The 55,574-nt window shown below is 62.3% G+C and carries 55 protein-coding genes and 1 pseudogene (2 of these 56 only partly in view); 29 read left to right on the top strand and 27 right to left on the bottom strand.

Annotation, left to right across the window (positions count from 1 at the left end):
• Together LB515_RS16745 and LB515_RS16750 are read right to left on the bottom strand one after the other, a co-directional pair.
• Window positions 1-507, bottom strand: partial view of an exonuclease SbcCD subunit D gene (locus tag LB515_RS16745; RefSeq protein ID WP_224708379.1) — the beginning only. It extends 621 nt beyond the left edge of the window; only the first 507 of its 1,128 coding nucleotides appear in the window; the start codon lies at window positions 505-507; its stop codon lies beyond the left edge, outside the window.
• A gap of 148 nt (window positions 508-655) precedes the next feature.
• On the bottom strand, window positions 656-1,633 hold the full coding sequence (locus LB515_RS16750; protein WP_224708380.1) for a helix-turn-helix transcriptional regulator: 978 nt from the start codon (window positions 1,631-1,633) through the stop codon (window positions 656-658).
• A gap of 524 nt (window positions 1,634-2,157) precedes the next feature.
• On the opposite strand from LB515_RS16750, the gene LB515_RS16755 reads away from it, so the two are divergent.
• The 9 genes from LB515_RS16755 to LB515_RS16795 all read left to right on the top strand — a co-directional run bounded on the left by LB515_RS16755 (window position 2,158) and on the right by LB515_RS16795 (window position 15,689).
• Complete coding sequence (locus LB515_RS16755) at window positions 2,158-6,867, top strand: DUF3320 domain-containing protein (RefSeq protein ID WP_224708381.1); 4,710 nt, start codon at window positions 2,158-2,160, stop codon at window positions 6,865-6,867.
• A 216-nt stretch (window positions 6,868-7,083) separates the two neighbouring features.
• Entirely contained in the window at window positions 7,084-7,386 is a 303-nt protein-coding gene (locus tag LB515_RS16760) for a helix-turn-helix domain-containing protein (protein ID WP_224708421.1), read from the top strand.
• The gene (locus LB515_RS16765) at window positions 7,269-8,381 is read left to right on the top strand and encodes a tyrosine-type recombinase/integrase (RefSeq protein ID WP_224708382.1); all 1,113 of its coding nucleotides are present in this window, start codon (window positions 7,269-7,271) and stop codon (window positions 8,379-8,381) included. The genes LB515_RS16760 and LB515_RS16765 overlap by 118 nt, the downstream gene beginning before the upstream one ends.
• Before the next feature lie 191 nt (window positions 8,382-8,572).
• On the top strand, window positions 8,573-9,781 hold the full coding sequence (locus tag LB515_RS16770) for a YcaO-like family protein (protein ID WP_224708383.1): 1,209 nt from the start codon (window positions 8,573-8,575) through the stop codon (window positions 9,779-9,781).
• Entirely contained in the window at window positions 9,778-11,106 is a 1,329-nt protein-coding gene (locus LB515_RS16775; RefSeq protein WP_224708384.1) for a TfuA-like protein, read from the top strand. Before LB515_RS16770 ends, LB515_RS16775 begins: the two co-directional genes overlap by 4 nt.
• 221 nt (window positions 11,107-11,327) lie before the next feature.
• Complete coding sequence (locus LB515_RS16780; protein WP_224708385.1) at window positions 11,328-12,563, top strand: hypothetical protein; 1,236 nt, start codon at window positions 11,328-11,330, stop codon at window positions 12,561-12,563.
• Window positions 12,564-12,585: 22 nt separating this feature from the next.
• The gene (locus LB515_RS16785) at window positions 12,586-12,780 is read left to right on the top strand and encodes a hypothetical protein (RefSeq protein ID WP_095767650.1); all 195 of its coding nucleotides are present in this window, start codon (window positions 12,586-12,588) and stop codon (window positions 12,778-12,780) included.
• Between the two features lie 48 nt (window positions 12,781-12,828).
• The gene (locus tag LB515_RS16790) at window positions 12,829-13,674 is read left to right on the top strand and encodes a hypothetical protein (protein ID WP_095767649.1); all 846 of its coding nucleotides are present in this window, start codon (window positions 12,829-12,831) and stop codon (window positions 13,672-13,674) included.
• 248 nt (window positions 13,675-13,922) lie between these two features.
• Window positions 13,923-15,689 carry a tetratricopeptide repeat protein gene (locus tag LB515_RS16795; protein ID WP_224708386.1) on the top strand — a complete coding sequence of 589 codons (1,767 nt, stop codon included), beginning with the start codon at window positions 13,923-13,925 and terminating at the stop codon, window positions 15,687-15,689.
• Here LB515_RS16795 and LB515_RS16800 read toward each other — a convergent pair.
• The 4 genes from LB515_RS16800 to LB515_RS16815 all read right to left on the bottom strand — a co-directional run bounded on the left by LB515_RS16800 (window position 15,681) and on the right by LB515_RS16815 (window position 20,359).
• On the bottom strand, window positions 15,681-17,018 hold the full coding sequence (locus tag LB515_RS16800; RefSeq protein WP_411969152.1) for an O-antigen ligase family protein: 1,338 nt from the start codon (window positions 17,016-17,018) through the stop codon (window positions 15,681-15,683). The genes LB515_RS16795 and LB515_RS16800 overlap by 9 nt on opposite strands.
• A 5-nt stretch (window positions 17,019-17,023) precedes the next feature.
• On the bottom strand, window positions 17,024-18,559 hold the full coding sequence (locus LB515_RS16805; RefSeq protein WP_224708387.1) for an undecaprenyl-phosphate glucose phosphotransferase: 1,536 nt from the start codon (window positions 18,557-18,559) through the stop codon (window positions 17,024-17,026).
• A 96-nt stretch (window positions 18,560-18,655) separates the two neighbouring features.
• A complete protein-coding gene (locus LB515_RS16810) occupies window positions 18,656-19,786 on the bottom strand; it encodes a glycosyltransferase family 4 protein (protein WP_224708388.1) in 1,131 nt (376 codons plus the stop codon).
• A 9-nt stretch (window positions 19,787-19,795) separates the two neighbouring features.
• Window positions 19,796-20,359: a polysaccharide biosynthesis/export family protein gene (locus tag LB515_RS16815; protein WP_095767646.1), complete on the bottom strand. Its 564-nt coding sequence runs from the start codon at window positions 20,357-20,359 to the stop codon at window positions 19,796-19,798.
• A gap of 263 nt (window positions 20,360-20,622) precedes the next feature.
• On the opposite strand from LB515_RS16815, the gene LB515_RS16820 reads away from it, so the two are divergent.
• On the top strand, window positions 20,623-22,857 hold the full coding sequence (locus LB515_RS16820; protein WP_224708389.1) for a GumC family protein: 2,235 nt from the start codon (window positions 20,623-20,625) through the stop codon (window positions 22,855-22,857).
• A gap of 55 nt (window positions 22,858-22,912) precedes the next feature.
• On the opposite strand, the gene LB515_RS16825 is transcribed toward LB515_RS16820, so the two are convergent.
• A complete protein-coding gene (locus LB515_RS16825; RefSeq protein WP_224708390.1) occupies window positions 22,913-24,142 on the bottom strand; it encodes a GNAT family N-acetyltransferase in 1,230 nt (409 codons plus the stop codon).
• Between the two features lie 90 nt (window positions 24,143-24,232).
• Between LB515_RS16825 and LB515_RS16830 the strand changes: the two genes are divergently transcribed.
• Window positions 24,233-25,291, top strand: a complete 1,059-nt coding sequence (locus LB515_RS16830; protein WP_224708391.1) for a polysaccharide deacetylase family protein — start codon at window positions 24,233-24,235, stop codon at window positions 25,289-25,291.
• A 33-nt stretch (window positions 25,292-25,324) separates the two neighbouring features.
• Here the strand turns inward: LB515_RS16830 and LB515_RS16835 are convergent, their stop codons facing one another.
• Window positions 25,325-25,540, bottom strand: coding sequence for a DUF2842 domain-containing protein (locus LB515_RS16835; RefSeq protein WP_040999884.1), 216 nt, complete (start codon window positions 25,538-25,540; stop codon window positions 25,325-25,327).
• A 151-nt stretch (window positions 25,541-25,691) separates the two neighbouring features.
• Here LB515_RS16835 and LB515_RS16840 point away from each other — a divergent pair, with 151 nt between their 5' ends.
• Window positions 25,692-26,783: a COX15/CtaA family protein gene (locus LB515_RS16840; protein WP_224708392.1), complete on the top strand. Its 1,092-nt coding sequence runs from the start codon at window positions 25,692-25,694 to the stop codon at window positions 26,781-26,783.
• A gap of 52 nt (window positions 26,784-26,835) precedes the next feature.
• On the opposite strand, the gene argC is transcribed toward LB515_RS16840, so the two are convergent.
• Both argC and speB read right to left on the bottom strand, forming a co-directional pair.
• Window positions 26,836-27,768, bottom strand: a complete 933-nt coding sequence (argC, locus tag LB515_RS16845; protein ID WP_224608357.1) for an N-acetyl-gamma-glutamyl-phosphate reductase — start codon at window positions 27,766-27,768, stop codon at window positions 26,836-26,838.
• Between the two features lie 29 nt (window positions 27,769-27,797).
• Window positions 27,798-28,799 (bottom strand): agmatinase, encoded by a 1,002-nt coding sequence (gene speB, locus LB515_RS16850; RefSeq protein ID WP_224548273.1) that lies wholly within the window; start codon window positions 28,797-28,799, stop codon window positions 27,798-27,800.
• A gap of 124 nt (window positions 28,800-28,923) precedes the next feature.
• Between speB and LB515_RS16855 the strand changes: the two genes are divergently transcribed.
• Window positions 28,924-30,138 carry an acyltransferase family protein gene (locus LB515_RS16855; protein ID WP_224639636.1) on the top strand — a complete coding sequence of 405 codons (1,215 nt, stop codon included), beginning with the start codon at window positions 28,924-28,926 and terminating at the stop codon, window positions 30,136-30,138.
• Window positions 30,139-30,221: 83 nt separating this feature from the next.
• Window positions 30,222-31,280 (top strand): glycerophosphodiester phosphodiesterase family protein, encoded by a 1,059-nt coding sequence (locus tag LB515_RS16860; RefSeq protein WP_224708393.1) that lies wholly within the window; start codon window positions 30,222-30,224, stop codon window positions 31,278-31,280.
• 313 nt (window positions 31,281-31,593) lie between these two features.
• On the opposite strand, the gene LB515_RS16865 is transcribed toward LB515_RS16860, so the two are convergent.
• Entirely contained in the window at window positions 31,594-32,466 is an 873-nt protein-coding gene (locus tag LB515_RS16865) for an aldo/keto reductase family oxidoreductase (RefSeq protein WP_224708394.1), read from the bottom strand.
• Between the two features lie 95 nt (window positions 32,467-32,561).
• Between LB515_RS16865 and LB515_RS16870 the strand changes: the two genes are divergently transcribed.
• Window positions 32,562-33,470, top strand: coding sequence for a LysR family transcriptional regulator (locus LB515_RS16870; RefSeq protein WP_224708395.1), 909 nt, complete (start codon window positions 32,562-32,564; stop codon window positions 33,468-33,470).
• 91 nt (window positions 33,471-33,561) lie between these two features.
• Here the strand turns inward: LB515_RS16870 and rpsI are convergent, their stop codons facing one another.
• The 4 genes from rpsI to LB515_RS16890 form a co-directional block, all read right to left on the bottom strand.
• The gene (gene rpsI / locus LB515_RS16875; protein ID WP_040983171.1) at window positions 33,562-34,032 is read right to left on the bottom strand and encodes a 30S ribosomal protein S9; all 471 of its coding nucleotides are present in this window, start codon (window positions 34,030-34,032) and stop codon (window positions 33,562-33,564) included.
• On the bottom strand, window positions 34,032-34,496 hold the full coding sequence (gene rplM / locus LB515_RS16880) for a 50S ribosomal protein L13 (protein ID WP_040983169.1): 465 nt from the start codon (window positions 34,494-34,496) through the stop codon (window positions 34,032-34,034). The genes rpsI and rplM overlap by 1 nt, the downstream gene beginning before the upstream one ends.
• A 270-nt stretch (window positions 34,497-34,766) precedes the next feature.
• Complete coding sequence (locus LB515_RS16885) at window positions 34,767-35,417, bottom strand: LysE family translocator (RefSeq protein WP_224708396.1); 651 nt, start codon at window positions 35,415-35,417, stop codon at window positions 34,767-34,769.
• Window positions 35,418-35,458: 41 nt separating this feature from the next.
• Entirely contained in the window at window positions 35,459-35,923 is a 465-nt protein-coding gene (locus LB515_RS16890) for a PaaI family thioesterase (RefSeq protein WP_095767634.1), read from the bottom strand.
• A gap of 150 nt (window positions 35,924-36,073) precedes the next feature.
• Here LB515_RS16890 and LB515_RS16895 point away from each other — a divergent pair, with 150 nt between their 5' ends.
• The 4 genes from LB515_RS16895 (at window position 36,074) to LB515_RS16910 (ending at window position 39,318) form a co-directional block, all read left to right on the top strand.
• A complete protein-coding gene (locus LB515_RS16895) occupies window positions 36,074-36,895 on the top strand; it encodes an enoyl-CoA hydratase (protein ID WP_224708397.1) in 822 nt (273 codons plus the stop codon).
• Between the two features lie 117 nt (window positions 36,896-37,012).
• Window positions 37,013-37,534, top strand: a complete 522-nt coding sequence (locus LB515_RS16900; protein ID WP_224639642.1) for a CoA-binding protein — start codon at window positions 37,013-37,015, stop codon at window positions 37,532-37,534.
• Window positions 37,535-37,691: 157 nt separating this feature from the next.
• Entirely contained in the window at window positions 37,692-38,972 is a 1,281-nt protein-coding gene (locus tag LB515_RS16905; protein ID WP_224530566.1) for an O-acetylhomoserine aminocarboxypropyltransferase, read from the top strand.
• Window position 38,973: 1 nt separating this feature from the next.
• The gene (locus LB515_RS16910) at window positions 38,974-39,318 is read left to right on the top strand and encodes a cupin domain-containing protein (protein ID WP_224708398.1); all 345 of its coding nucleotides are present in this window, start codon (window positions 38,974-38,976) and stop codon (window positions 39,316-39,318) included.
• Between the two features lie 13 nt (window positions 39,319-39,331).
• Here the strand turns inward: LB515_RS16910 and LB515_RS16915 are convergent, their stop codons facing one another.
• The 3 genes from LB515_RS16915 to LB515_RS16925 form a co-directional block, all read right to left on the bottom strand.
• Window positions 39,332-40,039 carry a transporter substrate-binding domain-containing protein gene (locus LB515_RS16915; RefSeq protein WP_224708399.1) on the bottom strand — a complete coding sequence of 236 codons (708 nt, stop codon included), beginning with the start codon at window positions 40,037-40,039 and terminating at the stop codon, window positions 39,332-39,334.
• Between the two features lie 51 nt (window positions 40,040-40,090).
• Complete coding sequence (locus tag LB515_RS16920; protein ID WP_224708400.1) at window positions 40,091-41,338, bottom strand: cytochrome P450; 1,248 nt, start codon at window positions 41,336-41,338, stop codon at window positions 40,091-40,093.
• A gap of 144 nt (window positions 41,339-41,482) precedes the next feature.
• Window positions 41,483-42,211, bottom strand: a complete 729-nt coding sequence (locus tag LB515_RS16925; RefSeq protein ID WP_224708401.1) for a hypothetical protein — start codon at window positions 42,209-42,211, stop codon at window positions 41,483-41,485.
• 110 nt (window positions 42,212-42,321) lie between these two features.
• On the opposite strand from LB515_RS16925, the gene LB515_RS16930 reads away from it, so the two are divergent.
• Both LB515_RS16930 and LB515_RS16935 read left to right on the top strand, forming a co-directional pair.
• Window positions 42,322-42,666, top strand: a complete 345-nt coding sequence (locus LB515_RS16930) for a DUF6949 family protein (protein ID WP_224548198.1) — start codon at window positions 42,322-42,324, stop codon at window positions 42,664-42,666.
• A gap of 19 nt (window positions 42,667-42,685) precedes the next feature.
• The gene (locus LB515_RS16935; RefSeq protein WP_224708402.1) at window positions 42,686-43,213 is read left to right on the top strand and encodes a gamma carbonic anhydrase family protein; all 528 of its coding nucleotides are present in this window, start codon (window positions 42,686-42,688) and stop codon (window positions 43,211-43,213) included.
• Window positions 43,214-43,241: 28 nt separating this feature from the next.
• On the opposite strand, the gene LB515_RS16940 is transcribed toward LB515_RS16935, so the two are convergent.
• From LB515_RS16940 to LB515_RS16955, 4 genes are all read right to left on the bottom strand, one after another.
• Window positions 43,242-43,862: an ankyrin repeat domain-containing protein gene (locus tag LB515_RS16940; RefSeq protein WP_411969149.1), complete on the bottom strand. Its 621-nt coding sequence runs from the start codon at window positions 43,860-43,862 to the stop codon at window positions 43,242-43,244.
• A 190-nt stretch (window positions 43,863-44,052) separates the two neighbouring features.
• On the bottom strand, window positions 44,053-44,658 hold the full coding sequence (locus tag LB515_RS16945; RefSeq protein ID WP_224708403.1) for a transglutaminase-like cysteine peptidase: 606 nt from the start codon (window positions 44,656-44,658) through the stop codon (window positions 44,053-44,055).
• A 257-nt stretch (window positions 44,659-44,915) separates the two neighbouring features.
• Window positions 44,916-45,533 carry a PilZ domain-containing protein gene (locus LB515_RS16950; protein ID WP_095767620.1) on the bottom strand — a complete coding sequence of 206 codons (618 nt, stop codon included), beginning with the start codon at window positions 45,531-45,533 and terminating at the stop codon, window positions 44,916-44,918.
• Window positions 45,534-45,705: 172 nt separating this feature from the next.
• Complete coding sequence (locus LB515_RS16955; protein WP_224532340.1) at window positions 45,706-46,344, bottom strand: PAS domain-containing protein; 639 nt, start codon at window positions 46,342-46,344, stop codon at window positions 45,706-45,708.
• Window positions 46,345-46,773: 429 nt separating this feature from the next.
• Between LB515_RS16955 and LB515_RS16960 the strand changes: the two genes are divergently transcribed.
• Together LB515_RS16960 and LB515_RS16965 are read left to right on the top strand one after the other, a co-directional pair.
• On the top strand, window positions 46,774-47,511 hold the full coding sequence (locus tag LB515_RS16960) for a rhomboid family intramembrane serine protease (RefSeq protein ID WP_224708404.1): 738 nt from the start codon (window positions 46,774-46,776) through the stop codon (window positions 47,509-47,511).
• Between the two features lie 204 nt (window positions 47,512-47,715).
• Complete coding sequence (locus LB515_RS16965; protein ID WP_095767888.1) at window positions 47,716-48,147, top strand: CBS domain-containing protein; 432 nt, start codon at window positions 47,716-47,718, stop codon at window positions 48,145-48,147.
• Between the two features lie 46 nt (window positions 48,148-48,193).
• Here LB515_RS16965 and LB515_RS16970 read toward each other — a convergent pair.
• Both LB515_RS16970 and LB515_RS28175 read right to left on the bottom strand, forming a co-directional pair.
• Window positions 48,194-48,382, bottom strand: a pseudogene (locus LB515_RS16970) (YjhX family toxin); the annotation flags it as partial.
• Between the two features lie 144 nt (window positions 48,383-48,526).
• Window positions 48,527-48,649 (bottom strand): hypothetical protein, encoded by a 123-nt coding sequence (locus LB515_RS28175; protein ID WP_263490311.1) that lies wholly within the window; start codon window positions 48,647-48,649, stop codon window positions 48,527-48,529.
• Between the two features lie 184 nt (window positions 48,650-48,833).
• On the opposite strand from LB515_RS28175, the gene gatB reads away from it, so the two are divergent.
• From gatB to LB515_RS16985, 3 genes are all read left to right on the top strand, one after another.
• Window positions 48,834-50,336 carry an Asp-tRNA(Asn)/Glu-tRNA(Gln) amidotransferase subunit GatB gene (gene gatB / locus LB515_RS16975; protein ID WP_224708405.1) on the top strand — a complete coding sequence of 501 codons (1,503 nt, stop codon included), beginning with the start codon at window positions 48,834-48,836 and terminating at the stop codon, window positions 50,334-50,336.
• Window positions 50,337-50,338: 2 nt separating this feature from the next.
• The gene (locus LB515_RS16980; RefSeq protein ID WP_224708406.1) at window positions 50,339-50,827 is read left to right on the top strand and encodes a GNAT family N-acetyltransferase; all 489 of its coding nucleotides are present in this window, start codon (window positions 50,339-50,341) and stop codon (window positions 50,825-50,827) included.
• A gap of 132 nt (window positions 50,828-50,959) precedes the next feature.
• Window positions 50,960-51,658: an AIM24 family protein gene (locus LB515_RS16985; RefSeq protein WP_140541352.1), complete on the top strand. Its 699-nt coding sequence runs from the start codon at window positions 50,960-50,962 to the stop codon at window positions 51,656-51,658.
• Between the two features lie 29 nt (window positions 51,659-51,687).
• Here the strand turns inward: LB515_RS16985 and panC are convergent, their stop codons facing one another.
• The gene (gene panC / locus LB515_RS16990) at window positions 51,688-52,539 is read right to left on the bottom strand and encodes a pantoate--beta-alanine ligase (RefSeq protein ID WP_224532344.1); all 852 of its coding nucleotides are present in this window, start codon (window positions 52,537-52,539) and stop codon (window positions 51,688-51,690) included.
• Window positions 52,536-53,375 carry a 3-methyl-2-oxobutanoate hydroxymethyltransferase gene (gene panB / locus LB515_RS16995; RefSeq protein ID WP_224708407.1) on the bottom strand — a complete coding sequence of 280 codons (840 nt, stop codon included), beginning with the start codon at window positions 53,373-53,375 and terminating at the stop codon, window positions 52,536-52,538. The genes panC and panB overlap by 4 nt, the downstream gene beginning before the upstream one ends.
• Before the next feature lie 272 nt (window positions 53,376-53,647).
• Here panB and LB515_RS17000 point away from each other — a divergent pair, with 272 nt between their 5' ends.
• The 3 genes from LB515_RS17000 to LB515_RS17010 all read left to right on the top strand — a co-directional run bounded on the left by LB515_RS17000 (window position 53,648) and on the right by LB515_RS17010 (window position 55,206).
• The gene (locus LB515_RS17000; protein WP_224708408.1) at window positions 53,648-54,046 is read left to right on the top strand and encodes an NADH:ubiquinone oxidoreductase subunit NDUFA12; all 399 of its coding nucleotides are present in this window, start codon (window positions 53,648-53,650) and stop codon (window positions 54,044-54,046) included.
• 136 nt (window positions 54,047-54,182) lie between these two features.
• Complete coding sequence (locus tag LB515_RS17005; RefSeq protein WP_224708409.1) at window positions 54,183-54,755, top strand: DUF2155 domain-containing protein; 573 nt, start codon at window positions 54,183-54,185, stop codon at window positions 54,753-54,755.
• A gap of 61 nt (window positions 54,756-54,816) precedes the next feature.
• Complete coding sequence (locus LB515_RS17010) at window positions 54,817-55,206, top strand: hypothetical protein (RefSeq protein ID WP_224708410.1); 390 nt, start codon at window positions 54,817-54,819, stop codon at window positions 55,204-55,206.
• Here LB515_RS17010 and aat read toward each other — a convergent pair.
• Window positions 55,197-55,574, bottom strand: the 3' portion of a protein-coding gene (gene aat / locus LB515_RS17015) for a leucyl/phenylalanyl-tRNA--protein transferase (protein WP_095767610.1). Its footprint extends 240 nt past the window's final position; 378 of the gene's 618 nt are visible here — the last part of the coding sequence; the start codon falls outside the window, past its right edge — the gene reads right to left on this strand; its stop codon occupies window positions 55,197-55,199. The genes LB515_RS17010 and aat overlap by 10 nt on opposite strands.

A 55,574-nucleotide genomic window follows, 5' to 3' on the forward strand; every position in this document is an offset into this window, starting at 1 on the left:
CTCGGATCCAAAACTAAGGACCCCGCCATGCGCCAGCCCAATCCGGACGTTGTCTTCAGGTGTAGCGCAAAGAGGCATCCACTCCGTCAGGTCGCGGCCGGGAAAGCGGCGAGGCACCGGAGCGGGCAAGAGAACCACGCGAGGCGCGATTTCGACGGGTTCCGAAGCGCCAAGAAGATGAACATTTTCTGGAGCGTGGGTGCGCACGCGACCCCAGAGTGCCTCAGCCGCTAGGCTGTCGTGATTTCCTGGAAGAATCCACCATTGAAGGCCTTCGGCGGAGTTCATTGCCGCCAAGGCTTGACGCCAAACGGAGTCGGAAGGCGTTTCCGTGTCAAAGAGGTCTCCAGCAAGCAGCACGTGGCTCGCGCCGTGATCTCGTGCGGAAGTCGCTATACGTCCGATCGCTGCGTGCCGAGCCTCTACCAGCCGACCTCGCACCTCTTCTGGAAGGTTGCCGAACCTGCGACCGAGGTGCAGATCGGACGAATGAATGAAACGAAACATGCGAACACCACCTGAGCGAGATTGGGCGAAACCGTAGAACGGGCCGAGTTCACACGAGCTAATCACGCGGGGGTGTCAGAAGCTGTCATAGAGGGAGGTGGTCACTAACACTTGGGTATTGAATTTTCGAACAAAATGAGAACACGCTTCAAGGAAGTGCGTTAAAGTCAGCCCTCTGGGCCGCATGAACGATGTCGGCGAGTTCTTTGGGTTTGATGACTTCGACGGTATCTCCCCACTGGTAAAGGTGCCATGCCATCTCGAGCCAACCAGAGGCCTCGAATTGCACCTCGAGTGCACCATCTTCAGTCAGGCGCACTCGCTGGTTGGGATGGAACCGCCATTCCCTAGCTCGATCGGCCGCCTCCGGAACGAAGCGCCATACGACTTCCCCGAACTGACTATCGTCTTGGAATGAGCCGAAAGCTCGCGCCGCGTGGGACGCAAGATCAAAATCGGGGTCTCGCGCGAACCATTCGTCCGTCACCTCGGGTGCCCTGATCCGGTCAAATCGGAAATGCCGAAGTTTCAGTCCCTTGTCGGGTTGCCTCCCGACGAGGTATCGTCGCGCACCGAGGAGAACTCCATAAGGTTCGACTACACGTTGGCTGCCACTGTAGCTGAAGCGCAGTCTATATGGTCCGCGAAGGGCTGCGGTAACTGCCTCGGTTACTTCTTGCGCCACGGCGACCACCGGACCCGGTCTTGCGGCAACGCCGTGAACTTCAAGCATCGCTTCTGCATCAGCTTCCGCCCGCCTCGCCTCTTTGGCCGGCAGGGCTGCCAGAAGGCGGTCGCGAAGGCTCGCTAAAGCGCCGGCCTGTCTTGAATCACCGCTTTCGCGAAGGCGGGAAATGGCGAATTCGAGCCCCTCGAGCTCCTCGTCCCCAGATAGCCGCAATCTAGCAAGTGGGACCTCGCGAACGATCCAGCGCCGTTCCCTATTTTCATCTTCGGCGATCTCCACAGCGTGCGGAAACGCCTCCAAGAGCGCTGAGGTCATGCGCTGTGCAGTTCGATGGCTTACTTCGAAATGCTCACAGATGTCCGTTAGCGTGACACCGCGGAACCTTGAGCAAGCGAAATCGGCCAGCCTGAGTAGTTCTTTTGCCTTGGAATAGGACATGGTATTTCCGATAACCGATCCAATGCTCGCATAGCCCGTCGGGAGACGGGACTAGAGGTCGCTCTACAATACACCGGTTGCTCGCTCCTCAAAGAGCAACGCGGCCCCCATTATTCCTGCTTAATAATCTCTTAACGGCACTTGCAATGGGATTAGCGGCTTTGAGGCTCTAACTTCACCGGGTTGCCCGCCTTGAGCGATTTTCCTCATGTTGCTCGGCGTCGTCTAGCCCGCATATGAACAGAAGGTGAGTGATCTACTTGGTCACCTAGTGGGGGCTCGGTTTGTCGCCAATTCAGAAGGATTTCCAGACTGCATCGATATTTGGACCCCATTCACCTGTGATCATTTCTACAAACTCTTGATTCCCACAGAGGGGACGACCTAGGTGGATGAGGCAAAAAGAAAAAGGGGGCTTGGGGTGGTTAACGCATCGATGATGTGCGCGAAGCGCGACGACAACTGTGCTTTCGTCGCAACCGGATTTGGTCCTGTCCGCAATCTTGAATTTCGCGATCAGACCGATGCTTGAGACCAACACAGCCAATACAAAGGTGATCTCGCGAGTCCTGGAAGCGGCCAGGCGCAAGCTCCTCGAAACCGGAACGCGAAACCGGCTGATCCACGTCAATCGGGCCAATCAGCGTGCGAGCTGCCTGAACGTGATCGACGAGCGCTCGGACGACATTTTCACGCTCCTGCGCGTTCAAAGTAAACGCATGCGCTTCAAGGCGATGGGTAAGGACAAGGCTGAGGACGGACAGTCAGGACTGCTCGCTTTGCCTGACGATGACCGCGAAGCTGGCTTCGAACGATATGGCGACAATTTCATCGAGACGCCCCTTGGCCCGGAAGCATTGGCGCGGCGCCTCTTGCGTTTGGCTCACGATGCAAAGACTGCGGAAGAGGAACAGGGTCTCAACATCCTCTATCTGGCAATGGGCTTTCTGCGTTGGCGCGAGAGTCCGAACTCGGAGATCCAGCGCGAGGGGCCGCTGGTCCTCATGCCGGTGCAACTGGTGAGGAACGAGCGCACCTCGACCTTCGATATCCTGACTCGCGACGACGACATCACCACGAACCTGCCTCTGCAAGAACGGTTGCGGCAGGATTTCGGGATCGTCCTGCCAGAAATTGAAGAGGCTGAAGGATGGAGCCCGTCGCAGTATTTCACGCTTGTGGCCGAGACAATTTCTGGGCAGTCAGGCTGGTCAATTGATGCCGACGGCATGCAGATAGGCTTCTTCTCCTTTGCCAAGCTTCTCATGCATCGCGATCTTGACAAGGCGAATTGGCCGGATGGCACGCTCGCCGACAACGATTTGCTTGCCGGGCTTCTGGCTGATGGGTTTGAGGCCGATACACCGCTCTTCGGACCCGAGGACAAGCTCGACGACCACCTCGACCCGGCGCAGATCATTCAGGTAATCGATGCCGATGCTTCGCAAACCAAGGTGATCGAAGAGGTGCGGAGAGGCGCGAGCTTGGTGGTGCAAGGACCGCCAGGAACCGGCAAGTCGCAGACAATCACCAACATCATCGCAGCGGCTGCTCATGACGGGAAGTCGGTGCTTTTCGTCGCCGAGAAAATGGCGGCGCTCTCGGTCGTGCACGACCGTCTTGTGAAGGCAGGACTACGCGACATCTGCCTGGAGCTGCATTCGCGCACAGCCAACAAGAAAGCGCTGGCGCAGGAACTCGGACGCACGCTCATGGCCAGTGCACGTGCTTTGCCGGGGGCTGCCGATCCCGCCCAACTTCGCCTCACCCGCGACGAACTGAACCGGATCACGGCGCTTTTGCACACACCTCTTCCGCCGAGCAACGAAAGCCCCTTCCGCGCAATCTCGGAAATCATTGGCTTTATAGGCCAGGGGGCAAAGGCACCCTCGATTTCCGAGGAAGGTCTGGGGGCGCTGACACAGGAGGCGCGCCAGCGGGCGCTGGCGGCGATAGCCGGTTTCGTCGCGGCGCTCGAAACGGCGGGGCCGCCTGAAGCGCATCCATTCCGCGGAACCATGGCCCTCGATCTGCAACCAACCGATTTGGTGCGCCTCGGGAACGAATTGGCGGCGGCGACGAACGCGATCTCGCACACATGCAGCGCGGCGGCGCACCTTGCGCAGATGCTCCACCAACCTGAGCCGCGCACCCTGGCCGAGATATCCTCGCTTCGCATAGGGCTAGAAGCACTTGGGTTGGCTCCCGCTGGGGCAGCGGCATCAGTGGCTGCACTGTTTCCGAATGCGGACCAGCCTCGGCAACGCGAGGCCCTGCAGGCTGGGGCGGACTGGGCGGCGGCTCAAATCGCCGCAACAGGAAAGTTTGTAACTCCGGCCTGGAACGCTAGTCTCGGCGCGATGCGGCAGGCAATCGTGCGCGGCCAGAGCTCCTTTTTTGCACGGCTGTTTGGCCCTTATCGCCGCTCTTCGGGCGAATTGGCGAGCCTTCTGTCAGGCCCGCTGCCCAAGGCGCCCGCAGAACGACTGGCGCTGCTGGACGAATTGGCGGAAGTCCAAAATCGGCGGAAACGCTTGGCCGAGGAAGAAGGCTGGCTGCAAACAATCCTTGGCGCCGAATGGCGAGGCGAGCGCACGCCTTTCTCGGCCCTGCTCGCGATCAGCGAGTGGTTAGAAGAGGTTAAACGCTCTGGGGGCTTTGCCGAGGCAGCCCACGTCACGGACGCGCTTGCCGCATTTCCGGATCCACGCAGCGTAGCTCGCGACCTCGAAGCTCGCATTCAGGCCTGCCGCACCGGGGCGGCGGCACCGATCACTCGGTTGCAGCTCGACCTGGCGCAGGCGGAAGTCGGCGATGCACTCGAGACGGCGCCGCTGTCCGAAGTCGCCGCCGCCTTCACGCAGATGGCAGCCGACACTGGCCGCTATAGCGATTGGGCCTCACTCGCACGTAGCATTGCTGCCGCGGTCCGCATTGGAGCCGGGGGCGTAATCGATGCAGTGGATGCGGGACACCTTGCTCCGAGTGAGGCCGAACGTGAATTTGTCTATGCTTGTGCCGAAGCGCGTTGGAACGCTGCGCGCGCCGCTCGACCGGAGTTGAACGCGCTTCCGCAGCTTGACCGGCATGACCTTGTGCATTTGTTCCGCAAATTGGAGAAGGACCGTATAGAAACGGCCAAGACGCTGATCCTGTCACGCCATTTCGAGCAGATGCCGCGCGGCACAATGGGTGAAATGGGGGTCATCCGCGGTGAGATCGGGCGCAAGCGCGGCCACAAGCCAATCCGATGGGTGATGAAGAATGCAGGCAGCATGGTGCAGCGCATAAAGCCCGTGATGCTGATGAGCCCGATTTCGGTGGCGCAGTTCCTACCACCAGGCAGCGTCGATTTCGATCTTCTGGTGATTGATGAGGCATCCCAGATCCGCCCCGAAGATGCCTTGGGCGTTGTCGCTCGTGCTCGCCAGATCGTCGTAGTGGGCGACCAGAAGCAGCTCCCCCCGACTTCGTTCTTTGACCGTTTGGTCGACGATGTTGAAGATATTGAAGACGAGGATGAGGATGCCCCGCTCGGCGCCACAGCAGCCGATATGGAAAGCATCTTGTCGCTGTGTGACGCACGCGGACTCCGATCGCGAATGTTGGAATGGCACTACCGGTCGCGCGATCCTTCGTTGATCCGGGTGTCGAATGCCGAATTCTACGGCGATAACCTTGTCCTGCCACCGTCACCCTTGCAACTCGATGAAGACTATGGGTTGAAGTTCCGACGCGTGCCAGGCGTATACGCACGCGGCGGCAGCGGATTGGGTCGCCAGGGAACCAACCGGATTGAGGCGCAGGCTGTAGTTCAGGGGATGGCGGATCACGCTCGATCATGGCCAGACCTGTCGCTCGGAGTCGTCGCCTTCTCAAAGGCACAAGCCGACATGCTGACCGAACTGCTCGAACTCGAACGCCGTCAAGATCCCGTGCTGGATGGCTTCCTGCGCGAGGGGCAGCATGAGGATGTGTTCGTGAAGAACATCGAGAACGTGCAGGGTGACGAGCGCGATGTGATTCTGATCTCAGTGGGATATGGACCGCAAGAGCCTAACGGGCAGCTCACTACGATGACTTTCGGACCGGTGAATGGCGAAGGTGGCGAACGCCGCTTAAATGTTCTGTTCTCACGTGCAAGAGTTCGCTGCGAGGTCTTCGCTTCATTCGAACCAGGCGACATCGATCCGTCGCGCACCAGGCGCGAAGGTCCTCGTGTTTTGAAGCGCTTCCTCGAGTTTGCCAAGACCGGGACCATGGAGGAGCGAGTGACCAACGGCCTCGACGCCGACAGTCCGTTCGAGGAAGACGTAGCCACTTCAATCCGCTCTCTCGGTTATCTGGCCGATCCACAGGTCGGGACCGCAGGGTTCCGGATCGATCTTGGGGTGCGCCATCCCGATCGTCCGGGGCAGTATCTGTTGGCGGTGGAATGCGATGGGGCCGCCTACCATGCAGCTCTCTGGGCGCGTGAGCGTGATCGTTTGCGACAGGATGTCCTCGAGAATCTTGGCTGGTGTTTTCATCGCATCTGGAGCACCGACTGGTTCCACCATCGTGCCAGCGAGGTTCAACGGCTCTCACGGGCACTAGATCTGGCGAGGCTGACGGTCGAGAACGGCATTCGCGTTCGTGGTGCAAATCAAGGGGGTTCTAGGCCAGCTCCGCCGCAACCGGACATTGCAGAGGAATTGGTCGAAATCGGCCGCATTAACTTGACGGCTCCGGGTTACGTCCGGGCAGTGCTTTCCGTGCGGTCCAACCTTGAGCCCCACGAGGCACCCATTGCCCAGCTCGCCGATCTCGTCGTGAAGATCGTGGGAATCGAAGGGCCAATCCACATCGACGAGGTGGCACGGCGCATAACATCGGCTTTCGGCAAGTCCCGGGCCGGCAATCGGATTGTCGAAGCAGCCGGGCGTGCCGCACGTCTTGCGACGCAGAGAGACCGCGCTCTGAGGTGGGTTGGATCGTTCCTTTTGACAGAAGAACAAGCCCAAAACCCGCCGATCCGGGACCGCACTGCCGAAACCGGCAGTCTGCTCAAGGCTGCCTATCTTCCTCCAACGGAAATAACCGCCGCAGCTCAGCACATTCGCTCAGAAAGCGGTGAGATGCCACCCGAGGACCTGGCTCGCGCCGTGGCACGGTTGTTGGGGTTTCAGCGGGTCGGAAGTGATTTGGCAGAAGTGATCAACGATGCTCTTATGGCTACTGATGCAGCGCCGTAACGTGAAGAGGCGATCATGTTCCCCTTAGCGCAGATCTCAAGCCATAACTGATTGATTTTATTTAAGTAAGTCAGAGTTCAATCCTCTCTTCCATCGCCTCTGGATCCTTAGCAAGAAGCGCTAAGACCTCGAGATGTCCAAGTCAGGCAACAGGTGCTTGAGCGGCTGTAACAATTCGTGAAATCAGCCGGCCGGCCGACCGCTATAACGTCGAAGATGTCGCGCCTGCTAACTCCCACCCAAGCTGCTGAACTCCTTGCCGTCACGCCCAAGCACCTGCTCGAGCTGACGAACGAGGGCGCTTTACGTTGGGTGAACATAGGTCTTGAGGGCAAGAGGCCTACCCGGCGCTACAAACAAGACGACCTGGCTGATTTCATTGAAAGACGGAGCCAAAAGGCATGCCGGTATATCGAAAGCACGGCAAACCAGAATACACCTTTGACTTCCAGCTTCGCGGTCGTCGATTTTTCGGCCCCACGGGCACGAGCAACAAGCGCCAGGCGGAGCGCATCCTAGAGCAGAAGCGGCAGGAAGCTCGTGCCCAGCTGAAAACGGCTGCAAGCTTCACCGCTGAAGGCCCTATGACACTCGAGATAGCTACTTCCCGCTACTGGCAGGAGGTGGGGCAGCATCTGGCGAACTCCGATAACTATTTTCGCTTCCTCGGTTGGCTCCTTGGCCACTTCGGTAAGCACGTAACGCTCGACCGCATTACGGATTCAAAGGTCGCGGCTATGGTGTCTAAGCGCCGGGCCGATGGTGTCAGCAACGCGACTGTCAATCGAACCGCGACTGTCCCGCTGCGCGGCATCATGACTCGGGCGAAGAAAACGTGGAAGGTCCCGGTCGCTGACATCGACTGGAGCCGCCATCTGCTAAAGGAGCCGAAGGAGCGTGTCCGCGAGGCCAGTGTGGAAGAGGAAAAGCGCCTAATAGCCGCCATGCGCGATGACTACGCACCCGCGGTCCGTTTCGCGATCCTTACCGGTTGCCGTCGGATGGAGATCGTGGATCTCACCTGGTCGCGAGTTGATTTCTTCGGCAAGACCATCACCATCGTAGGCAAGGGTGAGAAGACCCGGATCTTGCCAATGACGGACTCAGTCTACGATCTGCTCTGGCCTCTTCAGGGATACCATTCGACGGGCGTCTTCACCTATGCGGCGAAAAGGACGAACAAACAGCTTGGGCTTATTCGGGGCGAGCGCTACCCGATCACGATGGAGGGCTTCAAGACTGCCTGGCGACGTTACCGTGCCAAGTCCGGAGTTGAGAACTTCCGCTTCCATGACACGCGCCACACCGCTGCTACGCGCACTCTGCGCACCGGCAATATGAAGGTCGTCCAGAGGATGCTCGGCCATGAAGACATCGCTACCACGGCAAAATACGCGCATGCGATGATCGAAGACATGCGCCTCGCGATGGAGGCAGCAAATCACACCGGAAGTCACACCGGAAGAGGAAAGAAAGCCTCTAGTAGATTGAAAGATAGGAAGAAATCGGCCTGAGCAACCTTGACCCCCAGTCAAGTGCGCTACCGGGCTGCGCTACACTCCGGACCGGGTGGCGATGTATCGTGATAAGGCGGTGCGGGTCAACCGAATTCGAAGGCTGGCTGGTCAGTCAGGCCTGCTCTGTTGTGCACCGGTAGAAATCGGTAAGGTCTCGCGATCTACCCGGGGATCAGGAGATAGTGTCGTTGGCGAATGGCACGGTGCCAGGAACTCCTTATCACGCAGAGGGTGCCCGTAGCGCGATTGCTCGGATTCGCCCGCACTGGGCGCGGATGGGGATCACCAGGGTCGCCAATGTGACCGGGCTTGATCGCATAGGCATACCGGTGGTGATGGTATGTCGCCCCAATGCCCGATCGCTGGCTGTTTCACAGGGCAAGGGCATCGACCTGGAATCGGCCACGGCTTCGGGCCTCATGGAAGCGGCGGAGCTTTACCATGCAGAGCATATCGAGCGCGCGCTGAAGCTCGGCAGCATGGCTGAACTCTCGCAATCACATCGGTTCGCCGAGATTGGAAGGCTAGCTCGCATCACTCGCAAGGCCTTTACGAAGGACATTGTGACGCTATGGATTGAGGGCCGGGAGATGATCTCCGGTGGGATGCGCTGGCTACCTTATGAGTCGGTGCGGGCCAACTTCACAGTCCCGCCGCCTCCCGGAAGTGGCTTCTTTGACTGCAGCAGCAATGGGCTCGCCTCTGGAAATACAGCCGATGAAGCTATCCATCACGGGATTTGCGAGATCATCGAACGCGACGCGACTGCCCTGTGGAACCGGATGCCGTCTGCCAGCCGCCGGCGCACCGGCGTCGACCTCGGCAGCGCGCCGGACGGCCCGTGCTGCGACGTATTGAAGAAGCTGGAAGACGCGGACTTCGAGGTCGCGGCGTGGGAAACAACCTCTGATGTTGGCGTGCCGGCCTTTTTCTGTCTGATCGCGGATCGCCGGGACCAAAACAGCCATTACGGGATAGGCGCGGCAGCGCACCCGGTGCCGGAGACCGCCTTCTTGAAGGCGCTCATCGAGGCGGCTCAGGTGCGAACGACCTACGTATCTGCGGCCCGAGACGATCTGACCGCCGAGGAATACGGCGAAGACTATCGGGACAAACGTCGCCGGCAGGCAGAGAGATTGCTGGCCGAACGTTCCGGCACGAGGCGACTTGGCCCTGCCGAAGGAAGGGCCGCACACGGGATTGCACGCAATGTAGCCTGGCTGGTCGAAAGGTTGCAGGCGGCAGGCGTAAGCGAGATCATCACCGTCGATCTGTCCAAGGAGGATATCGGCCTTCCCGTGGTTCGTGTCGTGATACCTGGCCTCGAAGGCCCTGACGATCACGACGCCTACATGCCGGGCGAGCGAGCCCGCCGAACGTTGGATGATAGACGGTGAATCCGATCGTCTTTTGCGGCCCAAGCCTGCGGGTGCAGGACATCGCATCCCACGACGGATTCGAATTTCGCCCACCCGTGCGCCAGGGCGACCTTTATGCCGCCACGCGCGACGGCCCCAGGGCGATCGGCGTCATCGACGGCTATTTCGATGGTCAGCCGGCGGTCTTGCACAAGGAAATACTCTGGGCCCTGACGCGCGGGATCGCGGTATTCGGCGCGTCCAGCATGGGTGCGCTCCGCGCCGCGGAATTGCACTCGTTCGGCATGCGCGGCGTCGGGCGTATTTTCGAAGCCTATCGCGACGGCGAGGTCACCGACGACGACGAGGTCGCGCTTATCCATGGCCCGCCGGAGACCGGCTACATGCATCTGAGCGAACCGATGGTCAATATCCGCGCGACGCTCGAGCGGGCGGTAGCAGAAGGGATCATCGACAGACCGACAGGGGCGCGTCTTGCAGCCTCGTCAAAGGCGCGCTTCTACCGGGAAAGAACCTGGCCCGACGTGCTGGCCGACGTCGGCGATTCGCGCACGGAGCAGAAGCTGGCGGCCTGGCTGCGAACGGGCAAGGTCGACAGGAAGCGCCAAGACGGGCTGGCGCTGCTGAAGGAGATGGACGCGTTTGTCCGCAGCGGCGCCGTGCAGGGGCCTCCCGATTTCCATTTCGAGTGGACGGAGAACTGGCACAATGCGTCCTGGCGAAACGCAACCGGCAAGTCAGGCGGCGAGGCCACGGCTGAACAGGATGCCGTTCTCGACGAGCTTCGGCTGCGCGGCGACTATGCGCAATTGCGCCGCGAGGCACTGCTTCGTCTGCTGGCCCGTGGCGAGCATGCAGCGCCGGATCGCCAGGCGGTCAAGCGTGCCATGGGCGATTTTCGCTCGCGACGCGGGCTTATGCGGCAGGCGGACGTCATCGGCTGGGCGCACGACAACGGAACGGATCTCGCTGGCCTTGATCGCATGATCGAGGATGATGCGGTTGTCGAGACGCTCGCGCGAGAGCGCGACGCGGAGTTGCGCCAAGGTATGCTTGACCGGCTGCGCGAACTCGACCTTTACCCTGGTTATCGAGACAGTGCGCTCGCCAGGGAGCGTCACCCGCCATCACTATCCGCGCCGATGCCGCGTGCCCTGCTTGCCGCATGGTTTTTTGCAACCCAACTCGGCCGCCCCGTTCCTCGCGACATTGCCGACTATGCCCTCTCCATCGGATTGCCCGGCGTCGACAGGTTCTATGACCTGCTGGCTCATGCATATGCTTTCATGGTCCGCCGCTCGCCCGTTGACTCTGGCCCGACTGACGAAAACGGGCTAACTTGAAACCGCATTCGCCGACGATATTGCAGCCTGTTTGACGTGCATGTCTTTGTCCATCCGAGGGGGCAAGCGTGACATCTGGAGGGGAAGGCTCTGCATTCAGGAATGGGACGCGCTTTCGGCTTTTCGCCCAAGCGCCGTTCCTCAAGGCTTTTCGTCGTCCTGAAATCGTGCTCGTGTCTTCGCCGGCGGGATCGGTCGGCCCTGGCCCGGGCGACGGGCGCATGTATGTTGTCGATCCCATTGGCAAGGCGTTTGCCTACGGTCTCGCGGAAAATGTCCGCGGCGACCCACTCTACTTGATGCCACCTTGGCGCGGCGGCGTCTTTCCCCCGGCGTTTCCTGATGTCGATGGGCATTTCGATCATATCGGTCTGGACGATCCAACATTCGAGGCTGCGCATCTGTTCGGTTCGGTGCGTTTCACGCTGGACGTGTGGGAGAAATATTTCGGCCATCCCATCGCCTGGCATTTCCAGCGCGACCTCGACCGCCTGGAACTGGTGATACAGCGCAATCTCCACGAAAACGCGTTCATGGGTTACGGCTTTCTAGAGGTTGGCATCCACGAGACGCCGGATGGCGAGATCGAGCCGTTCACCCTCAATTTCGATGTTGTCGCCCATGAGGTTGGCCACTGCGTCATCTATTCCACCATCGGCGTGCCTGACCCCGGAACGGCCAGCGCGGAATATTACGGCTTCCACGAATCCTCGGCCGACCTCGCCGCCCTTATCACCGGTCTGCATTTCGAGTCCGTCATAGATGAGCTGCTGGAAACCAGTCACGGCAATCTCTACACACACAATCTCGTCAACCGCATCGCCGAGCTATCCTCCAACAGCCAGATCAGGCTCGCGGCCAACCCGCTGTCAATGATGGATTTCGTCCAGGGCTGGAGCGACGAGCATGCGCTTGCCCAGCCGCTGACCGGCGCGATGTTCGACATCTTCGTCGACCTCTTCCATGAGGAGCTAGTGGCGCGCGGCCTGATCACCCAAAGCCAGGAAGACCTGTCCGACAGGCTGGAGGACAGCCTCGACTATTTCCGCGTCATCCAGCCAATGTTCGACGAAGCTTATGCCGCGTCGCCTTTGGCGTTTCGCGAAGCACTCGTCGCCTCGCGCGACGAACTCGGCATGCTTCTCGCCGAGACCTGGCGGCGGCTTTCGCCGGACGATCTCAGCTATGCCAAGGTGGGGAACACGTTGCGCGCCGTCGACAGGCTGATGACCGGCGGACGCTGGCGTACAATCATCGACGTCAACCTAAGCCGCCGCGCGATCGGTTTTGTGAGCGCCGGCCCCAAGATCAAGCCATTCGGGCCCAAAAGCCACTTCGGTTTGCCGAGGGTATTCGTGCCGGCACGTCATGGCGCTTGTTGTGCACGGCATCTGCGCGTTGCGAGACAGATGGGAACGCGAGACAGACTGGCCAGAAGCAGGGCCGGCGTTCTTTGAGTCAGATGAGGAGGAATGTCCAATGCCTTACGTCGTGACGGAAATCATGGACGACATTGAATTGTTGCAAGCCCATGTAGACAACATCTCCAAAAAGCCAGGTAAGGTTGTAAGCGTATTATGGCGTGAAAGTGATCGCGCTTATGTTGTGACGCATGAGGTGGAAGCGGCTGAGAATAAAACAGAAGCCAAAAGGCCGCGCGATGCCAAGAAATAATGCTGTTTGATGTTAGACATATGATCCAGGAACCGGAGGGTTGCGGCGATGGTAGAGAGCCTTCTTAGCGTGTCGGGTGTTAATCTATTCGGCCATTTTGTAATCGATCTGCAGGTGGTGAACCCACTTCTAAATCCTATCGTCGCGCAGGTCGCGACTGCCAAGAATATACCGGCATTGACTGGCAACAAGGTCGTGAATGGTGTGCGTCTGGCGGACAAGAGCAAGATTGTTGTTTGGAAACAAAAGGTTCGGGACCAGATTGGCGTGTACACGGTCGGCGGCGCGGACGGTCGGTGGACCAAGGATGACACGCCTCCCGGTGCAATAATCCAGGTGACCGGCGGAAATAGCTTCGTCGGCTATTTCATGAAGCTCGAGGGCGGATTCGAATTCATCGGGCGCCGTCCGGGCGCGGCAAACCGAAGCGGCAAGAACAGACTGCTTGAGGACCAACTGCAAAACGGCAGGTTTGCAAGGATATATGGCTTCAGTTTTGAGGGAAGCTACTACGACCTCCCAAGGCCCATAATATTCCTTGTGCACGGTGATGGGGAGCTTGTCGCGGAGGATCTAGGCACGTTCAGTCCCGCCCGTTCGCCCAGTCCGACCGGACTGACAGGCCTTGCGGCAGCCGACTTCGACTTTGCCGACGGCTTGCGCGTCTGGTCCTACGACAAAGCCGACTACACAGTTCGCATGGATGTCGAGACAGGCATGTTCGAGGATGTGCTGCTTGCAGCGATAATGGGCGGCGGCGGGCCGGGCGGCATGGACAGTGCCGGCATGAGCGCGCGCGGGATGAGTGCGAGGGGGATGAGCGCGCGTGGCATGAGCGCAAGGGGAATGAGCGCGCGCGGCATGAGCGCCCGCGGCGGCGGTAATAGCGATTGACCTGCATGCGACGCGCCCCCTAACGGGGCGCGTGCTTCACCGTGCCGAGGATTGGCCGCGGCTACCGATGGACCATGCGGAGCCTTGCCGCTCCCAGATCGCGCGGGCATTGCATTAGAAGAAGCTAATTCATTTAAGTCTCAGCAATATTCCTTTGATCACGTCTTTCTTTCCAGGATGCTGTTGGCGATTTCTGCGTGCTATGCTGCATTGCCCGGTGGTTATTGGGAACACCGGCGGGAAGAGCAATGGTCACCAGCCGCTACGAGATGCTTAATCGAAAGCTGTCCGCGATCGTCTACGCGGACGTGCACGGCTACAGCAGACTCATGGACCAGGATGAGGCAGGAATGGTTGTCCGCCTGACCCGATCGCTCAGCTTCATACGCGGCCTGGTCGCCGACTATGGCGGTTCAGTTGTCGACACCGCCGGCGACGGCCTGGTGGCGCTGTTCCCTGGTGCAGCTTTGGCTTTGCGATTCGCGATCGAGATGCAGCGGGAAATGTCCAACGAGGCGGTATGGTCGGGCGCCCAGGAGCCCGTCGCATATCGAATCGGCATCACCGTTGGAGACACGATCGCCAGCGACGGTGAGATCTATGGCCACGGCATCAATTTGGCTGCGCGGATACAATCGCTGGCGCCGCCGCGCGGCATCTGCATCGCTGAAGCCGTTCGCCAGATTGTTCGCAGTGATAGCGAGTGCTCGTTCCGCTCACTGGGCAAGCAAAAGCTGAAAAACATTGCTGACGAGGTAGAGGTCTTCGCAGTCGATTTCGAATTGTCGCATGCCGAGCCCAGCGTCTCGGCTCTGCCCTTCGCGCCTGCGCCCGAGCGTTTCGCTCCGGAGAGTTCGCTGGCAGTCCTGCCGCTCGAAAACGTTTCAGGCGATCCGGCGGACCTTCACTTGTGCCAAGGTGTCGTAGCCGACCTGATTTCCAATCTGTGCCGGTTCCGCAACCTCATGGTGATCGCGCGGCACTCGACACTGGCCGTTGCCGCGCGGACGCAGTCGCTGCGCGAGATCGCCAATCAGCTCGGCGTTCGCTATCTCCTGTCGGGAAGCTTGCGTCGTGCGGGCAACCGTCTTCGGATTGCCATGGACCTGATTGAGGCGCAGACCGAGAATACGATCTGGTCGGAACGCTACGACGGCGGCATCGAGGATATCTTTGCCTTCCAGGACGACGTGACTGCGACGACCGCGTCGCGGCTGGCCGTGCATATCGACATGGCCGAGAAGCGACGGTTGATATCGCAAAACCATCCCAATATTCATGCCTACGGCATGATCTTGCGCGGGCAGGATCTCAGCTTTCGCTTCCGTCCCGAGAGCAATTCACATGCCCGGCGGCTTTATGAGCAGGCACGCAATCTCGACCCTCGCTATGCCCGCAGCTATGCGGCCTTGTCGCGGACGTTCAACGTCGAATGGCGTTATGCCTGGACCAGCGATCCGGAAGGAGCGCTGAACGAGGCGTTGAACCTGGCAAATCTGGCCGTCCTGCACGACGATCTCGATGCACGCGGCTATTCAGAGATGGGTTTGGCCCATCTCTACAAAAAGGAACACGATCCGGCGATCGCCGCCTATGAACGCGCTTTGCAACTCAACCCCAACGACGCCGATCTGCTGGCCGAAATGGGCGACTGCCTTGTCTACGTTCGCCAGGCGGAGCGCTCCGTGCAGCTACTCGAGCGGGCGATGCGGCTGAACCCCTACTATCCCGATGCTTATCTTTGGTATCTGGGCGATGCCTATTTCCAACTGGGCGAATATGAAAAGACCATAGAGACGTTGCAAAAGATGCGGGACGGCTCCGAGGGTCATCGGCTTATGGCAGCGAGCCATGCCCATCTCGGCAATGTCCGGGAAGCGGAAAGACATGCTCATGCGTTGTTGCAGGTGCACCCGAATTTTACCACCGAGCAGTGGCGTAAAGTGCCCCCGCACAAATACCCAGAGGACACTGAGCTGCTTGTCGATGGCCTGCTAAAAGCCGGGTTAAGGTAACACGGCCGCACGGCTCTTGCCCGAGATAGGTGGCGCGGTCACTGCCGGAACCAGCGTTCGCGCCAGCCGCAATTCCCGCTGGTGCCGGTACTCCAGCGCGATCGCGCCCCAGACCAGGCCGAGCAGCAAATAGAGATGGCGCCAGTGGTCGATGTCGATGAAGGTGCCGAGGCCGATGTTGCCGAGATAGGCGACATAGGCGCAAAGCAGATAGGGCTGCCATGGCCGGTCGCGCAGAAGGATGCGGAAGCCGGCCCCGATCGTCCATAGCGTCAGCGTCAGGAACGAGACGAAGCCGAGCCAGCCATAATCCATCAGCGCCTTCAGCCAGATGTCGTGCGTGTCCTCGCCATAGATCGTCCCGAAGACCAGCGGGCCGATACCGAACGGGTGCTCCATCGCCAGTTGAAAGCCGATCGAATAGCGGGCGAAGCGGCCGAGCCGGGCCGAGTCGTAGCTCTGCTCGAGTTGCGCGCGCTGGGTGAACATGTCCGACACGCCGGGCAACTGCAGGATGACGATGAGGGCGATGACCAGCAGCGCCGCGGCCGCGATCGTCATTACCACCACGCGCAGCCGGAACTTGCCGCTGGCGCTCTGCAGGAACAGGCAGGCGGTAAGCAGCACCGCCGACACGGCGAACATGCCCCAGGCGCCGCGCGAGAAGGAGAAGAAGATGCCGGCGGTGATGATGAGCAGCGGCACCGCCAGAAGCGGCATCCGCGGCACCGGGCCGGTCAAGAGCAGATAGAGCAGGTAGGTGCCGGGCAGCACCAGGAACGGCCCGAACACGTTCGGATCCTGGAAGGCGCCGGCGGCGCGGTCGTATTTGGTGAACATTTCCGCGCCCGGAAAGGCATGGAAATAACCGGCGATGCCGAGCAGCGACGTCGCCACCGCCGACACCACATAGGCGATGAAGATCAGCCGGTAGAGGCTCGGCTGGACCGAGGTCACCGACGCGAAGAACACAGCGCTGAAGGCGAGAAACAGCGAGACCGCCAGGTAGAGCGGCGTATTGGCGAGGTCGGCCATCTGCGTCATGGCGATCATGCCGCCGATGTTCATCGCCACCAGAAGCACCAGCAAGGGCACGATCGCGCGCGAGATTCGAAGCCCGAACAACGCCCAGACCGCGATCAGCCCGGCCATGTAGATCTCGTAAGGCGCGGGCTCGCTGATGACGAAGCCGGAAAGCAGAATGCCGACGCCGATCGCCGCCGACGCGATCAGCGAGATCAGCTTGGCGTTGACCGCTGACGGCGGCAACTGGTTGACCGCCGAAGGCGGCAATTTGTTGACCGCCTGCGGCTGCAACTCATGGGCGATGGCGCTCAATAGGCGTTTTCCGTGTTGAGCAGGCGGATCGGCGTCAGGAACAGGATGCGCAGGTCGAACAGCATCGACCAGTTCTCGATGTAATAGAGGTCGTATTCGGTGCGCATGCGGATCTTTTCGTTGGTGTCCATCTCGCCGCGCCATCCGTTGATCTGCGCCCAGCCGGTGACGCCGGGCTTGACCTTGTGGCGGGCGAAGTAGCCGTCCACCACCTCGTTGTAGAGAAGGTTGTGCGACTGCGCGGCGATGGCATGCGGGCGCGGCCCGACCAGCGACAGCGAGCCGAACAGCGAGTTGAAGAACTGCGGCAGCTCGTCGATCGAGGTCTTGCGGATGAAGCGGCCGACGCGGGTGACGCGCGGATCGTTTTTGGTCACTGTCTGCTTGGCGGTCGGATCGGACCGGTCGGTGAACATCGAGCGGAACTTGTAGACTTCGATGATCTCGTTGTTGAAGCCGTGCCGTTTCTGCTTGAACAGCACCGGACCCTTGCTGTCGAGCTTGATCGCGATCGCGGTGACGAGCATCACCGGCGAGAAGACGATGATCCCGATGAGTGAAAAGACGATGTCGAAGGCGCGCTTGGCGACCGAGTCCCAGTCGTTGATCGGCTTGTCGAAGATGTCGAGCATCGGCACCGAGCCGATATAGGAATAGGCGCGCGGCCGGAACTGCAGCGCGTTGGAATGTGCCGAAAGCCGGATATCGACCGGCAGCACCCAGAGTTTCTTCAGAAGCTGCAGGACGCGCGATTCGGCGGTCAGTGGCAACGAGACGATCAGCATGTCGATGCGCGCGATGCGGGCGAATTCGATGAGCTCGGAGATGGTGCCGAGCTTCGGGTAGCCGGCGACGATCGGCGGCGAGCGCTTGTCGTTGCGGTCGTCGAAGATGCCGCAGATGCGGATGTCGTTGTAGGGCTGCTTCTCGACCGAGCGGATCAGTTGCTCGGCCGCCTTGCCGCCGCCGACGATGAGTGCGCGGCGCTCCATGCGGCCGTCGCGCGCCCAGCGCCGGATGAGGCTGGACATCACGAGTCTCAGGCCGAAGATCAGCACAAAGCCGGCCACGAACCAGGTGCCGAACAACAGGCGCGAATAGTCTTCCGACGCCTTGATGGCGAAGGCGGCGAGCGCCATCAGCGCGAAGCTGCCTGCCCAGACCAGCAGCACGCGGCCGAAATTCGCGAGGGGGCGCATCAGCGCCGCGATCTGGTAGCAATCGGTCACGTCGAGCAGCACCACGGCCAGGAACGACGTAGCCGCGATCGCCAACGGATACTGCCAGGCCAGATAGCTGAAGAAGCCGACATAGTAGAAATAGACGCCGAGCCCAGACAGGAACAGCATCGCGAACTCGACCATGCGCAGCACGCCGCTGACCATGATCGGCGACATGGTATCACGCCGGTATTGCGAAGCGACCTGGCGCGCCACATCGTTGATGCCGCCAGGCTTTTCGCCATCGGCGGGAGCATCGTAGTTGCGCACCGCATCCATGGAAAAGCGGTGCGCGGGGTCGATCTCATTCATGGGAACTGTCCGCGAGCTTCGCGCAACTGCATAGCAAAAGAGAGCTAAGAAAGCCTTGAAACAACCGGTGGTTTTGGAGTTGTTGCGGCCCGCGGCCTATTTGTTCAGTGCTGCGAAATAGGCCTTCTCGATGTCGGCGGCCATGACGTTCGCACCGAATCGGGCCTTCAGCTCATCGGCTTGCGGCATCAGTTTTCGATAGCCGTCAAAGTCGCTGAGCGCCGCTCCCATTTTGGCGGCGAGCTGGGATGCGTCGGGGCGGATCAGGGCAGGGGAGTCTTCGCCGAAAATTTCCGGAATGCCTCCGACAGCGGTCGCGATCATCGGCATGCCAGCGGCTAAGGCTTCGAGCACGATATAGGGCATCGCCTCCGCGCGGGATGGCACCACAATCAACTCGGCCAGAGCGAAAGCCTGTCTCGCCGGCATGGGCGGCCGGAATCGGACGTGGTTTTTCAGGCCGAGTCGCTCCACTTGCGCGTGGTAGCGCGGCAGGTCGTCGCCGTCGCCGACCATCACGGCGCTTACGGGGCGTCCGAGCTCGTCGCCGGCCATAGCCAGCGCATCGATGAAGATATCCGGGCCCTTCAGGTCACGCATCATGCCGATGTACAGGAAATCGGCGGCATTCGCTGCCGTCGTCACCGGTTCGAATTCGGCGGCGCGCAGGCCGTTATAGACAAGCGTGTTGGGTATGGGCGGCTCGCCGACCTTGCGGCGATAGGTGTTGCGCTCGTAGTCGGAAACGAACAGCAGGCAATCGGTGAAGCGCGCCATGAAACGCTCCAGGCCGAAGAACAGCTTTCCCATCGCCGTCGTTTCGTCATAGTGGAGGGAGCCGCCATGCGGCGAATAGAGGCGGGCAACGCGAAACCTTGATACCCGCAACAGTGAGCCGAACAGCCGGGCATAGGCGCCACCCTTGGCGCCGTGCCCGTGCAGCACGTCCGGCCGCAATTCCTGGATGATTCGATAGGTGCGCCAGGCCGAGGCGAGGTCGCCCGGCCCGACATGACGCTGCATCGGCGTGCGATGGATGCCGAGCGCGAGGCTGTCCTTCATCGCCTCGAACAAGCGCTCCTCATAGTCGCCGCCGGTGGTCGAGTCGCAGACGATTCCCACCGCATGGCCGGCGGCGACCTGCGCCTCGGTCAGGTCGCGCACGTGCCGGAAGATTCCTCCGACAGGTGAGCGAAAGCAGTGCACAATCCTGAGGTTCACCGCCACGACGGGTTTTCAGAACAGCCGTTCGCGGACGTAGACGGTGTCGCCGGGCAGGAGCGGATCGGATGTCAGCACCCGCCCGGTCATCACCTTGCCGTTGATATCGCGGGTGATGTCGACGCTCTCCTGATTGGCGCGCGGCGTGAAGCCGCCGGCAATGGCGACCGCCTTTTGCACGGTGAGTCCCGGCACGTAGGAATACTGCCCGGCAGCGCCCACTTCGCCCATGACGAAGATCGGCCGGTAGCGGTCGATTTCGACCGAAACGTCGGGATCGCGCAGATAGCCTTGGCGCAGCTTGTCGGCGATCGCCTTTTCCAACTGCTGCGCGGTGTGGCCGCGCGCCGGCACCGCGCCGACCAGCGGAAAGGACAGATAGCCGGACTGGTCGACGCTGTAGGTGTTGGTCAACCCGTCCTGCTCGAACACCGTGACACGGACGCGGTCGCCGGCGCCGAGTCGGTAGGGCTGATCGAGCACTTCATGAAAGGCGGCGGGTGTCGGGCGGTAGCTCGAGCAGCCGGTGAGCAGCGACAGGGCAAGCAAAGCGCGAAAGAGGGAAGCAGTGCTTTTCATGACCGGCCAGGAACCTTCATCGCTCTTGCCGCAAGCCGCGGCACAACCCCAGGAAAGTGCGACCGTTATCATCCTGTTAGGGTTAATGGGCGGTAAAGGAGCGCGGTCCGGGAGAGCGGAGATCGGTAAAAAGCCCAATTGTTCTATTGCTTTCGAGCAATCTTCTTTGAGTGCCCTCTAATAAGCATTCATTCTGATCTTAACGGGTGAGTTACCATAGTTCTTTACGGTCCAGCTTCGACTCAAAGCTCGGAGCAGGATGCATGTCCGTTCAGTCAGCGGCCGCAGACGTCGATGTCGATCTGAGACAGCTTTTCGCCAGCCTGGCGAGGAACTGGCTGCGCATTGTTTTTGTCACGCTTTTGGTCACCGGGCTGGCCTTCGCCTTCGCCTGGCTCGCGACGCCCTATTATAAAGCGACAGCCAAGCTGGAGATCGGCTCGCGCGAATCGGAATACACCCGGCCTCCGGGCACCAACGACGACGACAAGCCGATTCTCGACGAGCAGGGCGTGGCCACTCAGGTCCAGATCATTTCCTCGCCCGACATCCTCAAGCAGGTGGCGACCAAGCTCAACCTGGACAAGTTGCCGGAGTTCGACGAAACGCTGAAAATGTCGTCGCTCGGGCGCGTGCTTGTGCTCGTAGGCTTGAAAAGCGATCCCTTCGATATCCCGCCGGACGAGCGTGTGCTGAACGCCATGCACGACAAGCTCAATGTTTACGCCGTTGAAAAGACGCGCGCGATCGCGATCGAGTTCGCCTCGAAGGATCCCAAGCTTGCCGCAGCGGTCGCGAATGGCATTGCCGAGGCCTATATCGCCTCGAAGAGTGACGCCAAGCTCGAATCGAACGCCGCCGCGACCAACTTTCTGGCGCCGGAAATCGCCGACCTGCAGAATCGCGTGAGGGATGCCGAGGCCAAGGTCGCCGCGTTCCGCGCCCAGTCCGACCTGCTGATGGGCGGCAACAATTCGGTGCTTCCGACTCAGCAGCTCTCTGAGCTGTCGAGCGAATTGTCGCGTGTGCGCGCCAGCCGCGCCGCCGCCGAGGCGAGTGCCGAGAGCGTGCGCCGGGCGCTGCGGAATGGCGGTTCGCTGGACAGCGTGCCGGAGGTCCTGTCTTCCGAGTTGATCCAGCGCCTGCGCGAGCGCCAGGTGGAGCTGAGGGCCAATATCGCCGATCTTTCCACAACCCTGCTGGACAATCATCCGCGCATCCGGGCGCTGAAGTCGCAGCTTGCCGACCTCGACGGCCAGATTCGCAACGAGGCGCAAAAGATCATCCGGGGGTTGTCGGCTCAGGCTCAGACGGCGAAGGCCCGCGAGGATCAGCTGATCGCGGACGTCAACACCTTGAAGGCCGCGTCAGCGCGCGCCGGCGAGCAGCAGGTGCAGCTGGATGCCTTGCAGCGCGACGCGAACGTTCAGCGCCAACAACTTGAATCCTATATGGCAAGTTACAATGCGGTAGTCTCGCGCAAGGATCGCAGATACTCGCCTGTGGCGGCGAGCCTGATCGCGCAGGCCCAGGTGCCGTCGCAACCTTATTTTCCGAAGATCGGGCCGATCACCGGGGCCGCCGCCGCCGCTTCGCTGCTGCTGATGGCGATCGGCACGCTGCTTGGCGAGCTGTTCTCGGGCCGTGCCATGCGTCCGGCCGCCGGCGCCCGTTTCACCGATATCGAGCAGGTGGCGATGCCCGCTGCGCGCACCGAGCCGATTGTAGCCGAAATCGAGGACGACCACAGTCCTTTCGCGCCCTATGAGACGTCCATGGCCAGCGAGCGACGTCCGGAGAGACAGCCGCCGATCGCGCAGAATGAGACATTTGAAGCCGACACCGTTGCGGCAGAGCAACCAGTGCCCGAGCCGGAACCCAAGCCGGGTCCGTCCAGGCTCGGCGAGATAGATGTCGACAGGGCTGCCGAGAAGTTGATCGGTTCCGGCGCCGCGCGCGCGATCTTCGTATCGCCGGAAGGCGACGAGGCGGCCGCCTCCGCCGTGCTCGTGGCGCGTGAAGTATCCGACGCCGGCCTGCGCGTGCTGCTGCTTGACCTCACAGCATCGGGCGCGGCGTCGCGGCCGATGCTGGACTCGAGCCTGTTCCCGGGCATCACCAATCTGCTCGCTTCCGAAGCGCAGTTCAGCGACGTCATCCACCCCGATCTTTATTCGGATGCGCATGTCATTCCGGTCGGCACCGCCGACCCCGTCCGCGCGATGCGCGCCGCCGATCGGCTGCCGATCATCATGCAGTCGCTGACCACGGCCTACGATCTCGTCGTGGTCGAATGCGGCCCGGCCGACGCGCAAGGCATCGGCCGCCTGGTCGGTGACGGCACCGAAGTCTTCCTGTCCATGCTGGAAGCCGACGACCAGGTGACGCAGGCCGCGGTCAAGCTGATCGAGAACGGCTATCCCAACCTGACGCTGGTCACACCGGTCGGCCACGAACCTCCGGGAACACCGGTGCCGGGCAGGCGGTCGGCGGCTTGAATATAGCGCGAAGGATCGGGCCGCGCCGAAAAAACCGGCCGTTAGACGGCGACGGTCAGTTATCGTCCTCGGCGGGAGCGGGCGCTGCCTGTCCGGCAGCCTTGCGACGCAGCACCTTGGTCAGCTTCCAGACCGTCGGGTTGTTCTTGATGAAGGCCTTGGCGCGCGCGCCTTGTCGCAGCCCTGCCGCAAGCACCCGGCCCTTCAGCGTCAGCGGCGCAAGCACCTCGAAATGCTGGACCTCGATGTCGCACCAGAGCCGCTTGTAAGGCTCGTCGCCGACCGAGAAATCATACACATCGAAGCCAAGCTCGCAGGCTTCCTGGATGTTGTCGAAGAACAGGAAGTCGCCCGGGCTGGTGAAGGAGAGATCGTCCTCGGCGATGGCGCCGAACTCGCAGATCAGCCGCTTGCCGGACCGGCTGGAGCCGGTCACCGCGCGCAGCTTGCCCGCCACATCCAGGCCGTGCAGCAGGAAGGGCGGCTTTTCCTCGGCCAGCGCATCGGCGAACAGTGCCCGGAAGAAGTCGCGTATTTGCCTGTCGCCGAAGACATTGGCGATGCCCATCTTGGCGAAACGCACCTCCTTCATCGAGAGGAAGGCATCGAGCAGCCTGTCGACCTCCTCGGGTGTGCGCGCCTCGATGCGGCGGAACGTGCCGACCGCCTCGAACTTGCGCGTCTGCGAGCGGTGCTTCTTGCGCTTGCGCTTGCCGCTCGCGCGCGACAGCAGCGCGTCGAACCCGCCGCCGAGATCGACCGCAAGCGCAAGGTTCGGACTTGGAAAGCCGGGCAGCGCGGCCAGCGGGTTGGCGACGCCGTCGAGGTCTGGCAGCAGCCTTTCAAGCGAGATCAGGTCGATGTCCGGCCGCGCTCGCGCGATTGCCTTGAACATCGAGCGGATCGCCTGGCCGTCGATAGCAGGCAGGAAACGCGGGTCGGCGGCGGCGAAATTGCCGTTGGCGTGGCGCCCGCCGGCGAAACGGGCAACCTTGAACGGGCCGCGTCGCACGATCTCCAGGGCCAGCGACAGCGCGGGGCGGCCATCGCAGGACAGCGTCGCGACGACCATGTCGGCGCCGGTCGCGGCCGCCCAGTTGCTCACCCAGGATGCGCTTTGCGCCGGCGCGAACAGCGCCGAGGCACAGAATGGCACATAGTCGGCAAGGCCGGTGCCGCCGCTCGCGGTCGCAATCCACCGGTCCCGGTCGGCTCGCACCGGGCGCGCGGAAGCCTCGTTGGCCGCGACCCGATTGCCATCAAATGACGCGGTGGCGTCAACCATCCCTCAATCCTTAAGACGTATTGGTTGCAACCTGGGGTTCGCATAGGCGAATGTCGTGCTTGAATAAGCCTAGGCGCAAAAGGTGAAGGAATGATCGACGGGGGCGATGCAATCCGGAAGCTGGCGCTGAACCTTGCCCGCTACTCCGGCCTTGCGCCTCTGGCGCGGCCGTTTGTCGGCGGCATCGGCGCTATCCTGATGCTGCACCGCGTCACCGCGACACCGGAGAAGCCGAACAGCGTCAATCGGCACCTGAACATCGCTCCCATTTTCCTCGACAAGCTGATCTCGGACATGAAGGGGCAGGGTTATGCCTTTGTTTCCCTTGATGAAGCGATCGAACGCATCAAGACGGGCGGGAAAGGCGGCCAGTTCGCCACGATCACGGCCGACGACGCCTATCGCGACAACATGACCGAGGCGCTTCCGATCCTGGAAAAACACGGCGCGCCGATCGCCATCTACGTCGCCCCCGGCCTGATCGACGGCGCCGTCGATCTCTGGTGGGACGTGATCGAGGACATCGTCGACACCAGCTCGCGCCTGACGCTGACGATGGGGGGCAAGTCGACGGCGATCGATTGCTCGACACAAGGCCGAAAGATCCAGGCCGTCGCGCGGCTGAATGCCTGGCTGACCTTGGAAGTCCCCGAGGAAGAGCAAGGCGCAGCGCTGCGCGAGCTCGCCCGTTCGACTGGGTTCAAAATCGGCTCGGGCCGCCCATGCACGTTGATGAACTGGGATGAGCTTCGCACCATGGCCGCGCACCCGTTGGTGACCATCGGCGCGCACACCGTCAATCATCGGAACTTGAAGCGGCTGTCCGAGGCCGATGCGCGCCATGAGATCGGCGACGTCCGCCGCGTCCTCGCGGAAAAACTCGGCGAGGAGCCGCGTCATCTGGCTTACCCTTATGGCTATGCCAGCGCGGTCGGCTGCCGCGAGGTGGGCTTTGCCCGCGACGCAGGCTATGCCTCGGCGGTGACCACGCGGCATGGTGTGCTGCGCGCCGAGCATGCCGGCTTCCTGCACGCGCTGCCGCGCATCTCCGTCAATGGCCGCTATCAAAGCCTTGCGCATATCCGCACGATGCTGTCCGGCATCACGACGCCGCTGGCCAATGCGGGCAAGATGATCGTTACGGTCTAGGCCTGCCTCGCGCTTGCCTGGCCCAGGTGAGGATCAGCCCTTCGGGCGCGGCTCGATGATCAGCCATTTGATGATGGCCATGGCCGGCAGAACCCAGAGAAAGCCGCTGAGCAGGAAGAACAGGAGATGCGCTGTGGGCCCGTATTCGGCGAGCCTGGTGACCGCGACGGCGGAGGCGATCAGCGCGTAGATGACGACCAGCGCCACAAGCAATATGGTTCCGATCAGCTTTTTCAGGCGAATGGGCATGTCGCGGTTCCGTTGACCCGCCCCGCTTAGGCCGAATGACAAGAGCGCGCAACCGTCGCGACCCGGCGCGACGGCGTGCCGCGCTGTCCAGTCTTGCCAGTTGAGCGGCCTTGGTCCACCAATCTCGCGTTTCAACCGCCGGGAATGCGAAATGGCTGCCATCACCGCCACAGCCCCCTATGCCACACGCGACCGCGACCTGCACAACCGCGCTTTGGTGCGCGGCTGGCTCTACGTCGTGCTGCTCGTGCTGGTCGCGCTGGTGCTGGTCGGCGGTTCCACGCGTCTCACCGGCTCGGGTCTGTCGATCACTGAGTGGCAGCCGATTCACGGCGTCATCCCGCCGCTCAACGACGCCGAATGGCAGGAAGAGTTCCAGCGCTACCAGCAGATCCCGCAATATGCCGAGATCAACAAGGGCATGAGCGTCGAGGATTTCAAATCGATCTTCTGGTGGGAGTGGGCGCACCGCATCCTGGCGCGCAGCGTCGGGGCGGTCTTTGCCTTGCCGCTGCTGTTCTTCTGGGCGACGCGCCGCATCGAGCGCGGCCTTGGGCTGAAGCTGGTCGGCATCCTTCTGCTCGGCGGACTGCAAGGCGCCATCGGCTGGTGGATGGTGGCTTCGGGCCTGGTCGATCGCGTCTCGGTCAGCCAGTACCGGCTGGCGACGCATCTGACGCTTGCCGCGCTGATCTTCACGGCGACAATGGTGGTGGCGCGAGGCTTGGCGCCGCATTCGGAGCCCGCCGCCGACCGGTCGACGCAGCGGCTCGCCGGCTTCATAGTGCTTTTGGCGCTGATCCAGATCTATCTCGGCGGGTTGGTCGCCGGGCTGCACGCGGGCCTTTCCTACAACACATGGCCGCTGATGGATGGAAAGGTGATCCCCTCCGATCTGCTTCTGCTGAAGCCCGCCTGGCTGAACTTCTTTGAAAACCCGAAGACGGTGCAGTTCGTCCACCGACTGGGCGCCTATATGATCTTTGTCGTGGCACTCTGGCATATGATCGCGACGTGGCGGCGCCAGCCTGGCACCACCCATGCCCGCCGGGCCACGCTTCTGTTCGCGCTGGTGGTCGTCCAGGCCTCGATCGGCATCGGCACGCTAGTGATGCAGGTGCCGCTGCACATGGCATTGACGCATCAGACGATCGCGCTTGTGTTGCTTGGCTTCGCTGCCGCGCATTGGCGCGGCACCAAGGGCGCCTATCCGCTGCCGACCGATATACGCGTCAGAGTCTGAGGCGAACCTTGCGGATCGCCTCGGCGGTAGCAAGCTCCAGGTTCACGACCGCTCAGTGCTTGATGCCGAGCATCAGGTCGAGGTTCTGCACCGCGGCGCCCGACGCGCCCTTGCCGAGATTGTCGTAGACGGCCATCAGCAGTGCTTGCGCCCTCTCGTCATTGGCGAACACGTAGACCTTCATCCGGTTGGTGCCGTTATAAATCTCCGGATCGATCTCCGGCATGCGCTCTATGAGGGTGTAGGGCGCGACCTCGACCACGCCGCCATCGATCGACGCATAATGGTCGGCAATCGCCGCGTGAAGCTCGGCGCCGGTCGGAACGCGGTCGAGACCGCCGAGTTGCAGCGGCACCACGGTGATCATGCCCTGCGCGAAATTGCCCACCGCCGGCTGCATGATCGGGTCATGCGACAGCTTTGCATAGGTGCGGAGCTCCGGCACATGCTTGTGCTGCAGCGTCAGCCCGTAGGGCAGGAACTCGGGCGCGTCCTCGCCCTTGCCGACATAGTCCTCGATCATAGGCCGGCCGCCGCCGGAATAGCCGGAAATGCCGTTGACGGTGACCGGGAAGTCGGCAGGCAGCAGGCCCGCCGCAACCAGTGGCCGCAGCGTCGCGATCGGCCCCTGCGGCCAGCAGCCCGGATTGGCGATGCGTTTCGCGCTGCCGATCCTCTTCGCCTGGTCCTTGTCCATTTCGGCGAAGCCATATTCCCACCCCTCGGCCACGCGATGCGCGGTCGAGGCGTCGATCACCTTGGTCGTATCGTTCGTAATCAGCGACACGCTTTCCTTGGCCGCCGCATCCGGCAGGCAAAGGATCGCGACATCGGCCGCGTTGAGCATCTCGGCGCGGGCGGCAGTCTCCTTGCGGCGTTCCGTCGGGATGGAGATGATCTCCAGGTCGTCACGGTCGGCCAGCAGCGCCCTGATCTGCAGGCCTGTCGTGCCGTGTTCGCCGTCAATGAAGATTTTCGGTTTCATCGCTTGCCAAATTCCTCGCGATTCCAATGTCATATGCCGTAGGCGTGATTTGCCGCGGCATGATTGCCGTTGCTCAGTTCGTCGAGCCGCGCCTTTCGCTCTGCCAGCAGACCGAGATAATGCATGGCGATGATCGATCCGGCGATCGCCGTTATATCGGCATGATCGTAGGCCGGCGCAACCTCCACGATGTCGGCGCCGACGATGTCGATCTGGCCGAGTTGGCGCAGTGTCGACAGCATCTTGGCCGAGGAGGGGCCGCCTGCCACCGGCGTGCCGGTGCCCGGCGCGAAGGCCGGGTCGAGACAGTCGATGTCAAAGGTGAGATAGGTCTTCTTGCCACCGGTGCGCTCGACGATCGCATAGGCGATGTCGGAGGCGCGCATCTCCTCGACCTCATGGCCGTAGAGGATCTTGATGCCGAACGTGTCGGGTGCATGCGTGCGGATGCCGACCTGGATCGAGCGATCGGGGTCGATGATCCCCTCCTTCACCGCGCGGGCGACGAAGGAGCCGTGATCGATGCGCTTGCCGTCGTCGGGCCAGGTGTCCTGGTGCGCGTCGAACTGCACGAGCGCCAGCGGCCCGTGGATCGCGGCATGCGCCTTGAGCAGCGGCCAGGTGATGAAATGGTCGCCGCCCAGCGTCAAAAGGAACGCGCCTGATTTCAGGATCTTGGCCGCCTCGCGCTCGATCGTGCCGGGAGTTTTCTGGTGATTGCCGCTGTCGAGCAGGCAATCGCCATAGTCCACCACTGAAAGATGCTCGAAGAGGTCGCGCGAGAATGGATATTGCGGATCGTTGTCGAGGATCGCCGAGGCGCGGCGGATCGCCTGCGGTCCGAAGCGGGCGCCGGGCCGGTTGGTGACGGCGGCGTCGAAGGGAATGCCCCACACGACCGCGTCCGCGCCCTTCACGTCCTTCGTGTATTTGCGCCGCATGAACGACAGCGCGCCGGCATAGGTCGGCTCGAACGACGCGCCCGTCTTGGAGCGGGCGGTGAAGGCGTGGTCGATCTCATTGTTCGCCATTAGGAATCCTCGGTTTCGTCGGGGCAGCCACAACTACAGAACCGGCACGCAACATGCCAGTCACAGCTTGCGGAAACGAAGCGGCGCTCGGCGAGTGCCACGGCAACACAGGATCTGTATCATTATGGCTGAGACAGCCTTGCTCAATCTTGCATCCGCGCCCGCCGCGACCCGTGTCGGCACGACGGCCGGAGAGCGTTTCCTGGTGCTGGATTCCTGGCGCGGCATCTGCGCGCTGCTGGTGGCGCTGTTCCACTTCCCGACCACCTCGATAGTGTCGCAGAGCGCCTTTGTCGGCGGCTCCTATCTGTTCGTCGATTTCTTCTTCGTGCTCTCCGGCTTCGTCATTGCCAGCGCCTATGGCAGCCGGCTCGCCGGGCAGGGCGACCTTGCACGGTTCGCGCTCGTGCGTTTCGGCCGCATCTATCCGTTGCATCTCCTGATGCTCGCCGCCTTCGCCGGCTTCGAGGCGCTGCGGCTCGTGCTGCCGGCGCTTCACGGAACGGGCCCGGCGCCCTTCACCTCAGGCTTCGACCTGAAGAGCCTGGTCGCCAACCTTTTCCTTCTGCAGGGCATGGGCGTTGAGGATCATCTGAGCTGGAATGCGCCGAGCTGGAGCATTTCGGCCGAGTTCTTCACCTATCTGCTTTTCGCCGCCATCGTCTTCACCGCCGGCCAGCGTGCCTGGATATGGCTCGTTGCCGCAGCCGTGACGGCGCCGCTTTTCCTGCTCGCGGTCTCGACGCGTCATATGGACGTGTCCTTCGATTTCGGCTTCATCCGCTGTCTTTACGGCTTCTCGCTCGGCGCGCTGCTTGCCTGGTTTCAGCACGATTCCATTGCAGAGGCGCGACAGGCGCTGAGCGGCGGGGCAGGGCGCCTCGCCTGGACGGTGGCCGAGCTGGCGATGATCGTCGTGATCGCGCTGTTCGTTTCGGTGGCGGGAACGAATGACGCCGGCATTGCCGCGCCGATCGTCTTCGCGCTGGCGCTTTATCTCTTTGCCCATGAGGGCGGGTGGGTCAGCTTGGCCTTGCGCAGCCGCCCGATGCTGCTGCTCGGCTCGCTCTCCTATTCGATCTACATGGTCCACATCTTCGTCCAGGCCCGCATGATCAATGTCGGCGGCCTGATCGAACGCAAGCTCGGGCTCGGCATAGTCGGCGACCTGATGCTGCGCGGCGACCATGCGACCGGCTTCGGCACCGGCTCGCCGTGGATCGGCTTCGCGGCTTTGGCCGCGATGTTGATCGCCGTCATTGCCGCGTCGTGGTTCACATGGCGCTTCGTCGAAATGCCGGCGCTGGCCTGGTTCCGCCGCCTCTCCAAGCGGATTTGATCCAAAAACTAGCCGGCTTCGTTCACTGCGCTGTCATGGGCATCGCCTAACCGGGTCCCAACCCGGAACGGAGCGATTCCCCGATGCGAACACGCTGGCTGAGCCTTGCCTTTTCCGCCGCCCTTGCCACCGTTGCGGGGCAAAGCTTAGCCGGTGAAAGCCGCGCCAGCCAGATCCTCGCCCGTTTCGAGCATGCCAACCAGTGGCGTGACCATGTGATGATCGCCGCGCATCGCGCCGGCAGCATGCAGGCCGGCAAGACGCTTTACGCCGAGAATTCGCTGGCCGCGGTCGAGGGCTCGATCGCGATCGGCGCCGAGATCGTCGAGGTCGACGTCCGGCGCGCGAAAGACGGCGAATTCGTCATCATGCATGACAGCTGGCTCGACCGCACGACCACGTGCAAGGGCGAGGTGGTGAAATACACGCTGGCCGAGCTTAAGAAATGCTGGCTGGTCGTCGAGGGCACGGGCACCGTCACCAAAGAGACCGTGTCGACACTGCGCGAGATGCTGCTGACGACCAGGGACAGGATCCTGATCAACCTCGACAACAAGCTGGAGGTGACCGACCTGCCTGGCATGGTCGCGGAGGCGCGCGATCTCGGCATGGCCGATCAGGTGATCGTCAAGGAGAATCTCTGGAACCGGCAGCGCATCGATGCCGCGAGCGCGGCACTTACCCAGGCCGGCGGCGGCTTCCAGTTCATGCCGATCCTTGCCGACGACGCCGTGCATGATGCAGTTTTCGCCAGCGAGGTCGACAAGGCCTTCGCGCCGCGCGCCATCGAATTGATCACTTGGCGCAACGGCGCCGAGACGCTGACGTCGACCGGCGGGCCGCTGTTCAGCACCCGCATGCGGGCAGAAGCGGCGCGGGGGGACTGGCACCTCTGGGCCGACACCTACGCCGTCGTCAACAAGCCCGGCGGCTTCCTCGCCGGCGGCCGTGGCGACGAGCTTGCCGTCGCCGCCAGCCTGCCGCGCGAAGCCTGGGGTTTCTGGGTCGACCGCGGCGCCACCATCATCCAGACCGACGAGCCGAAGGCGGCAATCGCGTGGCTGACGGCCAATGGTTATCGCGTGCCTTACACGACGGACATCAAGCAGGCTGAGCCGGCACATACGGCGAGCATCAATTAGCTGGCGTTGACGCTGGAGCTGCCAATCTCCCCCCTCGTGGGGGAGATGCCCGGCAGGGCAGAGGGGGGCGCTGTCCCGCCGGCGTAACGGTGCTTGGGTTCCTCGCCCCCGCCAAAGGTGGGGGAGAGGTGTCCGCGAAGCGGACGGAGAGGGGTCTTCGTAGGGTGCTGCCTCTCCGTCTCGGCTTCGCCGAGCCACCTCTCCCCACATTCGTGGGGCGAGGAACCTTGATCCTGCAGCGCAGCGTCCCTTCACGCCCCCTCTGGCCTGCCGGCCATCTCCCCCACAAGGGGGGAGATCAGCTAATCGTCCATCACGCCGCCTTCGCCACGCCCTCCAGCTCCCGCAGCACATCCCCCGACAGCTCGAGCTCCGCCGCCATCAGATTCTCGCGCAGATGCTCGACCGACGACGTGCCCGGGATAAGCAGGATGTTGGGCGAACGCTGCAGCAGCCATGCCAGCGCAACCTGCATCGGCGTCGCACCGAGCCGTTCGGCGACGTCCGAGAGCGTCGACGACTGCAGCGGGCTGAAGCCGCCGAGCGGGAAGAACGGCACATAGGCGATACCGTCGCGCGCGAGCTCATCGATCAGCGCGTCGTCGTCCCTGTGCGCGAGATTGTACTGGTTCTGCACGCAGACGATGTCGCAGATCTTTCGGCCTTCCGCGATCTGCGCGCGGGTGACGTTGCTCAAGCCGATATGGCGCACGAGGCCCTTGCGCTGAAGCTCGGCAAGCTTGGTGACCTGCGCTTCGATGGAGCCCTCCGCTGGACCGTGCACACCGAACATGATGCGCAGATTGACGACGTCCATCACCTCGAGGCCAAGGTTGCGAAGATTATCGTGCACGGCCTGTTCGAGCTCATCAGCTGTAAAAGCCGGCAGCCAGGAGGCGTCTTCCCCACGACGGGCGCCGATCTTGGTGACGATGGTGAGGTTGTCGGGGTAGGGCGCCAACGCCTCGCGGATCAGCTTGTTGGTGACATAAGGCCCGTAGTAGTCGCTGGTGTCGATATGGTTCACACCTTGCGACACCGCTTCGCGCAGCACGGCGATGGCCGCGTTATGGTCTTTCGGCGGGCCGAACACGCCTTTGCCCGCAAGCTGCATGGCGCCATAGCCGAGCCGATGCACTGAGCGGTCGCCGAGTTTATAAGTACCGGATTTGTCTACACTGGACATTGTTGCTCTCCTTCGCTGTCGGCGAGGGAGATAAAGGATGGCTGCTGTCCTGAAAACCGGGTATAACCAGTACGACCTGTGCGGAAATAAGAACAATGGCGGCTGATCTCAACGATCTCCAGGCATTCATGGCCGTCGCTCGCGCCGGCGGCTTTCGCGAAGCGGCCCGCGTGACTGCAGGCAGCGCCTCAGTGCTCAGCGAAGCCGTCCGCCGTCTGGAAACCCAACTTGGTGTGCGGCTCTTCAATCGCACCACGCGCAGTGTTGCACTGACCGAGGCAGGCGCCAGCCTGCTGGCGCGTCTTGGCCCCGCGCTGGGTGAGGTGCAGGCCGCGCTCGACGTCGTGAACGGTTTTCGTGACCGACCTGCCGGCACCTTGCGCCTCAACGTGCCGATAAGTGCGTCGCGGCTGGTGCTGCCAAAAATCGTTCCGGGATTTCTCGCTGCATATCCGGCCATCCGGCTGGAGGTGATCGCGGAGGAGAACTTTGTCGACCTGCTGGTGGCCGGCTGCGATGCGGGCATCCGCTATGACGAACGGCTGGAGCAGGACATGATCGCCGTGCCGATCGGGCCGCGCACGCAGCGTTTCACCACCTCGGCCGCGCCAGCCTATCTCGATCGGCACGGCCGGCCGCAACACCCGCGTGACCTGCTTGGGCACGCGTGCGTGCGCGGCCGCTTCCCGAGCGGGGTCATGACGCCCTGGGAGTTCGAACGGAATGGTGAAGTGGTGCGGGTCGATACCACGGGACCATTGCTTGTCAGCATTGGCGGCGGCGTCGATCTCGCTATCGATGCGGCGATCGCCGGGGTCGGCATTCTCTGGCTCTTCGAGGACTGGGTACGCCCGCATTTCGAGAGCGGCGCGCTGGAACCTGTGCTGGAACCGTGGTGGCAGGAATTCTCCGGGCCGTTTCTCTACTATCCCGGGCGGCGGCTAGTGCCGGCCCCGCTGCGCGCCTTCATCGACTACATCAGGACGCCGGCCGGGCACTGGTAAGAAAAACAAAAAGGCCGCCCGGAGGCGGCCTTTTCGAAATGCTTGGACTTCGCGGCGCTTAGCGCTTCGAGAACTTGCCCCCAAGCGCTCCTTAGCGCTTGGAAAACTGGAAAGAGCGGCGGGCCTTCGCCTTGCCGTACTTCTTGCGCTCGACCACGCGGCTGTCGCGGGTCAGGAAGCCGCCCTTCTTCAGCACCGAGCGCAGGCCCGGCTCGTAGTAGGTCAGCGCCTTGGAGATGCCGTGGCGCACCGCACCCGCCTGGCCGGAGAGGCCGCCGCCGATGACGGTGGCGACGATGTCGTACTGGCCGGCGCGGTTGGCCGCGACGATCGGCTGGTTGAGGATCATCTGCAGCACCGGACGCGCGAAATAGCTCGCGAATTCCTTGTCGTTGACGGTGATCTTGCCGGAGCCCGGCTTCACCCAGACGCGCGCGATGGCGTTCTTGCGCTTGCCGGTGGCATAGGCACGGCCCGACTTGTCGAGCTTCTGGACATGCACGGGCGCGGCCGGCTGCGCGGCGACTGTGCCGAGTTCTGCGAGCGAGGAAAGCTCAGCCATTACGAGGCCCTCTTGTTCTTGGAGTTCAGCTTGGCCACGTCGAGCGTGACGGGCTGCTGGGCGGTGTGCGGATGCTCGGCGCCGGCATAGACGCGGAGATTCTTCATCTGGCGGCGGCCAAGCGGGCCGCGCGGGATCATGCGCTCGACGGCCTTCTCGACGACACGCTCGGGGAAACGGCCCTCGAGCAGCTGGCGCGCGGTGCGCTCCTTGATGCCGCCGGGGTGGCCGGTGTGCCAGTAATAGACCTTGTCGGTATATTTCTTGCCGGTGAACACCACCTTGTCGGCATTGATGACGATGACATTGTCGCCGTCATCGACATGCGGGGTGAAGGTGGGCTTGTGCTTGCCGCGCAGATGGTTGGCGATGACAGTGGCCAGACGACCGACGACGAGACCTTCGGCGTCGATCAGCACCCACTTCTTCACCACATCCGCAGGCTTCTGCGAAAAGGTAGCCATGTTTTGCTCTCAGGTTGACCTTTCCCGTCCGGGAGGGACAGAGAAGGCGTTTCTTGTTGCTTGGATTGACGGGATGACCGGAGCCGCTCCGCCAATAACAAAACGGCGGCCTTTGCGGGCCGCTGCTTCGGGTCGGCTTATAGGCGAGGGTGTTTGGCGCGTCAAGCGTCGGTTACGGATTATGGTCGCGAAAAGCCATTTAAATTCAATAGCTAAGGTAGAAGGTATTATTTTACCTCACACCTATTTGTCAAAATAGCTCTCTTTCGTTCACCGCCGCCCGGTCACGGCAGCAAGGAGAAGCTTGACGCCGATCGCGATCATCAAGGCTCCTGCCAGCCTTTCTTGCCAAACGACGAACGTGCCTCGGCGCCCCAGCCAGCCGCCAACCGCGCCGGAGGTCAACGCGACGGCGCTGAGGACAACCAGTCCCATCATCTTCATGGTCGTACCGAGAATGATGAACTGCAGTGCAGGCGAACCGACCCAGGGATGAACGAATTGCGGCAGCACCGCCAGCATGAAAGCGAGCGTCGTCGGATTGGTGAGATTGCAGATCACGCCTTGCCGGAAAGCGGCTGGGATACTGCTCGTCTCGGCAAAGGTAGACGCACCACCACCTTTGCCCGACCGACGGGCCAACAGGAATTTGATCCCGATGGCGATCAGATAGATGGCGCCGACGATCCGAAGGAAGCTGTAAAGAGATGGGGAGGATGTGATCAGCGAGGCAAGCCCCATTGCCAGTAATGGAATCTGGACGACGCCGGCCGATACGCAGCCCGCTGCAGTCGCCAGGGCATGGCGCCAGCCTTGCCCGACGCCGCGGCTGATCACCAGCATCATGTCCGGACCGACACCAGAAAGCTGATAGGCGAGCACGGCGCCGACGAAGGCAAGGTAGGTCGTAACATCGGGCATGCCGCAGAACGAACCTATCGACTGGGAGTTCCGGCAAGACGTCAGGCCGGCTTGTCGCTTATTCGCTTCCTCGGGATCGAATAGGTGCCGGTGGCGTGCGCGACAGTGTGTCCGTCCGGGCCCGCGACAATATCGATATCGAACACCATCAGGCTCTTGCCAAGCTTCAGGATACGGCAATGGCCGTCGATCGGACCGGCTTCGGCCTTGCGCATGAAATTGATGTCGAGGTTGACCGTCACCGAAAGCGCGTCCGGGCCGGCGTGGCTGAGCACGCAGACATAGCCGCCGATGTCGGCCAGCGTGAACAGCGCCGGACCGGATACCGTGCCGCCGGGGCGCAGATGCCGCTCGTCGGCATTCAGCCGCACTGTGCAGCCGCCCGGAAAAACGTCGATCGCCTCATAGGAGGTGAAATTGTCGTTGAGCTGCGGATAGACGCTTGCCATCAGTGCATTGACTTCCGCCGCGTTGAGCATTGGCTTCAGATCGCTTTGGGCGGGCATGGCGACGTCCTATATGAATGAGCAGCTCCGGGCGGTGCGCCTGGACCAAACGGTGCGACGGAGAAAACACGTCTCGCGGCTGTTCTTCAACCGGCAGCATGGTAGTTCTGTTGCTCCATAAGCCGCGAGCGCTGATCGAGAGGTTTAAAAATGGCCGAAGTCGTCGCCATCAAGCCCGCCGTCGCCGACGGTCCTGTTCTTGTCAGCCAGGACAAGGGCATCCTGCGCCTCACGCTCGCCAGCCCGCCGGCCAATGCGCTCTCGCTGGCGACGATGGCGGCGCTGCAGGCCGAATTCGATCGCGTTAAGACCGACAGATCCGTGCGCGTCATCATCCTGGCGGCGTCGGGAAAAGTGTTCTGTGCCGGCCATGACCTCAAGGAAATGACGGCGCACCGCGCCGAACCGGATCGGGGCAAGGCCTTCTTCGAAACGACCTTCGCGGCCTGCGCGAAATTGATGCAGACCATCGTGCGCCACCCGAAGCCGGTGATCGCTGAGGTCGACGGCCTCGCGACAGCCGCCGGCCTGCAACTGGTCGCCAGCTGCGACCTTGCCATCGCCTCGCATGAGGCGAGTTTCTGCACGCCTGGCGTCAATATCGGCCTGTTCTGCTCGACGCCGATGGTGGCGCTGTCGCGCAACGTCTCACGCAAGCAGGCGATGGAAATGCTGCTCACCGGCGAGACGATCGACGCGGCGACCGCCAAGGAGTTCGGGCTGATCAACCGTATCGTGCCGCGCGAATATCTGATTCAGGTTGTCAACAAATACGCGCAAACCATTGCATCCAAATCCTCTTTGGTGATCCAAACCGGCAAGGAGGCTTTCTATGCCCAGGCCGAAATGGGGTTGGCCGACGCTTATGCCCATACCGGCCGCGTGATGGTGGAAAACATGCTGGCGCGCGACGCCGAGGAAGGCATCGGTGCCTTCATCGGCAAGCGCAAGCCCGAATGGACCGACGAATAGTTCTTCCGCATGCCCGGCTTTTCTATCGCTGAACACGCCCGCACGCGCGCTCTACGCCTCTCTCGGCTTCAACCGCGAACTCTATCGCTACCATTACCGCAGGAAGACCATCGCAGCATGAATCACGATAGCTACGACAACAGCTACATCGCCGGCATCCTGAATTCGGTGAAGACGATCGCAATGGTCGGCGCTTCGCCCAACGATGTGCGGCCAAGCTACTTCGTGCTGAAATATCTTTTAGCCAAGGGCTTTTCGGTGCTCCCGATCAATCCCGGTCATGCCGGCAAGCAGATCCTCGGACAGACGGTCTATGCGAGCCTCGAAGATCTGCCGCATCCGGTCGACATGGTCGATATTTTTCGAGGCTCGGCGGCCGTGCCTGGCGTCGTCGACCAGGTGCTGAAGCTCGATCCGCTGCCCAAGGTCGTCTGGATGCAGCTTGGCGTGCGCAACGATGAGGCGGCTGCCCGCGCCGAAGCCGTCGGCATCAAGGTGGTGATGAACCGCTGCCCGAAGATCGAATACGGCAAGCTATCCGGCGAGATCGGCTGGACCGGCGTCAACTCCGGCGTGCTGTCGTCGAAAAAACCTGTGATGCGCCAGGGATTTCAGAGCTTCGGCGTAAGACAGAAATAAGCATGCGGTAGTTCGCGCAAAATTATTCCGGGACGAAATAGATTTTCCCGGGCGTTCGTCGCAGATCGCGCCCCGAACGGTATTTTCTTCTTTGCATTCCCGGCCGCGCTTCGCCAAGAATGCCCGGCGATTTTCGAACGTTAGGAGAGGGATTTCGATGACCCGTACGCCTGGTTTCAGCACTTTAGCCGTTCATGCAGGCGCAAAGCCCGATCCGGCGACCGGCGCCCGCGCCACGCCGATCTACCAGACCACCTCCTTTGTCTTCGACGATGCCGACCATGCCGCCTCGCTGTTCGGGCTGAAGGCCTTCGGCAACATCTACACGCGCATCATGAATCCGACCCAAGCGGTTCTCGAGGAACGCGTCGCGGCGCTCGAAGGCGGCACCGCAGCACTTGCCGTCGCCTCGGGCCACGCCGCGCAGGTCATCGTCTTCCACAATCTGATGCAGCCGGGCGACAACTTCGTCGCCGCCAACAAGCTTTATGGCGGCTCGATCAACCAGTTCGGCCATGCCTTCAAGAACTTCGGCTGGGAAGTTCGCTGGGCAGAGGCAAACGATCCGGCGACGTTCGAGAGCCAGATCGATGACAGGACCAAGGCGATCTTCATCGAGAGCCTTGCCAATCCCGGCGGTGTCTTCGTCGACATCGAGAAGATCGGCGATATTGCCCGCAAGCACGGCCTGCCGCTGATCGTCGACAACACGCTGGCCTCGCCGTATCTGGTCCGGCCGATCGAGCACGGCGCCGACATCGTCGTGCACTCGCTGACCAAGTTCATCGGCGGCCACGGCAATTCGATCGGCGGCGTCATCGTCGATGGCGGCACCTTCGACTGGTCGAAGTCCGGCAAATACCCAATGCTGTCGGAGCCGCGCCCTGAATATGGCGGCCTCGTCCTGCACGAGACTTTCGGCAACTTCGCCTTCGCGATTGCCGCCCGCGTGCTTGGTCTGCGCGACATCGGCCCGGCGATCTCGCCCTTCAACGCCTTCCTGATCCTGACCGGCCTGGAAACGCTGCCGCTGCGCATGCAGCGTCATTGCGACAATGCCGCGAGCGTTGCCGGCTGGCTGTCGAGCCATCCGAAGGTAGCCTGGGTGAACTATCCCGGCCTTCCAGGCGACAAGAACAACGCGCTGCAGAAGAAATATTCGCCGCAGGGCGCAGGCGCGGTTTTCACCTTCGGCCTCAAGGGTGGCTACGAGGCCGGCATCAAATTCGTCGAGGCGCTCGAACTGTTCTCGCACCTCGCCAATGTCGGCGACACCAAATCGCTGGTCATTCATCCGGCCTCGACCACGCACCGCCAGCTTTCCGACGAGCAGAAGGTCAAGGCCGGCGCCGGACCTGACACCGTCCGCCTTTCGGTCGGCATCGAGGACGTCAACGACATCGTTGCCGATCTCGAGCAGGCGCTCGGCAAGGTCTGATATGTCGGCCTTTCTTGCGCTCAACATCGATGCGGTCGAACCGGAGGCCGGCGCGCCGCCGCCGGACCGGGTGATTTCGGGTGATCCCAAATTCCGCACCTGGAATGTCGAGGAGGGCGACGGCGGCCTCTATGCCGGCGTCTGGGAAGGGACGCCGGGCAAATGGCGCATCGCCTATGACGAATGGGAGTTCTGCCACATCCTGTCCGGTGTCTCGGTGATCGCCGAGGATAGCGGCGAGGCGCGCACCGTGCGGGCCGGCGACAGTTTCGTGCTGAGGCCCGGGTTCAAGGGCACATGGGAAGTGCTCGAGAAGACGCGCAAAGAATACGTGATCCGGCTTTGAATGCTTCCAGCAATCAAAGCAGCCGATCGACATCGTCGTCGGAAAAGCCGTATTTGCTCATGATCTCCCGGTGCCATGCACTTCCGAGCAGATCGCCGAGACATTGATCGACGCGCCGGCGCAGCGCGTCGTTGCCCTTGGCGAGGGCGAAAGCGCCTGCCGCAGGCTGCTTTTCAAAGGCCGGGACGTCGATGACGGCAAGCCATGCGCCGGTCCGTCTGTTGACATAGCCGCGATGCGCCATGGCGACGCTGGCATACGCGTCGACATGGCCTGCCGCAACGGCTTCGGCTGCTTCGGCCTGCGTAGCGAATATGCTGATCCGCTGGGGCGGAACGCCGTTTTGCACGGCGGTCTGGTGCTGGATCTGGCCCGATATAACTGCGAGCAAGGCGGAAGGATGTTGGGCGACGGAGCGATAGCCGTTCAGCTCCAGCGGATTGCCCTTGGCGACCATCAACCCGTCCGGCAGTGACCAGATCGGCCGCGTGAAGTCCACGAGCTTGCTGCGCTCCTCGGAGATGAACAGGCCGGTCGTCATGTCCCAGCGGCCGTCCACCAAACCGGGGAGCAGTTCGGCGAATTCCGCCTCGATCGGCGAGAAGTTCTCCAGGTCAACCATCTGGCAAACTTTCTCGGCGAGCACCGCGTCGCAACCGCCGAGCTTGCCCGCGGCATCGGTGAAGCAGAAGGGCGGCTCTTGCAGGAAGGCGAATCTCATTTCTGAATTCCGAATGACAATTTCCGCTGTTCGAGTCGCATCGTTCGCCGGTCAAAAGGTAACGGCAACCCGTCCCAGCCCGTGAAAATGGTAAGTGTCGCGGAAGCGCGGTGTCTCCGCCAGGCGCAACTCCGGAAGCCGATCGAACAGCGTCTTCAGCGATACTTGCAACTCCAGCCTGGCCAGCGGCGCGCCGATGCAGAAATGGATGCCGGCGCCGAAGGAAACATTCTTCTGGTCCGTGCGGGCCGGATTGAAGGTGTCGGGCTCGGCAAAGGCAAGCGGATCGTGGTTCGCCATGCCGAGCAGCAGCGCCACCATCTCCCCGGGCTTGACCAGGATGCCCGGCGAAACCTCCATCTCCTCATAGGCATAGCGCAGAAACATATGCAGCGGCGGGTCGTAGCGCAGGCATTCCTCGACCGTCGCGACATTCGCCTCCGGTGTCGCAAAGAAGCGGCGCGGATCGCCGCCTTGCGCCAGGATCGAGCGCACCGCATTGCCGGTCTGGTGCACGGTCGCCTCATGGCCGGCATTGAGAAGCAGGATCGCTGAGGAAACCAGCTCGTCCTCCGAAAGCTTCTGACCGTTGTCCTGGGCTTCGATGAGCAGCGACAGCAGGTCGTCGCCGGGTTTCTTGCGCCGCTCCGCAATATAGCCCCGCAGGAAGTCGGAAAAATCGCGCGCGGCGCGGTTCGCCGTCTCCTCGGTCTCGCGCGTGCGGCCATGCATGTACATGGCGACCATCCGATGCGACCAGTCGAGCAGTTGCGGCCCCATCTCCACCGGTACGCCGAGCATTTCCGCAATGATGGTGATCGGCAAAGGCGAGGCGTAGGCGGGCAGAAGGTCGATGCCGCTTGGCTCGAAGCGGTCGACCAGCTCGTTGGCCAGCACCTCGATGCGTGGCCGCAGCCGCTCGACCTGACGTGAGACGAAGGCGCGATTGACCAGCGTTCTGAGCCGCGTATGCACCGGCGGCTCGAGCTCCAGCATGGAATTGGCCTCGACCGCGTCGAAGGCGACGAGGTGCGAGCGGTCGTCGCCGACGCCGCGGCTGTCGGGAATCCCCGCCGGATTCTGGCGGCCGAAACGGCGGTCGCGCAGCAGACGGTTGACGTCATCGAAGCCGCCAAAGCACCAGAACCCGTAGTCTTCCCAGAAAAACGCGTTGGCAGTGCCGTGCAGGAAGGCGTAGGCCTCATAAGGGTTCTGCACGAAGGCTGGTTCGTGCGGATCGAGATTCAGGCGGCGGCTGGCGAGATCAAACTTGAGATAGGAAGGCATTAAATCGGTCATGCCCGACCATTAGCGCGCCTTGTCAGCCCGATGCCAGAACCGTTTTTGGCGCCCGTGAAATCGAACCGTTGAGCCAGATTGCCGGTTTGAAGCGCTGGCCATGCACCGAAATGATGTCGTTGGATATTCGGCTAGCCGCCAGCGTCAGTGGCCCGTCTTCAAGATGCTCGCCACTTTGGCTGCAATCGCCGCGTCGAGCGCCGGCCAGTTCGCGAGCAGCTCGCGCGGAAAGCGATAGGTGAGGCTGAGATCGTCGCCGACCTGGGTGTCGCGCTCGCAGGGCGCCAGCGATTCCTCGGCACTCGGGCCGCTCAGGCAGCGGGCGACGAACGGATCCTTGCCGGGGCGTTCGGCAACAGCCAGCACTTCATTCAGATAGCCTGATTTTTCCGTGAAGGCGTAAACCGTCGTGCCGCCCGGGCCGGGCGTCCCCGGCTTTTCGATCAGAGCGCTGTAGATGGGCGCGAAACGGCCGCTCATGTCGCGCGACATCATTCGCGGCTCGAACGACAAGAAGATGATCTTCCTGGTCGTCGCATGGTTGAAGTCGTCGCGCGCGGCCGTGCTGTAGCCGTCCATTTCGGGATAGCGCAGATAGAGGTCGAGCCGCGAGGCGATGCCGTCGCGCCTGGCCTGGTCGAAGCGGATGAAGTTTGCCGGCACGCTGATGAGATTGTTGCCCATGACGATCTGGCGCACCGTCGTGTCATCCGTATAGCCGGCCATGGCGATCGACCGTCCAAGCCATTTGCCGCCGACGCTGATGGCAATCGAAAGCAGCGCGAGCGCCGCGAAGATATAAAAGACCCGCTTCATCAAGGTCGAGTTGACGACCTCGAAGTCAGCGCTCTCGGCAACATTTGCCTCTCTCATTTGCTCTTCCCCGATCCGCCCGCCTGTCCTTCGGCGGCACAGCTTGCGCGGCATGGCTCTTGCAGCGCGGTGGCACGACTGTGCGTTTTCATGGTAAACGGTTGGTAAACATGGATCCCGTTGTGCTTGTTCTTTACGCTTTCGCGGTTGGTCTCACGGCTTGCGGACTGGCCGGATCGGCCATGGAATTGCTGGCCGGCCGGCGCCTAGCCTTTGCCGAGCCTTATGTTTCGCCGGTCCATATCCTGCGTTCGCTTGCGGCAACGGCCTGTGCCGGGCCGTTCATGCTCACCAACGAGGCCTTGGCCGCCCGGCGCGAGGGCCGCATCGGCACGATGGCGCTGTTGTCCTGCGGCTGCACGGCCATTGCCTGGGCGCTGGCGCTAGGCGTCGTCCTCATCGCCATTGCATCCTGGGCGACAGCCAACTTAGGGTCTTTCGAATTCGCTGGTTGAGACGATTCGGAGACGAACAATGCCGGTCTATGCGATCGATGGGAAAGCGCCCGAGTTCGAGGACGCCGATACGAACTGGATCGCGCCCGACGCCACGCTGATCGGCAATATCCGGATCGGCCGCAATGCCGGCTTCTGGTTCGGCGTCGTCGTCCGCGGCGATGGTGAACCGATCATCATCGGTGCCGACACCAATGTGCAGGAACACACGATCATGCACACCGATCCCGGCTTTCCGCTGACCATCGGCAAAGGCTGCACGATCGGCCACCGGGCTCTGCTGCATGGCTGCACGATCGGCGACAACAGCCTGATCGGCATGGGCGCCATCGTGCTGAACGGCGCCAGGATCGGCAACAACTCGCTGGTCGGCGCCGGCGCCCTGGTGACCGAAAACAAGGTTTTTCCGGACAATTCGCTGATCGTCGGCTCGCCCGCCAAGGTGATAAGGACGCTGGACGAAGCGGCGATCGAGCGGCTGCGCGTCTCGGCGGCCCACTACGTGGCCAATGCCAAACGCTTCAAGACCAAGCTCAAGACAGTGTGACGGCGGCAGGCGGCAACTCCGCCTGTCTTCATCCGCGGCGGCTGTTCATCGCTTCACGCAACAGAAGGGCGCCCGCTTCGAAGCCGGCCTGCTCGGCGCCTTCCAGGGCCGTCTGATAGTCGTCGATGCGGGTCCTCAGCGAAGCGTCCGCGCCTGACAGGAGCAGCAGACGGATCGCCTCGGCGTCGCGCCGGGACACTGCATAGTGCAGGGGAGTCCAGTCGTTCACGCCGCGCATATCCGGGTCGGCGCCATGCGCGAGCAGGATATGGATGACGTCCAACCGGTCCGGCCGTTCCGTCGACAGCGCGGCAATGATCGATGGAAACCCGGCCGGGTCTTCATAATTCGGGTTTGTGCCGGCATCGAGAAGCGCGGTGATGAACGCGGCCGGGCTCCAGTAGATCGCGTATTCCAGCGGGTGGCCAAGTCCGAGCTCGAACGGCATCCGCTCGTCGAACCAGCGCGGCGAGCCGCCGAGCGCAACACCCAGGGCCGCGAAGTCTCCGGCCTTGAACGCGTCGTCTATGGCCTTGAACAACAGGTGGCGGGTGCCGCGATCCTCGGGGACTCCTAGCATTGGCTTCATCCGCAACGAACGAGCCATACTGCTCCCATCCGCCTCGGCGGGGAAGGGCGTGCCGACCATGGCGCTTCAGCAGCGCAGCGCCGATTGGTTGCAGCCGGCGGGCGGCGACCGAAATGGCGGAGCCGGCCCCGGGGACAGGGGCCGGCTCCTAAAACCCGGTCGTTGGGGACGGGGAGGGTGGGGACTCGACCGGGCTTTCTTCCTGGGCGCGCCGCCGCGTCACGGCGACGTACCCGATCGCTTTGGCGCCTTAGCGGACGCTGGCAACCGCGTCTTCGCGGCCGTCGTTGATCGTCACCCAAACGCCCGAATTCTCCGTCGATTGACGCTTGAGGTAGGTGTACACCGTGTCATTCCAGGCGAGCACTTTCGGCTCGAGATTGTCTAGGATGAATTCGCCGAGGCTGGTGCGCACCGTCAGCACCGCATGGCCATCGCCATTCGGCTGGCGCACCACCGTCATCAGCAGATTGCCGGCCGGCACGCCCACGGCCATCAGCTCACGGCGCTTCTCCAGCGCGTAATCCTCGCAGTCGCCATAACCTTTGTCGGGATAGGCCCAGTATTCCTCGACACCGTAGATCTCCATGTCGGTGCGCGGCTTGACGCGGGTGTTGACCGAATTATTGACGTTGACCATCGTCGCCCACAGCTTGCGCGTCAGCTCGACCGGCGGACCCTTCGGCGTCCGTTGATTGCATTCGACCGGAATGCGCTGGCAGAAGTCGTAGTGACCGACCGGCTGGGTGGTGCGGCCACCCGTATGCATGAAAGCCGGTCCTGCGCTTGCCGTACCCCAGGCGGAAAGCTGCATCGCTATTGCCAAGAGCAACAGCTTGCCCCTCGTCATTTTCATTGTTGTAGTCTCCCCGTTTGAGGAGACTGTGCCACGTTGGGATTTATTTGACGCAAAAACCGGAAGTAGACATTGAGTAAAACGCCAGTAGAATAAACGTAAAATTTGAACTACCGCGATTTCGGATTATTCAGATTTCGCCGGCTCGCGTGAGGTGTTGATCGCGCTGGCGATCCGCGTCCGACCCGCCAAAGCCAGGCAACAAAAAACCGGCCGCTACCGGCCGGCTCGCTTCGCGCTTGCGGTGCGGGTTTGCGTCAGGACCGCGGCGCGTTGAATTCCTGATCCAGAGTTTCCGGCCGCTGGATGACGGCGAATTCTATGGCGACGCCGTCCTCGAAATGGCGCACGATCTGGCCGCGCATCGTGCCTAACGTGACCTGGACGCCGATTGCCGGCTTGACGTCGATCTCGATGGCGGCACCGGAGAGCGACAGGTCGATGATGCGGCACTGATACTGGCGCCCATCGGTGAGCTGCAGGACGCTCATCGGATTGCGCGGCGCCACGCGCTCGTGGCGGCGGTCCTCGGGCAGGTCGAGCTCATGCTTGTTGGCAAGCCAGGTGAGCTGCGCGGCAAGCTTGTCCTTCTTGCGCTCCGAGGCGATGACGGTCATGGCGAACCCGTCCTGCGACGTACGCGTCACGATGCCTTCGACACGACCGATATGGTCGATATAGGCGATAACCTTCTCGCCCGGCATGCCGATCCGGTCCGTGCGCAACGCAACGTTGCCGGGCGACATATCGATCACCTGGCAAGGATGCTCGGTGCGGTCTTCCAGCATGAAACGTCCGTAGATTTTGACGCGGACACGCTGGAAGTTGCGCCGCTCAGCTCGTGACGGCGCATATTCTACCGCCGCTGACCTCATGACTGCCTACACCCGGTTGGCATTCCGCGCGACGATGCGAGGAATTTCGCCCGAAAAGCTACAGCAAAGCAGGTTAACAAACGGGAAAAGTCGGCCGCAAAAGCCTGGGCCTGGAGCACGCGCAGCGCTGAAAAATCTAGCGAGAGCGGCGGGAAACCTCACACGGCGGGGCTCACTCGTGACGCCCGCCGTCGAGGACGACGAGATGGCGGATGCGACGCACGCGGCCGAGCGCCGAAATGGTCTCCGGAGCATCGAATTCGGTCGGAACGAGCGAGGGGACGTCGATCGCCGGACGGTTCTTCAGGAACATCGGCTCCTTCTCGGGGTCTATCACCCGAATCGAATCGATGAGCGCGTCGGCGAGCGGGTCGGCACCAAGCCAGAACGGCTTGTCGGCGGTGCTGATGATGCCGAGGCAGCGCGGGTTCTCGGCGCCGCCGTCCAACGGCAGCGCCAGGAGCTCGAATTTGTTGGAACGGCCGTTACGGCTGAATCCCTCATAGGTCATGAGCAGAACCGATTTCTGATCGAAAACGCCCTGCATGAGCCGCGACACCAGCCGTTGATCCTTCTCGCGCCAGAGCGAAGGGAAGGAGAAGCCTTTGAGCTCCCGGCCATAATAGGCGCAGAGCCGTGTGCCCGCGAGCCGGAACACCGCCTCGCCGCGCGTGTCGCGCTCGAGGATGAAGGTGTCGGCCAGAAGCGACTTGATGTCCGCCGGTTCCACCTCCGATCGCTTCGGGGCAAGGCGGCCATCACGCAGCTGGTTCCAATATTGGAACAGCGCGATCGATCCTTTTTCGTTCATGTCCATCCTGCTCCGCACAACCTGTCTTTTGATGTCCCATCGGCGAACAGACAGGGCGCCCTCCGATGACCTTCATGCGGTGCGGAGCAGGATGCGTGCCACTATCGTTAACGTTTGTTCACGCCTCGGGGTCGTTAAGGTTAACAAACGGTTTACATTGCGTGCCGCCGAGGCCTGTGGCACATCAAAACCACTCCAAAACGGTCGTTTCAGCAGCGATCGGCAGCACTTCAGTCACGAGTTTATGGGGAGCAGGGGGCTCGACCGGCCGTTCAGGGGGACACCTGAACGGCCTTCTTTTTGATTCGGCCTTTGCTCTCTGATTCGCCTTTTTCTGCGCGGGCGCTGTGGCGATTAGCCGTTTGTGATTCCAAAGCGCGTGATCTACATGCTCGTCGAAAACGCCGAGTCCCGGACCTGCAAGGGTGCATGAGCGAGCCCGTAAGCCCCACTGAAAACGAACCGTTGCCAGACGAGGCGCTCGAGCCGCGGCGGCGCGAACCTGTGTTCAATCTGCCGCCGGTGGTGCTTGCCGTGATCGGCATTTGCGCGGTCGTCTATCTGCTGCAGCAATATGTGCTGAACGAAACGCAGCAAATGACGCTGCTCTATGACGGCGCCTTCATTCCGGTGCTGTACACCGGCCAATACGGCTTCGACTGGTTCTTGTTCACGCGCCCGTTCACCTATGCGTTCATGCATGGGGGCGTCGCCCATATCGCCATCAACATGATCTGGCTTGCAGCCTTCGGCTCGCCGCTCGCCAATCGTCTTGGCGCGCTACGTTTCGCAATGTTCTACGCTGTGACCGGACTGGCCTCGGTCGCTCTGTTCTGGGCACTGCATCCCTATGGCGAGATGCCGCTCGTCGGCGCATCGGGCGCGATCTCCGGGATGATGGGCGCGGCCGCGCGCTACGGCTTCCGCGTCGACCGTTCGTCGGGCCGGGGTGCCTTCGCCGGCGAGCCGCTGCCGGTCGCATCGGTGTTGCGTTCGCGCGGCGTCATGACCTTTCTTGGCGTTTGGATGGTGATCAATCTGGCCACGGGCCTGCTCGGCTTCGCGCCGGGCATCGACGGCCAGATCGCCTGGGAAGCCCATATCGGCGGCTTCGTCGCCGGCTTTTTCGGATTGCGTTTCTTCGACCGTCCGCTGGCTGCCGCCTAGGGCATGATCCCGAAAAGTTGGAACCGGTTTCGGAGAAGATCATGCTCCAACAAGAGATAGATCAGGATGGCGATTCAACGAGACGCCTTCCTGATCTAGTCCTTAGGCGCACTTGAAATGCAACCAATCACGGCGCACGATGTTGCCCAAGCACCCAGTGTCTTCCTAAGGGCGCCGGGGGCGTCAAAGGCAGTGGAGGACGCCATGACGGTTAAGGCAATTCTTGAAAGCAAGGGCCATGACGTGTTCACGCTCGGGCCCAATGAAAAACTCAGCGAGGCCATTCGCATGCTGGCCGAGCACAGGATCGGCGCGCTCGTCATCACCAATGGCGACCGAAAGATCGTCGGCATTCTCTCTGAGCGCGATATCGTTAGGGTCGTGGCCAAGGAGGGCGCCGCCGCGCTCGACATCCCCGTGCGCTCGGCGATGACGCCGAAGGTCAAGATCTGCAACGAAAACCACACCGTCAACGAGGTGATGGAGATCATGACGCGAGGCCGCTTCCGCCATCTGCCGGTGGAGAAAAACGGGCTGCTCGACGGCATCGTCTCCATCGGCGACGTGGTCAAGCGCCGCATCGAGGATGTCGAGCGCGAGGCCGAGGAGATCAGGGCCTATATCGCCACGGCCTGAAGCAAACGGAAGGTGCCGCCGGCGTTTCGTCCGGCGGCATTGGACATTAGCGATTGTCGAGCTCGGCGCGCACGAGCGCGAGCCCACGTCGGGTGATGCGGTAAGGACCGCCGTTGGTCGAAGAAACTGCCTTCTTGCGCCTCAACTTTCGGAAGAGTTCCAGGTCGAACCCCGGGTAGTGCCAGCCGTCGCGGGTCAGGCACAGGACCGAGGCGATCTTCCTGCTCTCGCCTTTTCCATTTCGATGCGCTGTTGCCAACGACGGGGCGCTTTCGGCCTTTAGGTCCTTTAGACGTACCGGATCACAAGCTTCACACTTTTGCAGGTGTTGCAAAGGTCTTTCTCGCGACAGAAGCCGCTCCGATAATCGCCGGCCAATTCACGGGTCTTGTGGTTTGCGTGCTGACGAACCGAGAGTGACGTTTGTCTGCGATGCAGTCATCGCATATCCCGTGCGGCGCACCTGCTTCACTAAAGCGGCGACATCTTCGAGGACGGTCATTGGGAACTCCCATGCTTTCCGGCAGGCATATAGGAGTCAGGTCGGCGCGACAACGCCGTCAAACGGCGCTGAATTTCGAACTGAGACACTACCGGCTTGGCGCTTGTCTCGTCGAGCAGTTTGGACTAGCGAATGCTTTCACTTTAAACGTGAAAGTCACGTTTCGCGAACTAGCAGGCCATCCATGAGCATCATCGACACCCGCACCCCCGACGCAAAACGCCTGATCCCTGGCGCCACCGGCGACTGGGAGATCATCATCGGGCTCGAAGTGCATGCGCAAGTGATCTCGGAGGCAAAACTCTTTTCCGGCGCCTCGACGTCGTTCGGCGGGGCGCCCAATGCCAATGTCAGCCTTGTCGATGCGGCGATGCCGGGCATGCTGCCGGTCATCAACGAGGAATGCGTCAAGCAGGCGATCCGCACAGGGCTCGGCCTGAAGGCCGCGATCAATCATAAATCGGTCTTCGACCGGAAGAACTATTTCTATCCGGACCTGCCGCAGGGCTACCAGATCTCGCAGTTCAAGCAGCCGATCGTCGGCGAGGGCAAGGTGATCGTCTCCGTCGGGCCCGACCGCCAGGGCGAGTTCGAGGATATCGAGGTGGGCATCGAGCGCCTGCATCTGGAACAGGATGCCGGCAAGTTGATGCATGACCAGCATGCGACCATGTCCTATGTCGACCTCAACCGTTCCGGCGTGGCTCTGATGGAGATCGTCTCCAAGCCCGACATCCGATCGGCCGACGAGGCCAAGGCATATGTGACGAAGCTGCGCACCATCATGCGCTATCTCGGCACATGCGACGGCAACATGGACGAAGGTTCGCTGCGCGCCGACGTCAACGTCTCAGTGCGCCGCCCGGGCGGCGCATTCGGCACACGCTGCGAAATCAAGAACGTTAACTCGATCCGCTTCATCGGCCAGGCGATCGAATCCGAGGCGCGCCGGCAGATCGCCATTCTGGAGGATGGCGGTAAGATCGACCAGGAGACCCGCCTGTTCGACCCGGTCAAGGGCGAGACGCGCTCGTTGCGCTCCAAGGAGGAGGCGCATGACTATCGCTATTTCCCGGATCCCGATCTTCTGCCGCTGGAATTCGACCAGGCCTATGTCGATGCGTTGGCGCAACACCTGCCGGAACTGCCCGACGACAAGAAGGCGCGGCTGATTTCGTCGCTTGGCCTGTCGACCTATGACGCCTCGGTGCTGGTGTCGGAAAAGCCGATTGCCGACTATTTCGAGAAGGTGGCATCCGGCCGCGACGGCAAGCTCGCCGCCAACTGGGTCATCAACGACCTGCTCGGCGCTCTCAACAAAGCCGGCAAAGACATTGAAAACGCTCCGCTTTCGCCAGAGCAGCTAGGCGCCGTCATCGACCTGATCAAGGAAGGCACCATCTCCGGCAAGATCGCCAAGGACCTGTTCGAGATCGTCTGGAACGAAGGCGGCGATCCGCGCCAGCTCGTCGAGAGCCGCGGCATGAGGCAGGTCACCGACACCGGCGCCATCGAGAAGGCCGTCGACGAGGTGATCGCCGCCAACCCCGACAAGGCCGAGCAGGCGCGCGCCAAGCCGACCATGGCCGGCTGGTTCGTCGGCCAGGTGATGAAGGCGACCGGCGGCAAGGCCAACCCGCAGGCGGTCAACGACCTCGTCAAGGCCAAGCTCGGCATCGAGGGCTAGCGATGTTCGTGCGGACGGCCAGCGAACGCGATCTCGCAGCCGTCCGTGCGTTGCTGGTCGAGACTTGGCATGCCACTTACGACGCCGTCTATGGCACCAAGCGGGTAACTGAAATCACGGATGACTGGCATTCGATCGCCTCGCTCAAGGCGCGGCTGGCGCGGCCGAATTCCGAGTTCCTGGTGGCTGACGACGGCAAGCGGCTCGGCGGCATGGCGTTCGCTGCCGCCACCACCGACCCGAAGATCGTCCTTTTGAACCAGCTTTACGTCCATCCGGCCTGCCAACGGCAGGGGATTGGCCAGTCGCTGCTCGATGAAGTTGAAGCCAGCTTTCCGGAGATGCATACGCTGCGCCTCGAGGTCGAAGAAGCAAATGCCGCGGCGATCGCCTTCTACGAGGCGAATGGGTTCCGCCCGGCAGGCAGAACCGCCGATTGCGGCGGCAACTCGGGATTGCCCGCGATGATCATGGAAAAAGGTTTCCGCTAGAGCGCCGGTGAGCGCGCCCATTCATCGCGCGGTTTTGATTTGATCGCGCCGACCCGCGTGGTCAAGGCTGCGCATCGCCGGTGTCCCGCTCTCCCACTAGCCAGAGGCGTCGCCGGCAAATGGGGGATTGCCATGCCGAGCTTGCCTGAACTGATGCCGACCGAGGTGTCGGACGAGACTTTTGGCGGCGTGACCTATCACGTCGCCGGAGAACTGGTGCCGGTGCTGTCGGTCGATGTGACCAACATGCCGGTTTATTTCGAGCACCATATCCTGCTCTGGAAGAACACCGCCATCACCATCGGCCTGAAATCGCTGAAGGGCGCGCTGAAGCGCATGATCGCCGGCATGCAGATATTCGTCACCGAGGCGTCGGGGCCGGGCATCATCGCCTTCAGCCGCGACGGACCGGGCCATATCGTGCCGATCCATCTTCGGCGCGGCGAGGAGATCCAGGTGCGCGAGCACCAGTTCCTCGCCGCGACCGCCAGCGTCGACTACACGTTCGAGCGCGTGCGCGGACTGGGAACGATGCTGTTTGGCCAGAGCGGCTTCTTCATCGACCGCTTCCGCGGCGAGACAGGCGACGGCATCGTCTGGCTGCACGGTTACGGGAATGTCTTCGAGAAGGTGCTGGCGCCCGGCGAGACCATCGACATCGAGCCGGGCGGCTGGCTGTTCAAGGACGCATCGGTAAAGATGGATACAAGGATCGACCGGCTTTCCAGCGGCTTCTTCGGCGCCGCCATGAATTTCGTCGTCAATCGCTTCACCGGGCCAGGCCGCGTCGGCATCCAGTCGATGTATCTGCATATGCCGTCGGAAGAGTAGGCGGCGAGCCTGATCGAACGAAAGTCCGATCAGGCGGAGGGAATTTCCACATTGTCGATCAGGCGTGTCGTGCCGAGCCAGGCGGCCGCCAGCAGGCGGCCGTCGCGGTCTTTCCGCCAGGAGCTGAGCGTCGCGGCTTCGCGCGCGGCGACATAGTCAACCTTCTGGAAGCCCGCGGAGACGAGGGACTTCGCTGCGGCATCGGTGGCGCCGGTTTCATCCGCGCCGCCCGCAAGCGCCGCCGCGGTGCGGCGCAGGATCACGTTGAGCTCGCGTGCTATGCCGAGCTCGGCTTCGCCCAGATAGGCATTGCGCGACGACATGGCGAGGCCATGGACGTCGCGCACCGTCGGCGCGCCGACGATCTCGACCGGCAGGTCGAGGTCGCGGCAGAGCTGCCTGACGACGCAAAGCTGCTGGTAGTCCTTCTCGCCGAACACGGCGCAATCGGGCGCCGCCTGCAGGAAGAGTTTTGCTACCACGGTCGCGACGCCGTCGAAGAAACTCGGCCTGAAGTCGGTTTCCAGGCCGCGAGAGGGGCCGCCCACCGAGATCTTCGTGGCGAAACCGGCTGGGTACATTTCGTTTACGCCCGGCGTGAAGGCGAGATGCGCACCCGCATCCCGCAGCCGGTCGAGATCGTGCGCCAGCTGGCGTGGGTATTTGTCGAGATCCTCCGTCGGCGCGAACTGGGCCGGGTTGACAAAGATCGAGACGACGCAGCGATCGGCCCGTTCGAGCGCGATCCTGACCAGTGAGATATGGCCGTCATGCAGCGCACCCATGGTCGGCACCATGGCGACCTTCAGGCCGGCCTGTCGCCAGTTCCTGACCTGCGTCCGAAGCGCGGCGACGCTGTCGACGACGATTGGCGCGTTCATGTGTCGTCCTTGCCGGATGCTGTCGTGAAAACGTGGTCGGGGCCAGGAAAGGCACGGCTGCGCACCTCGGCGGCATAACGGGCCGCCGCATTCGCGATCATGCTGCGCAAGTCGGCGTATTCCTTGACGAATTTCGGCACGCGGTCGACGGTCATGCCGACCATGTCGTCGATCACCAGGATCTGGCCGTCGCAGTCGGCACTGGCGCCGATGCCGATGGTCGGTATGGAAATGTGACGGGTAAGCTTCGCAGCCACGGCCTCCATCGTGCCCTCGATGACCACCGAGAAGGCGCCGGCTTTTTCCACTGCCTCTGCATCGCGCAAGAGCGCTGCGATATTGTCGTCTGTCCGGCCCTTGATCTTGTAGCCGCCGTCCTTCTCCACCGATTGCGGCTGCAGGCCGATATGACCCATGACCGGTATCCCTTCCGCGACGATTGCCGCGATCTGGGCTGCCATGTCGACACCGCCTTCGAGCTTGACCGCCTGGCAGCCTGTTTCCCCGACGAGGCGCCGCGCCGAAGCGACGGCCTGGGCGGCCGACGTCTCGTAGCTGCCCGCAGGCATGTCGACCACCACGCAGGCCTTGGCCGAGCCGCGCATCACAGCCTGGCCGTGCGCGATCATCATCTCCAACGAGGCGCCGAGCGTGGTGGCGTGGCCGTGCAGAACCATGGCCACGCTGTCGCCGACCAGCAGCAGGTCGACATGCGGATCGAGCAGGCGGGCGACAGGATAGGTGTAGGCGGTAAGGCAAACGATCGGCACGCCGCCCTTGCGGCGGCGAATGTCTTCGGCGCTGATCCGGCTGTCGGCGGACGGATCCCGGCTCAATCGTCACCTCCTCAAGGCGGGCCCCGAAAGGGGCGGGCCGAGATTTAGAAAGACGGGCGGCGCTTGGCAAGCCGCGCTGCCGCCAGCAGGGCAACTGCATCGATTTAATGCATGTCGCCCAGAATCGTGGAGCGGTTCTGGGACGACGACATGCATCAAGATATGAACGCATGGAGCATTTCCATTCGGGGTGTGGCAAAACCCTTGCCTTCGCGGTGACGTGACGCCATAAGCAGGGGAAAGGCGCAGCCGCTGCCGCCGCGAGGATTTGGATGAAGACTTTCCTGCTGCAGTTTTTCACCTGGTGGAACAGCCAGACGCTCGGCACCCGCTTGCACACTTGGCGCTTCGGCAAGCGGGTTGGCGAGGACGAAGCCGGCAACGTCTATTACGAGGGCGGCATCGATTCGGAAGGCCGCACGCGCCGGTGGGTCATCTATCGCGACTACTCGGAAGCCTCGAAGATCCCGCCGGGCTGGCATGGCTGGATCCACCACCGCGTCGACACCGCTCCCTCGAGCGAGAACTACAAGGCGCGTGAGTGGCAGAAGGAGCATCGGCCGAACCTGACCGGAACGCCCGGCGCCTATCGTCCGCAGGGTTCCATCCTGACCAACCAGCATCGCCCGCAGGTGACCGGCGACTACGACGCCTGGACGCCGGGGTCGTAATCCCTCGGATTGTAATCCAAGACGCCGCTTCGGTCCTTTGTCGCCACAATTGGCGTTTAGCTGCTTGCTGACTGCGCAGCCATGACTAGCCTTGGGCGTTGAGAGAATCACCCGGGCGCAACCACCGGTATTTTGCATGAGCTCTTTCGGCCACATCTCAAAGGCGCTGATCGCGGCGACGTCCGTTCTGCTTGCCTCGACAGTGGTGTTCGCCGCCGCGCAGGCGCCGGCCGCTGCACCTGCGGCCTCCGACCGCATCACCAATCCGGTGGCCGCGTTCGCCGGCATCGACAAGATCACCGGCCGCATCATCACCTTCGACGTCTATATCGACGAGACCGTTCAGTTCGGCGCTTTGCAGGTGACGCCTCGCGTCTGCTATTCGCGGCCGGACACGGAGCAGCCGAAGACCGATTCCTTCGTCGAGGTCGACGAGATCACGCTCGACCGCAAGATCCGCCGCATCTTCACCGGCTGGATGTTTGCCGAAAGCCCCGGCCTCAACGCCGTCGAGCACGCCGTCTATGACGTCTGGCTCAAGGGCTGCAAGCAGAAGTCGGACGTGCCGCCGCCGACCGCGGCCAAGGCCGACACAGGCAAGCCGAAGACCGAAGCCGCCAAGCCCAGGGCTGCGGCGCAGCCGGCGGACGCCGCGTCCGAACCGACTGACGCGGCGCCGGCACCGGACGACACGACCGACACCAACTGATCTCGGAACCTGCCCGCATTTGAGCCGTTCCAGATCGGCGACAGGCGAGGAGGATTCTGCGATGACCACCAGATCAATCACGGCCAACAAGCAGGAGCTTCTCGATATCGAGAAGGGCTTTTGGACAGGCGATTCCGCTTACTATGAAGCCAATGCCGATGTGGATTGCCTGGTGGCGTTCCCGCAGATGGCGCAGGCGATGACCAATGCCGATCTCGCAAAGACCGCCGCCAAGCCCAACAGATGGCGCGACCTCGACATCAGGTTGAAGGGCATGGTCGAGCCCGGCAGCGACATCGTCATGCTGACTTACGAGGCGCGCGCGACGCGCGAGAACGGCGAATCCTATGCTGCCCTCGTCAGCACCGGCTATGTCCATCGCGCTGACGGCTGGAAGATGATGTTCCATTCGCAAACGCCGATCGAGGCGGCAGCGCGGGCTCAAGGATAGAAGACGGCCTCGCCCTTCAGGGCCTCTGCGAGCAGCTTCTCATACTGGCCGCGAGGCACGTCGACAGCGCCGAAGCGCTTCAAATGCTCGGTCGTGAACTGCGTGTCGAGCAGCGCGAAGCCGCGCGCCTTCAGCCGCTCGACGAGATGGTAGAGACAGGTCTTCGACGCGTCGGTCTCCCTGGCGAACATGCTTTCGCCGAAGAACACGCGTCCGAGCGAGACGCCATAGAGGCCGCCGACCAGCCGTTCCTCGCGCCATGCTTCGACCGAATGGCAGTGGCCCAGGCGATAGAGCTCGACATAGGCTTCGCGGATCGGCGCGTTGATCCAGGTCGAGCGGCGCTCCTCGCGCTTTTCGGCGCAGCC

Source organism: Mesorhizobium sp. CA15, from assembly GCF_020165215.1.
Classification (GTDB): Bacteria; Pseudomonadota; Alphaproteobacteria; order Rhizobiales; family Rhizobiaceae; genus Mesorhizobium.

Bases quoted from the DNA above. Each gene is read 5' to 3' on its own strand.
- LB515_RS16755 (WP_224708381.1), top strand. From the start codon at position 2,158: ATGCTTGAGACCAACACAGCCAATACAAAGGTGATCTCGCGAGTCCTG.
- LB515_RS16855 (WP_224639636.1), top strand. From the start codon at position 28,924: ATGGCTGAGACAGCCTTGCTCAATCTTGCATCCGCGCCCGCCGCGACC.
- LB515_RS16950 (WP_095767620.1), bottom strand. From the start codon at position 45,533: ATGAGGTCAGCGGCGGTAGAATATGCGCCGTCACGAGCTGAGCGGCGC.
- LB515_RS16820 (WP_224708389.1), top strand. From the start codon at position 20,623: ATGTCCGTTCAGTCAGCGGCCGCAGACGTCGATGTCGATCTGAGACAG.
- LB515_RS16795 (WP_224708386.1), top strand. From the start codon at position 13,923: ATGGTCACCAGCCGCTACGAGATGCTTAATCGAAAGCTGTCCGCGATC.
- LB515_RS16905 (WP_224530566.1), top strand. From the start codon at position 37,692: ATGACCCGTACGCCTGGTTTCAGCACTTTAGCCGTTCATGCAGGCGCA.
- LB515_RS16835 (WP_040999884.1), bottom strand. From the start codon at position 25,540: ATGCCCATTCGCCTGAAAAAGCTGATCGGAACCATATTGCTTGTGGCG.
- LB515_RS16980 (WP_224708406.1), top strand. From the start codon at position 50,339: ATGTTCGTGCGGACGGCCAGCGAACGCGATCTCGCAGCCGTCCGTGCG.
- LB515_RS28175 (WP_263490311.1), bottom strand. From the start codon at position 48,649: ATGACCGTCCTCGAAGATGTCGCCGCTTTAGTGAAGCAGGTGCGCCGC.
- LB515_RS16815 (WP_095767646.1), bottom strand. From the start codon at position 20,359: ATGAAAAGCACTGCTTCCCTCTTTCGCGCTTTGCTTGCCCTGTCGCTG.
- LB515_RS16840 (WP_224708392.1), top strand. From the start codon at position 25,692: ATGGCTGCCATCACCGCCACAGCCCCCTATGCCACACGCGACCGCGAC.
- LB515_RS16805 (WP_224708387.1), bottom strand. From the start codon at position 18,559: ATGAATGAGATCGACCCCGCGCACCGCTTTTCCATGGATGCGGTGCGC.
- LB515_RS16890 (WP_095767634.1), bottom strand. From the start codon at position 35,923: ATGCCCGCCCAAAGCGATCTGAAGCCAATGCTCAACGCGGCGGAAGTC.
- LB515_RS16760 (WP_224708421.1), top strand. From the start codon at position 7,084: ATGTCGCGCCTGCTAACTCCCACCCAAGCTGCTGAACTCCTTGCCGTC.
- panC (WP_224532344.1), bottom strand. From the start codon at position 52,539: ATGAACGCGCCAATCGTCGTCGACAGCGTCGCCGCGCTTCGGACGCAG.
- gatB (WP_224708405.1), top strand. From the start codon at position 48,834: ATGAGCATCATCGACACCCGCACCCCCGACGCAAAACGCCTGATCCCT.
- LB515_RS16960 (WP_224708404.1), top strand. From the start codon at position 46,774: ATGAGCGAGCCCGTAAGCCCCACTGAAAACGAACCGTTGCCAGACGAG.
- LB515_RS16900 (WP_224639642.1), top strand. From the start codon at position 37,013: ATGAATCACGATAGCTACGACAACAGCTACATCGCCGGCATCCTGAAT.
- LB515_RS16895 (WP_224708397.1), top strand. From the start codon at position 36,074: ATGGCCGAAGTCGTCGCCATCAAGCCCGCCGTCGCCGACGGTCCTGTT.
- LB515_RS16965 (WP_095767888.1), top strand. From the start codon at position 47,716: ATGACGGTTAAGGCAATTCTTGAAAGCAAGGGCCATGACGTGTTCACG.
- LB515_RS16915 (WP_224708399.1), bottom strand. From the start codon at position 40,039: ATGAGATTCGCCTTCCTGCAAGAGCCGCCCTTCTGCTTCACCGATGCC.
- LB515_RS16955 (WP_224532340.1), bottom strand. From the start codon at position 46,344: ATGAACGAAAAAGGATCGATCGCGCTGTTCCAATATTGGAACCAGCTG.
- LB515_RS16920 (WP_224708400.1), bottom strand. From the start codon at position 41,338: ATGACCGATTTAATGCCTTCCTATCTCAAGTTTGATCTCGCCAGCCGC.
- LB515_RS16910 (WP_224708398.1), top strand. From the start codon at position 38,974: ATGTCGGCCTTTCTTGCGCTCAACATCGATGCGGTCGAACCGGAGGCC.
- LB515_RS16790 (WP_095767649.1), top strand. From the start codon at position 12,829: ATGGTAGAGAGCCTTCTTAGCGTGTCGGGTGTTAATCTATTCGGCCAT.
- LB515_RS16765 (WP_224708382.1), top strand. From the start codon at position 7,269: ATGCCGGTATATCGAAAGCACGGCAAACCAGAATACACCTTTGACTTC.
- rplM (WP_040983169.1), bottom strand. From the start codon at position 34,496: ATGGCTACCTTTTCGCAGAAGCCTGCGGATGTGGTGAAGAAGTGGGTG.
- argC (WP_224608357.1), bottom strand. From the start codon at position 27,768: ATGAAACCGAAAATCTTCATTGACGGCGAACACGGCACGACAGGCCTG.
- LB515_RS16865 (WP_224708394.1), bottom strand. From the start codon at position 32,466: ATGTCCAGTGTAGACAAATCCGGTACTTATAAACTCGGCGACCGCTCA.
- LB515_RS16785 (WP_095767650.1), top strand. From the start codon at position 12,586: ATGCCTTACGTCGTGACGGAAATCATGGACGACATTGAATTGTTGCAA.
- LB515_RS17005 (WP_224708409.1), top strand. From the start codon at position 54,183: ATGAGCTCTTTCGGCCACATCTCAAAGGCGCTGATCGCGGCGACGTCC.
- LB515_RS16925 (WP_224708401.1), bottom strand. From the start codon at position 42,211: ATGAGAGAGGCAAATGTTGCCGAGAGCGCTGACTTCGAGGTCGTCAAC.
- LB515_RS16945 (WP_224708403.1), bottom strand. From the start codon at position 44,658: ATGAAAATGACGAGGGGCAAGCTGTTGCTCTTGGCAATAGCGATGCAG.
- LB515_RS16830 (WP_224708391.1), top strand. From the start codon at position 24,233: ATGATCGACGGGGGCGATGCAATCCGGAAGCTGGCGCTGAACCTTGCC.
- LB515_RS16860 (WP_224708393.1), top strand. From the start codon at position 30,222: ATGCGAACACGCTGGCTGAGCCTTGCCTTTTCCGCCGCCCTTGCCACC.
- LB515_RS17010 (WP_224708410.1), top strand. From the start codon at position 54,817: ATGACCACCAGATCAATCACGGCCAACAAGCAGGAGCTTCTCGATATC.
- LB515_RS16940 (WP_411969149.1), bottom strand. From the start codon at position 43,862: ATGGTCGGCACGCCCTTCCCCGCCGAGGCGGATGGGAGCAGTATGGCT.
- rpsI (WP_040983171.1), bottom strand. From the start codon at position 34,032: ATGGCTGAGCTTTCCTCGCTCGCAGAACTCGGCACAGTCGCCGCGCAG.
- LB515_RS16930 (WP_224548198.1), top strand. From the start codon at position 42,322: ATGGATCCCGTTGTGCTTGTTCTTTACGCTTTCGCGGTTGGTCTCACG.
- LB515_RS16780 (WP_224708385.1), top strand. From the start codon at position 11,328: ATGTATGTTGTCGATCCCATTGGCAAGGCGTTTGCCTACGGTCTCGCG.
- LB515_RS16870 (WP_224708395.1), top strand. From the start codon at position 32,562: ATGGCGGCTGATCTCAACGATCTCCAGGCATTCATGGCCGTCGCTCGC.
- LB515_RS16985 (WP_140541352.1), top strand. From the start codon at position 50,960: ATGCCGAGCTTGCCTGAACTGATGCCGACCGAGGTGTCGGACGAGACT.
- LB515_RS16885 (WP_224708396.1), bottom strand. From the start codon at position 35,417: ATGCCCGATGTTACGACCTACCTTGCCTTCGTCGGCGCCGTGCTCGCC.
- LB515_RS16750 (WP_224708380.1), bottom strand. From the start codon at position 1,633: ATGTCCTATTCCAAGGCAAAAGAACTACTCAGGCTGGCCGATTTCGCT.
- speB (WP_224548273.1), bottom strand. From the start codon at position 28,799: ATGGCGAACAATGAGATCGACCACGCCTTCACCGCCCGCTCCAAGACG.
- LB515_RS16825 (WP_224708390.1), bottom strand. From the start codon at position 24,142: ATGGTTGACGCCACCGCGTCATTTGATGGCAATCGGGTCGCGGCCAAC.
- LB515_RS17000 (WP_224708408.1), top strand. From the start codon at position 53,648: ATGAAGACTTTCCTGCTGCAGTTTTTCACCTGGTGGAACAGCCAGACG.
- LB515_RS16935 (WP_224708402.1), top strand. From the start codon at position 42,686: ATGCCGGTCTATGCGATCGATGGGAAAGCGCCCGAGTTCGAGGACGCC.